47 protein-coding genes (2 of these 47 running past the window's edge) are annotated in these 57330 nt (G+C 66.5%); 23 read left to right on the top strand and 24 right to left on the bottom strand.

Annotation, left to right across the window (positions count from 1 at the left end; genetic code table 11):
* Nucleotides 1-338: the start of a sugar-binding transcriptional regulator gene (locus ACQY46_RS06885; RefSeq protein ID WP_428699521.1), read on the bottom strand. The gene continues 640 nt to the left of window position 1, outside the view; only the first 338 of its 978 coding nucleotides appear in the window; the start codon lies at nt 336-338; its stop codon lies off the left edge, out of view.
* A 607-nt stretch (nt 339-945) separates the two neighbouring features.
* Here ACQY46_RS06885 and ACQY46_RS06880 point away from each other — a divergent pair.
* From ACQY46_RS06880 to hrpB, 4 genes are all read left to right on the top strand, one after another.
* Nucleotides 946-1800: a DUF1194 domain-containing protein gene (locus ACQY46_RS06880; RefSeq protein ID WP_428699520.1), complete on the top strand. Its 855-nt coding sequence runs from the start codon at nt 946-948 to the stop codon at nt 1798-1800.
* 231 nt (nt 1801-2031) lie between these two features.
* Entirely contained in the window at nt 2032-2406 is a 375-nt protein-coding gene (locus tag ACQY46_RS06875) for a methylglyoxal synthase (protein ID WP_428700429.1), read from the top strand.
* On the top strand, nt 2406-3449 hold the full coding sequence (glk, locus tag ACQY46_RS06870) for a glucokinase (RefSeq protein ID WP_428699519.1): 1044 nt from the start codon (nt 2406-2408) through the stop codon (nt 3447-3449). The genes ACQY46_RS06875 and glk overlap by 1 nt, the downstream gene beginning before the upstream one ends.
* The gene (gene hrpB, locus ACQY46_RS06865) at nt 3446-5929 is read left to right on the top strand and encodes an ATP-dependent helicase HrpB (protein ID WP_428699518.1); all 2484 of its coding nucleotides are present in this window, start codon (nt 3446-3448) and stop codon (nt 5927-5929) included. Before glk ends, hrpB begins: the two co-directional genes overlap by 4 nt.
* 28 nt (nt 5930-5957) lie before the next feature.
* On the opposite strand, the gene putA is transcribed toward hrpB, so the two are convergent.
* Nucleotides 5958-9101 carry a bifunctional proline dehydrogenase/L-glutamate gamma-semialdehyde dehydrogenase PutA gene (gene putA / locus ACQY46_RS06860; protein ID WP_428699517.1) on the bottom strand — a complete coding sequence of 1048 codons (3144 nt, stop codon included), beginning with the start codon at nt 9099-9101 and terminating at the stop codon, nt 5958-5960.
* 146 nt (nt 9102-9247) lie between these two features.
* Here putA and ACQY46_RS06855 point away from each other — a divergent pair, with 146 nt between their 5' ends.
* The 4 genes from ACQY46_RS06855 (at nt 9248) to ACQY46_RS06840 (ending at nt 13421) form a co-directional block, all read left to right on the top strand.
* Nucleotides 9248-9733 (top strand): Lrp/AsnC ligand binding domain-containing protein, encoded by a 486-nt coding sequence (locus ACQY46_RS06855; protein WP_428699516.1) that lies wholly within the window; start codon nt 9248-9250, stop codon nt 9731-9733.
* Nucleotides 9734-9821: 88 nt separating this feature from the next.
* Complete coding sequence (locus ACQY46_RS06850; protein WP_428699515.1) at nt 9822-11069, top strand: ABC transporter substrate-binding protein; 1248 nt, start codon at nt 9822-9824, stop codon at nt 11067-11069.
* A 28-nt stretch (nt 11070-11097) separates the two neighbouring features.
* On the top strand, nt 11098-12780 hold the full coding sequence (locus ACQY46_RS06845) for an ABC transporter permease (RefSeq protein WP_428699514.1): 1683 nt from the start codon (nt 11098-11100) through the stop codon (nt 12778-12780).
* Nucleotides 12777-13421, top strand: coding sequence for an ATP-binding cassette domain-containing protein (locus ACQY46_RS06840; RefSeq protein WP_428699513.1), 645 nt, complete (start codon nt 12777-12779; stop codon nt 13419-13421). Before ACQY46_RS06845 ends, ACQY46_RS06840 begins: the two co-directional genes overlap by 4 nt.
* An 18-nt stretch (nt 13422-13439) precedes the next feature.
* Here ACQY46_RS06840 and bfr read toward each other — a convergent pair whose 3' ends face one another.
* Nucleotides 13440-13925 (bottom strand): bacterioferritin, encoded by a 486-nt coding sequence (bfr, locus tag ACQY46_RS06835; RefSeq protein WP_428699512.1) that lies wholly within the window; start codon nt 13923-13925, stop codon nt 13440-13442.
* Nucleotides 13926-14679: 754 nt separating this feature from the next.
* Between bfr and ACQY46_RS06830 the strand changes: the two genes are divergently transcribed.
* The 3 genes from ACQY46_RS06830 (at nt 14680) to ACQY46_RS06820 (ending at nt 20865) form a co-directional block, all read left to right on the top strand.
* Nucleotides 14680-16356, top strand: coding sequence for a methyl-accepting chemotaxis protein (locus ACQY46_RS06830; RefSeq protein WP_428699511.1), 1677 nt, complete (start codon nt 14680-14682; stop codon nt 16354-16356).
* 178 nt (nt 16357-16534) lie between these two features.
* A complete protein-coding gene (locus ACQY46_RS06825) occupies nt 16535-18250 on the top strand; it encodes a methyl-accepting chemotaxis protein (protein WP_428699510.1) in 1716 nt (571 codons plus the stop codon).
* Nucleotides 18251-18429: 179 nt separating this feature from the next.
* Nucleotides 18430-20865 (top strand): methyl-accepting chemotaxis protein, encoded by a 2436-nt coding sequence (locus tag ACQY46_RS06820; RefSeq protein WP_428699509.1) that lies wholly within the window; start codon nt 18430-18432, stop codon nt 20863-20865.
* 149 nt (nt 20866-21014) lie between these two features.
* Here ACQY46_RS06820 and ACQY46_RS06815 read toward each other — a convergent pair whose 3' ends face one another.
* From ACQY46_RS06815 to ACQY46_RS06800, 4 genes are all read right to left on the bottom strand, one after another.
* Nucleotides 21015-21815: an FAD binding domain-containing protein gene (locus ACQY46_RS06815; RefSeq protein ID WP_428698066.1), complete on the bottom strand. Its 801-nt coding sequence runs from the start codon at nt 21813-21815 to the stop codon at nt 21015-21017.
* Between the two features lie 239 nt (nt 21816-22054).
* Nucleotides 22055-24424 carry a xanthine dehydrogenase family protein molybdopterin-binding subunit gene (locus ACQY46_RS06810; RefSeq protein WP_428698067.1) on the bottom strand — a complete coding sequence of 790 codons (2370 nt, stop codon included), beginning with the start codon at nt 24422-24424 and terminating at the stop codon, nt 22055-22057.
* Nucleotides 24425-24986: 562 nt separating this feature from the next.
* The gene (locus ACQY46_RS06805; protein WP_428698068.1) at nt 24987-25478 is read right to left on the bottom strand and encodes a (2Fe-2S)-binding protein; all 492 of its coding nucleotides are present in this window, start codon (nt 25476-25478) and stop codon (nt 24987-24989) included.
* 105 nt (nt 25479-25583) lie between these two features.
* A complete protein-coding gene (locus ACQY46_RS06800; RefSeq protein WP_428699508.1) occupies nt 25584-26315 on the bottom strand; it encodes an SRPBCC family protein in 732 nt (243 codons plus the stop codon).
* Nucleotides 26316-26593: 278 nt separating this feature from the next.
* Here ACQY46_RS06800 and ACQY46_RS06795 point away from each other — a divergent pair, with 278 nt between their 5' ends.
* Together ACQY46_RS06795 and ACQY46_RS06790 are read left to right on the top strand one after the other, a co-directional pair.
* Nucleotides 26594-27562 carry a class I SAM-dependent methyltransferase gene (locus tag ACQY46_RS06795; protein ID WP_428699507.1) on the top strand — a complete coding sequence of 323 codons (969 nt, stop codon included), beginning with the start codon at nt 26594-26596 and terminating at the stop codon, nt 27560-27562.
* Nucleotides 27559-28419 carry a TrmH family RNA methyltransferase gene (locus tag ACQY46_RS06790; protein WP_428699506.1) on the top strand — a complete coding sequence of 287 codons (861 nt, stop codon included), beginning with the start codon at nt 27559-27561 and terminating at the stop codon, nt 28417-28419. Before ACQY46_RS06795 ends, ACQY46_RS06790 begins: the two co-directional genes overlap by 4 nt.
* Before the next feature lie 43 nt (nt 28420-28462).
* Here the strand turns inward: ACQY46_RS06790 and ACQY46_RS06785 are convergent, their stop codons facing one another.
* On the bottom strand, nt 28463-28798 hold the full coding sequence (locus ACQY46_RS06785; RefSeq protein ID WP_428699505.1) for a hypothetical protein: 336 nt from the start codon (nt 28796-28798) through the stop codon (nt 28463-28465).
* A gap of 116 nt (nt 28799-28914) precedes the next feature.
* On the opposite strand from ACQY46_RS06785, the gene ACQY46_RS06780 reads away from it, so the two are divergent.
* A complete protein-coding gene (locus ACQY46_RS06780) occupies nt 28915-29799 on the top strand; it encodes an SDR family oxidoreductase (RefSeq protein ID WP_428699504.1) in 885 nt (294 codons plus the stop codon).
* A gap of 7 nt (nt 29800-29806) precedes the next feature.
* Here the strand turns inward: ACQY46_RS06780 and ACQY46_RS06775 are convergent, their stop codons facing one another.
* From ACQY46_RS06775 to glpK, 5 genes are all read right to left on the bottom strand, one after another.
* The gene (locus tag ACQY46_RS06775) at nt 29807-30583 is read right to left on the bottom strand and encodes a DUF1194 domain-containing protein (protein WP_428699503.1); all 777 of its coding nucleotides are present in this window, start codon (nt 30581-30583) and stop codon (nt 29807-29809) included.
* A 139-nt stretch (nt 30584-30722) separates the two neighbouring features.
* Nucleotides 30723-31451, bottom strand: coding sequence for a hypothetical protein (locus tag ACQY46_RS06770; RefSeq protein ID WP_428699502.1), 729 nt, complete (start codon nt 31449-31451; stop codon nt 30723-30725).
* Nucleotides 31452-31570: 119 nt separating this feature from the next.
* The gene (locus ACQY46_RS06765) at nt 31571-32503 is read right to left on the bottom strand and encodes a DMT family transporter (RefSeq protein WP_428699501.1); all 933 of its coding nucleotides are present in this window, start codon (nt 32501-32503) and stop codon (nt 31571-31573) included.
* Nucleotides 32500-33468, bottom strand: coding sequence for a bifunctional helix-turn-helix transcriptional regulator/GNAT family N-acetyltransferase (locus tag ACQY46_RS06760; RefSeq protein ID WP_428699500.1), 969 nt, complete (start codon nt 33466-33468; stop codon nt 32500-32502). Before ACQY46_RS06760 ends, ACQY46_RS06765 begins: the two co-directional genes overlap by 4 nt.
* Nucleotides 33469-33603: 135 nt before the next feature.
* On the bottom strand, nt 33604-35100 hold the full coding sequence (gene glpK / locus ACQY46_RS06755; protein ID WP_428699499.1) for a glycerol kinase GlpK: 1497 nt from the start codon (nt 35098-35100) through the stop codon (nt 33604-33606).
* Nucleotides 35101-35315: 215 nt separating this feature from the next.
* On the opposite strand from glpK, the gene ACQY46_RS06750 reads away from it, so the two are divergent.
* Nucleotides 35316-36506: an MFS transporter gene (locus ACQY46_RS06750; protein ID WP_428700428.1), complete on the top strand. Its 1191-nt coding sequence runs from the start codon at nt 35316-35318 to the stop codon at nt 36504-36506.
* A 94-nt stretch (nt 36507-36600) separates the two neighbouring features.
* Here ACQY46_RS06750 and ACQY46_RS06745 read toward each other — a convergent pair whose 3' ends face one another.
* Nucleotides 36601-36801: a cold shock domain-containing protein gene (locus ACQY46_RS06745; protein WP_306029251.1), complete on the bottom strand. Its 201-nt coding sequence runs from the start codon at nt 36799-36801 to the stop codon at nt 36601-36603.
* Nucleotides 36802-37191: 390 nt separating this feature from the next.
* On the opposite strand from ACQY46_RS06745, the gene ACQY46_RS06740 reads away from it, so the two are divergent.
* Nucleotides 37192-38796, top strand: a complete 1605-nt coding sequence (locus ACQY46_RS06740) for a B12-binding domain-containing radical SAM protein (protein WP_428699498.1) — start codon at nt 37192-37194, stop codon at nt 38794-38796.
* Nucleotides 38797-38812: 16 nt separating this feature from the next.
* On the opposite strand, the gene lepA is transcribed toward ACQY46_RS06740, so the two are convergent.
* The 5 genes from lepA to ACQY46_RS06715 form a co-directional block, all read right to left on the bottom strand.
* Entirely contained in the window at nt 38813-40618 is a 1806-nt protein-coding gene (gene lepA, locus ACQY46_RS06735) for a translation elongation factor 4 (protein ID WP_428699497.1), read from the bottom strand.
* Nucleotides 40619-40782: 164 nt separating this feature from the next.
* Nucleotides 40783-42789 (bottom strand): ATP-binding protein, encoded by a 2007-nt coding sequence (locus ACQY46_RS06730; RefSeq protein ID WP_428699496.1) that lies wholly within the window; start codon nt 42787-42789, stop codon nt 40783-40785.
* Nucleotides 42790-43030: 241 nt separating this feature from the next.
* The gene (mepA, locus tag ACQY46_RS06725; protein ID WP_428699495.1) at nt 43031-44302 is read right to left on the bottom strand and encodes a penicillin-insensitive murein endopeptidase; all 1272 of its coding nucleotides are present in this window, start codon (nt 44300-44302) and stop codon (nt 43031-43033) included.
* Between the two features lie 125 nt (nt 44303-44427).
* Nucleotides 44428-45459 carry a patatin-like phospholipase family protein gene (locus tag ACQY46_RS06720; protein WP_428699494.1) on the bottom strand — a complete coding sequence of 344 codons (1032 nt, stop codon included), beginning with the start codon at nt 45457-45459 and terminating at the stop codon, nt 44428-44430.
* Between the two features lie 112 nt (nt 45460-45571).
* Nucleotides 45572-46396, bottom strand: coding sequence for an alpha/beta hydrolase (locus ACQY46_RS06715; protein WP_428699493.1), 825 nt, complete (start codon nt 46394-46396; stop codon nt 45572-45574).
* A 136-nt stretch (nt 46397-46532) separates the two neighbouring features.
* Between ACQY46_RS06715 and ACQY46_RS06710 the strand changes: the two genes are divergently transcribed.
* Entirely contained in the window at nt 46533-47711 is a 1179-nt protein-coding gene (locus ACQY46_RS06710; RefSeq protein WP_428699492.1) for a glycosyltransferase family 4 protein, read from the top strand.
* A 9-nt stretch (nt 47712-47720) separates the two neighbouring features.
* On the opposite strand, the gene ACQY46_RS06705 is transcribed toward ACQY46_RS06710, so the two are convergent.
* A complete protein-coding gene (locus ACQY46_RS06705) occupies nt 47721-49700 on the bottom strand; it encodes a methyl-accepting chemotaxis protein (RefSeq protein ID WP_428699491.1) in 1980 nt (659 codons plus the stop codon).
* 520 nt (nt 49701-50220) lie between these two features.
* On the opposite strand from ACQY46_RS06705, the gene infC reads away from it, so the two are divergent.
* From infC to rplT, 3 genes are all read left to right on the top strand, one after another.
* Entirely contained in the window at nt 50221-50763 is a 543-nt protein-coding gene (gene infC / locus ACQY46_RS06700) for a translation initiation factor IF-3 (RefSeq protein WP_428700427.1), read from the top strand.
* Between the two features lie 351 nt (nt 50764-51114).
* Complete coding sequence (gene rpmI, locus ACQY46_RS06695) at nt 51115-51312, top strand: 50S ribosomal protein L35 (protein ID WP_428699490.1); 198 nt, start codon at nt 51115-51117, stop codon at nt 51310-51312.
* Between the two features lie 38 nt (nt 51313-51350).
* A complete protein-coding gene (gene rplT / locus ACQY46_RS06690; protein ID WP_306029245.1) occupies nt 51351-51710 on the top strand; it encodes a 50S ribosomal protein L20 in 360 nt (119 codons plus the stop codon).
* Nucleotides 51711-51801: 91 nt separating this feature from the next.
* Here the strand turns inward: rplT and ACQY46_RS06685 are convergent, their stop codons facing one another.
* Complete coding sequence (locus tag ACQY46_RS06685; RefSeq protein WP_428699489.1) at nt 51802-52683, bottom strand: NAD(P)-dependent oxidoreductase; 882 nt, start codon at nt 52681-52683, stop codon at nt 51802-51804.
* Complete coding sequence (locus ACQY46_RS06680; RefSeq protein WP_428699488.1) at nt 52680-53270, bottom strand: carboxymuconolactone decarboxylase family protein; 591 nt, start codon at nt 53268-53270, stop codon at nt 52680-52682. The genes ACQY46_RS06685 and ACQY46_RS06680 overlap by 4 nt, the downstream gene beginning before the upstream one ends.
* Before the next feature lie 117 nt (nt 53271-53387).
* Between ACQY46_RS06680 and ACQY46_RS06675 the strand changes: the two genes are divergently transcribed.
* Entirely contained in the window at nt 53388-54290 is a 903-nt protein-coding gene (locus ACQY46_RS06675; RefSeq protein ID WP_428699487.1) for a LysR substrate-binding domain-containing protein, read from the top strand.
* A 153-nt stretch (nt 54291-54443) separates the two neighbouring features.
* Nucleotides 54444-55502, top strand: coding sequence for a Rieske 2Fe-2S domain-containing protein (locus ACQY46_RS06670; RefSeq protein ID WP_428699486.1), 1059 nt, complete (start codon nt 54444-54446; stop codon nt 55500-55502).
* Here ACQY46_RS06670 and ACQY46_RS06665 read toward each other — a convergent pair.
* Entirely contained in the window at nt 55471-56415 is a 945-nt protein-coding gene (locus tag ACQY46_RS06665; protein WP_428699485.1) for a LysR family transcriptional regulator, read from the bottom strand. The genes ACQY46_RS06670 and ACQY46_RS06665 overlap by 32 nt on opposite strands.
* 134 nt (nt 56416-56549) lie before the next feature.
* Here ACQY46_RS06665 and ACQY46_RS06660 point away from each other — a divergent pair, with 134 nt between their 5' ends.
* A complete protein-coding gene (locus ACQY46_RS06660) occupies nt 56550-57176 on the top strand; it encodes a class I SAM-dependent methyltransferase (RefSeq protein WP_428699484.1) in 627 nt (208 codons plus the stop codon).
* Nucleotides 57177-57284: 108 nt separating this feature from the next.
* Here ACQY46_RS06660 and ACQY46_RS06655 read toward each other — a convergent pair whose 3' ends face one another.
* On the bottom strand, nt 57285-57330 hold the 3' portion of the coding sequence (locus tag ACQY46_RS06655) for a sensor histidine kinase (protein WP_428699483.1). 1391 nt of this gene lie beyond the right edge of the window; the window shows 46 of its 1437 coding nt (coding positions 1392-1437); its start codon lies beyond the right edge, outside the window — the gene reads right to left on this strand; its stop codon occupies nt 57285-57287.

The raw sequence follows: 57330 nt of genomic DNA, 5'->3' as shown, positions 1-57330 counted from the left end.
GCAGGGTTGGCGAGAAGGTTGGCCAGATGCGGCCCGGCCACCTCGGCGATGGCGCGTATCTCGATATCCGGGTCCTGGCCGCCAATGTCGGGCGCTATCAGGCATGACGCGAGACCGTATTCCCCGGCGAGCGTCGCCTCGATCTCCAGGCAATCCGACGGCCGGCCGGCGATCTGGAAGCGGACAAGGCCGGTCTTCTGCGCATGGGCGATCAGCCGATGGACCTTGGCGGTGGAAATGCCCAGGCGGGTAGCGATCTCACCCTGCGTGGCGCCGCCGACGAACGACATCCACGCCGCTCGAATGGCCATATCCGTGGTCCAGTCACCCTGCTGCATGATGGCCGCGCGTCTCCCGTCCGACGGTCACCGCGCAAGGCTACCCGCGCTGTCGCGCGCGCCTTGCCATGACCACCCCTCGCCTCCGGCTGAAAATTTCTTCAGCTCTTGAGATTTCTTTCAAGCGAGACTGCATGAGCGTACGCGCAAGGTCAAGCATGTTGGCGCAAGATGGCTGTGCGGAAAAAACGAGGAAGGACGGCTCCCCGGCAGAAATTTCCGTAGAGATAGGCAATTTCTGCCTGGATTTTTTGCAAATCCGCATTGTTTGCCAAATAGACGGGCAGTTTACCGTGAAGGAACGCCCGAAACCCCACCCGGAAAAGATCGCAAGGCGATCCGTTTAACCGGCTGATGAAAATCGGCAATCGGGAAGCGCACGGATTGCGTCTCGCCGTCCGTGCTCCGGAAAGCCGCCCCCGGAAGGCGGGCATCAGGGGTTACGCAGCGTCTGGCACGGCTCTTGCTCAATATTCCGTATCGCCAGAGCGCCGGAAGGGACCGCGGAAACGCGGTCGGGATCGAGGGAACGGACGCAAGATAAGGCATATCGCGAGGAACGTCGGACAAGGCAGGAGCCCTTCACCGGTTGAAGGAGGTTTCGACCATGCGCGTGCCAGTTCCCCATCCCCGGGCAGGGCGCTTCCTGCCGACCTTCGCGAAGGCGGCAAGCGTCGCTCTCACCCTCGCCACCCTGACCGCCGCGTCGGCGGCACTCGCCGCACCGGCCGGTGCGCCCGTCCTCGGCTACGGCTACGATCCTGACCGCGAGGTCGATGTCGAGCTCGTGCTGGCCGTCGACATTTCCCAGTCGATGGACCGCGACGAGCAGGAAGTGCAACGGGCAGGCTATATCGCCGCGCTCACCTCGCCCGAGGTTCTCGACGCGATCCGCTATGGCCCGACCGGACGCATCGCCATCTCCTATCTGGAGTGGGGCAGCGTCGGCGAGCAGTTCATCGTCGCGGACTGGTCGGTGATCAGCGACGCGGCGACCGCCGCCGCCTTCGCAGCCAAGATCGCCGAGGCGCCGCTGCGCCACAGCCAGCGCACGTCGATCTCGGCAGCCCTGACCCAGGCGGCAACCATGGTCTCCTCGAACGAGTATGAGGGGTTGCGCAAGGTCATCGACATGTCCGGCGACGGCCCCAACAACCAGGGCGGCAAGGTGACCCAGTTCCGCGACAAGGTGATCGCCTCCGGGATCACCATCAACGGCTTGCCGCTGATGATGAAATCGGAACGCGACGCATGGCAGACGATGATGAATCTCGACCACTACTACGAGGATTGCGTCATCGGCGGTCCCGGTCATTTCTCGATTCCCGTGCGCTCCAAGACGCAGTTCGGCGATGCCATTCGCATGAAGCTGGTGCTGGAGATCGCGGGGTTGGCTCCCGGCCAGGCGGGCGTCATGAAGGCTGACGCGCGCAAGCCGATCAATTGCAGCCTTTACGACTGAAGCCGGTTCCGACCGGGGGCTGGCCTGGCGGCGCGAGCGGGGCGGCCGGCAAACTGCGGCTTTCAACCCGCAGCGGAAGCGGGTACATCCTGTCCAGGGGATCGCCGCCATGGTGATCACCGCCCGACCGCATGCAGCAAGCAGGATCGACCGTTGACCGAACCGCGCCGCAACGCACCCGCCGCAAGGCCTTCGCTTGCCCTCGTCGCACACGATGCGCGCAAGGACGAGATGGTTGCCTTCGCCCGGGCGCATGAGGAGAAGCTTCGCTCCTACGACCTGGTGGCGACGGGAACGACCGGCGGACGCATCCTGGACGCCTGCCCGTCCCTGAAGATCGAGCGCCTCAAGAGCGGCCCGCTCGGCGGCGACCAGCAGATCGGCGCAATGATCGCGGAAGGCCGCTTGCAGGGGCTGATCTTCCTTGTCGACCCGCTCTCGCCGATGCCGCATGATGTCGACGTCAAGGCCCTGATGCGGCTCGCGCTTGTCTACAACATTCCCACGGCGCTCAACCGCGCGACGGCGGAAATCCTGCTGCGCTCGGCCCGGCTCGCCGGCCTCGCCACCACGTCGACCACCCCGGAAATCATACCCCTGGCCTGATGACAGCGACCCTTACCGGCTTCCGCAACTTCCGTTTCCCCGTGCTCGTCGCCGATATCGGTGGCACCAATGCCCGCTTCGCCGTGGTCAGCGATGCGCACGCGGAAACGCACGTCTTCGGGTCGGTGGAAACCGGGGCCTATGCAGACCTTGCCGCAGCCGTGGTCGACACGGTGCTCGACCACACCTCGCTGATGCCGCGCACGGCGGTGCTGGCCGTGGCCGGGCCGGTCACCGGCGACCGCATTGCGATGACCAATGCCGACTGGGTGATCGAGCCGCGCGCACTGATCGCGCAACTCGGCCTGGAAAGCGTCGTCGTGCTCAACGACTTCGAAGCCCAGGCCCTGGCGCTTCCAGGGCTCGAAGGGGACGATATCCGGCAGATCGGCGGAGGCACGGCGCTGCCGCACCGGGCCAAGGTCGTGCTGGGTCCCGGCACCGGTCTCGGTGCCGCCGCCATGGTGCATGCCGCGGGCACCTGGGTGCCGATCCCCGGCGAAGGCGGGCATGTCGAACTCGGCCCCGTCTCCGAAGAAGACTACCGCGTCTGGCCCCATATCGAGCGGCTTGAGGGACGTATCGGCGCCGAACGCATCATCAGCGGCGCGGGCCTTCTGAGGCTGGCGCGTGCGGTTGCCGCACAGGCCGGCACCGAACGGCGCTTTGCAGCGCCGCGCGATGTGACCGAGGCCGCCGATGCGGGCGACGAGATCGGCCTGCGGACGATGGACATGTTCGTGCGGGCGCTCGGCCGGGTTGCCGGCGACCATGCGCTCACCTTCCTTGCCCGTGGCGGTGTCTTTCTCGGCGGCGGCATCCCCGGCCGCATCGACACCTATCTGGCGCATCCCGCCTTCCGCGCCGCCTTCGAGGCGAAGGCCCCCCATTCGGCGCTGCTTGCCAGCATCCCGACTTTCCTGATCCGCCACGAGAACCCTGCCCTCAAGGGTCTTGCCTCCTTCGCGCGAACGCCGACGCTGTTTGCCGTTGAACTCGCCGGACGACACTGGATGCGGGACGGCACGCCGGCCGCCGAATGAGCGGGCCGCGCGCGGTGCAGCCCCCGCTGCCGATCGAGGCCGTCCTTCCCGAACTCCTCGAAACGCTCGCCGGCAACACGGCCTGCGTGCTGGTGGCCGAGCCCGGCGCCGGCAAGACCACCCGCGTGCCGCTTGCGCTGCTCGACGCCCCCTGGCGGGGTGACGGCCGCATCGTCGTGCTGGAACCGCGCCGCCTGGCTGCACGTGCCGCCGCCGCGCGGATGGCCTCGACGCTCGGTGAGGAACTCGGCGGAACGGTCGGTCTTCGGGTCCGGCTGGAAACGCGGGTATCGGCGAGAACCCGCATCGAGGTGGTGACCGAAGGCGTCTTCACCCGGATGATCCTCGACGATCCGGAACTCACCGGCATCGCCTGCATCCTCTTCGACGAGTTCCATGAACGCTCTCTCGACGGCGACCTCGGCCTGGCGCTTGCGCTCGACACGCAGGGCGCGCTGCGCGAGGACCTGCGCATTGTGCCGATGTCGGCGACCATTGACGCTGCGCGTATCGCCGCCCATCTCGGCGGCGCGCCGGTCATTCATTGCGAAGGGCGCAGCTTTCCTGTCGAGACCCGGTATCTCGGCCGCGACGCCGCCCGCCCGATAGCCGACCGGATCGCGGAGGCGGTGCGCCGCGCCTTGCGCGAAGAGAGCGGCTCGATCCTTGCCTTCCTGCCCGGGCAGGGCGAAATTCGCCGCGCCGCCGACCTGCTTGCCGGCACGCTGCCCGCCGACAGCGATCTCGCCCCGCTCTACGGTGCGCTCTCCGGCGCCGAACAGGCGGCCGCGATCCGGCCGCCGGCGACAGGCCGGCGCAAGGTGGTGCTCGCCACATCCATCGCCCAGACCTCACTCACCATCGAAGGCGTTCGCGTCGTCATCGACAGCGGTCTCGCCCGCGTGCCGGCGTTCGAGCCCGACACCGGTCTCACCAGGCTGGAAACGGTGCGCGTGTCGCGCGCCGCCGCCGACCAGCGCCGAGGCCGCGCGGGACGCGTGGAACCCGGTATCTGCTACCGGCTCTGGGACGAAGCGCAGACAGCCTCCCTTGCACCCGACGACCGACCGGAAATCCTCGAGGCCGACCTTTCCGGCCTCGCCCTCGACCTTGGCGCATGGGGCGTCACCGACCCGGCCGCCCTGCGCTTTCCCGATTCCCCGCCCGGCCCGGCCTGGAACGAGGCGGTGACGCTTCTCAAACGTCTCGAAGCGCTCGATGCGCAAGGCCGCCTGACCGAAACCGGCCGGCGGATGCGCGAGTTGCCCGTTGCGCCCCGGCTTGCCCACATGCTGGTGCTGGCCGGCAGGACCGGGGAGGCCACACTGGCCGCCCAGATCGCGGCCCTCCTGTCCGAACAGGGACTGGGCGGGCGCTCGGCCGATCTCCGGCACCGGCTCGATACCTTCCGGCGCGCCCGCGATCCACGCAGCCGAGCCGCTCAGGGCATGGCGGACCGCTGGCGCCGGCTTGCCGGCGGCGAAAGCAAAAGCGGAACCGCAATGGGGGACGCCGGGCGCATTCTCGCGCTCGCCTACCCGGACCGGATCGCGCAGGCGCAGGACGGCAAGGGCGGCTTTCGCATGGCCAACGGCCGCGGCGCCAGGGTCGAGGAGACAGAGGCGCTGGCGCGCGAGGCCTTTCTGGTTGTCGCCGAGGTTCAGGGGAGCGCCGCGCGTGGCCGCATTCTGCTCGCCGCGCCCCTCTTGCGGGAGGACATCGAGGAACTGTTCTCCGCCCAGATCACGCAAGAGACGCACGTCACCTGCGACGGATCGGGCGCGGTACGGGCACGCCGCCTCAGGCGCTATCGCAAGCTCGTGCTGCGCGAAGACATCGAGCCCTCACCCGACCCGGCTGCCGTGGCCGCCGCGCTTGCCGGTTTCATAAAGGCGCGCGGCATCGACGTTCTTTCCTGGTCGAAACCGCAAGCCGTCCTGAGGGCCCGCGTGACAACGCTGCGCAAGCTGCTGCCGCCGGACGAGGCGGAGGCATGGCCGGATGTCTCGGACGCCGCGCTCACGGACCGTCTCGAGGACTGGCTCGAGCCCTATCTGGCGGGAAAGCGCAGCGTCGCCGAGATCGGTTCGGACACACTCGGCAACGCGCTGGCAGCACTCCTGCCCCAGCACCGGCTCGGCGAACTCGACCGGCTTCTGCCGAGCCATTTCGCGGCACCTTCCGGCTCGCATGTGCCGATCGACTATGACCGGAACGAAGGACCGGTCCTGCCTGTGCGGGTCCAGGAGCTCTTCGGCCTGGACCGCCATCCGGCAATCGCCGGCGGGCGGGTGCCGCTCATTCTGGAGCTTCTCTCACCCGCTCATCGGCCGATCCAGATCACCCGCGACCTGCCGGGCTTCTGGCGCGGCTCCTGGGGGGCGGTGAAGGCGGAGATGAAAGGCCGCTATCCCAAGCACCCCTGGCCGGACGATCCGCTTTCAGCCCCGGCGACCAACCGCGCCAAGCCGCGCAAGTAGCGCCGACCAGCCCGGCAGGTCGCGTGTCTCAGTCTTCCTCTGCCATGGCGATCAGGCTCGCGTTGCCGCCGGCGGCGGCGGTGTTGATCGACACCACCTGCTCCAGCGCGAAGCGGCCAAGATAGGCCGGGCCGCCCGCCTTGGGGCCGGTTCCGGACAGGCCGGACCCGCCGAAGGGCTGAGTGCCGACCACCGCGCCGATCGTGTTGCGGTTGACATAAACATTGCCGACCGAAAGGCGGTCGACGACAGCCGCGACCGTCGCGTCGATGCGGCTGTGCACGCCGAGCGTCAGGCCGTAGCCGGTGGCGGCTATCGTCTCCAGCATCTTCGGCAGGTTCGACGCCTTGTAGCGCACCACATGCAGGATCGGGCCGAAGGTCTCCCGGGTGAGCGCGTCGGGACTGTCGAGCTCGACGATGTGCGGCGCCACCCAGGTGCCGCGCGCCAACGCCCCGCCCGGGGCCTTGCAGGAGAGCAACACCTTCTGCGTGCGCTCCATTTCCTCCAGATGAGCGACAAGCCGGTCGCGAGCGGCGGCATCGATCACCGGGCCGATGTCGGTTGCCGGATCGGCCGGATCGCCGAGCGACAGTTCTCGCGCGGCTCCCTTCAGCATCTCGATCTGCTTGTCCGCAACATCCTCCTGCAGGTAGAGCAGGCGGAGCGCAGAGCAGCGCTGGCCGGCGGAACGGAAGGCCGACATCATAACGTCGTCGCAGACCTGCTCGGGCAGGGCCGTGGCATCGACCAGCATCGCGTTGATGCCGCCTGTCTCGGCGATCAGCGGCACGATCGGGCCGCGCTTTTCGGCAAGCGTCCGGTTGATCGCCCAGGCGGTTTCCGTCGAGCCGGTAAAGGCGACGCCGGCGACGCGCGGCTCGGCGACAAGCGCCGCGCCGAGATCGCGGCCGCCGGGAGCCAACAGGAAGACGTCTTGCGGCACACCGGCGGCGTGGATCAGCTTCGCCGTCTCATAGGCGATCAGCGGGGTCTGCTCCGCCGGCTTGGCAATGACCGTGTTGCCGGCAAGCAGCGCCGCCGTGATCTGGCCGAGGAAGATCGCCATCGGAAAGTTCCACGGCGAAACGCAGACGAAGACGCCGCGGCCGCGCAGCCGGTAGCGGTTTTCCTCGCCCGTCGGTCCCGGCATCAATGTGCCCTCGCCGAAGAGCTTGCTGGCTTCGGCCGCGTAGTAGCGGCAGAAATCGACGGCCTCGCGCACTTCTGCCAGCCCGTCGGGCAGGGTCTTGCCGGCCTCCCGCGCCAGGATCGCCATCAGCCGGGGGGCATCATCCTCCAGCATGTCGCCAAGCCGCCCGATCGCGGCGGCGCGCTGGTCGACCGGCGTGCGCGACCAGCGGACGAAGCCCTTCGAGGCCGCCTCGAACATCGCCGGAACCTCGGCGACCGTCGCCTCGCGCACCCGGCCGGCGCGCGTGGTGCCATCGACCGGAGAGAGAATGTCGCGCGTCGGGCCGTCGGCCGGCACTCCCGGATACAGGGGATGGGCCTTGTCGACGGTCACCTGCGCTCCCGCCATCGCCTCGTGCAGGCGGGCGCGGTCGCGGGCGACGCCGAATTCCAGGCCCTTCGAATTGTTGCGGCTCTCGCCATAAAGCGCCACAGGCAGCGGGATCTTCGGGTTGCGCGCGCGGGTGCCACCGGCAAGCAGGTCCTGCGGACGGGCGAGCAGGCGCGAGATCGGCACCGAAGAATCGCCCACGGCGGAGACGAAGGAGGAGTTGGCGCCGTTTTCCAGAAGGCGGCGCACGAGATAGGCGAGCAGGTCGCGGTGACCGCCAACCGGCGCATAGATCCGGCAAGGATGGCCGTCGCGTTCGGCCACCGCCTTGAACAGGCTCTCGCCCATGCCGTGCAGGCGCTGGAACTCGTAGCCGCCGTCATTGCCGGCAAGTGCCACGATCTGTGCCACCGACAGGGCGTTGTGCGTCGCGAACTGCGGATAGATGCGCGGGCGCGCTGCAAGCATGGCCCTGGCGCAGGCGAGATAGGACAGGTCCGTCGCCGCCTTGCGGGTGAAAACCGGGAAATCGGTCAGGCCACGCTCCTGCGCGCGCTTGATCTCGGTGTCCCAGTAGGCGCCCTTGACGAGGCGCACCATGAACTTGCGATCGAGGCGCTCGGCAAGGCCGATCATCCAGTTGACCACTTCCAGCGCACGTTTCTGATAGGCCTGGATGGCGAGGCCGAACCCGTCCCAGCCCGCCAGGGAGGGATCGGCGGCAACGGCCGCGATCACGTCGAGAGAAATCTCCAGGCGGTCCGCTTCTTCCGCATCGACGGTGAAGTTCAGGTTGTGGCGCTTGGCCGCCTGGGCAAGCTTGAGAAGCTGCGGCACGAGTTCATCGCGCGCGCGCGTACCCTTCACCGCCTCGTAGCGCGGATGCAGCGCCGACAGCTTGACCGAGATGCCCGGGCGGTTCGGCAATTCACCGCTGCCGGCCGCCTTGCCGATCGCCTCGATGGCATCCGCATAGGAGCGGAAATAGCGCTCCGCGTCCTCGGCCGTGCGCGCTCCCTCGCCGAGCATGTCGTAGGAGTACCGGTAGCCCTTGGCCTCCTGGCCCTTCGCCCGGGAAAGCGCGCCCTTGATGCTTTCGCCTAGGACGAACTGGTGGCCGAGAACGCGCATCGCCTGCCGCGTCGCGGCGCGCACCGCCGGCATGCCCATGCGCTTGACGAGGGCGGCGAGGATCGTGTTCGGGGCCTCGCCCGGATGAATCAGCCGCGAGGTGATGCCCAGTGCCCAGGAGGAGGCGGAGACGAGCCAGGTGTCGGACGGCCCGCCCTCGGACTCGTCGAACCGCGCGGCTGCGAGCTTGTCCTCGATCAGCTTGTCGGCGGTTGCCGCGTCCGGCACGCGCAGCAGCGCCTCCGCCAGCACCATCAGCGCCAGCCCCTCGCGCGTCGAGAGACCGTATTCGCGCAGGAAATCCTCGACCCCGCCCAGTCCGCCAATGGCCGAGCGGATCGCCTGGATGTAGCCGGAAGCCAGCTCGTCCACGCGCGCCTCGGTCGCCTCGTCGAGGGACCCCTTGCCGATGAGCGCACGAACGGCGGCTTCGTCGGAAGGAGCGAAGGGGGCACGGAAGGGCGAAAGGTCTTTATGCGACTGCGCGACGAGCGCGCGTTCCGATGCAAGGCTCATGACGGCTCCTGAACACAACGAATGCCGCGCGGCGGGTTTCCCGGCTGGTCCACGCCCGGACCGTCCGCTTAGCGAATTCCCCTATCATAACCGTAATTCCTCCGTTATTTTCTTCGAAAATATCTTTAAAAACGGAGTTTTATTCTGTGAAATCCGAGAATACCGCCGAAACGCCCGCGCTAGACCGGATTGACCGCCGCATTCTGGCGGTCCTGCAGGTCGATGGCCGGATCACCACCACGGACCTCGCGGCCAGGGTCAACCTGTCGACGACGGCAACTGCGGAGCGGATGAAGCGCCTTGTGCGGGACGGCTACATCCTGCGCTTCTCCGCCGAGCTCGACCCGCTTCGCCTCGGCCTGGGGCTTCTTGTCTTCCTGCAGGTCAAGCTCGATCGTACCACACCCGATGTCTTCGACGCCTTCGCACAGGCCGTGAAGCGGGTGCCCCAGGTGCTGGAGTGTCACATGGTGGCCGGCGGGTTCGACTATCTGGTCAAGGCGCGCGTCTCGGACATGGCCGCCTATCGCAAGCTTCTCGCCGATGCCGTGCTCGACCTCCCGGGCGTGCGGGAAACCCATACCTACGCCGTAATGGAAGAGGTCAAGGATACTCATGTCCTGCCACTTTAGGTCAGGCGCACGGCAGCATAACGAAGCCGTGTGTTGACCGTCATTGCCGCCTCTTGCAGGAAAAGAAAAAAGGGAAGGACCTGCCTTGATGTTCGATAGCCGCCACCGTTCGCGCCCGATTGCCGGCGCGGCGCTCGCCGCCAGCCTGTTGCTCGCCGCTCCCTTCGCCGGAGCGCGGGCCGCCGATGCTCCCGATCCGGCCGACTGGCCGGCCGTGCTGGAGGCCGCGCAGGGCCAGACGGTCTATTTCCATGCCTGGGGCGGGGAACCGCGCATCAACAGCTACATTGCCTGGGCCGGCGAGCGGCTGAAGGAAATGCACGGTGTCACGGTCGAGCAGGTGAAGGTCGACGACACCGCCAATGTCGTTGCCCGGGTGGTCGCCGAAAAGGCGGCCGGACAAGACACCGGCGGCGCGGTCGATCTCGTCTGGATCAATGGCGAGAACTTCGTTTCCCTCAAGAAGGCCGGCCTGCTGACGACACCCGGCTGGGCGACGAAACTCCCCAACTGGGACCTGGTCGACACGGCGGACAAGCCGGCGGTGCTGACGGATTTCACCGAGCCGACAGACGGGCTTGAAAGCCCCTGGGGCATGGCCAAGCTCGTCTTCATGCATGACACGGCGACGCTCGAGCATCCGCCGACGACCCTGGCAGCGCTGGCGGAGTACCTGAAGACCCATCCCGGTCGCTTCACCTATCCGCAGCCGCCCAATTTCCACGGCTCGACCTTTCTCAAGCAGGTGCTGGCGACAACCATTGCCGACAGGACCAAACTGGCGAAGCCGGTCGATCCGGCGAGCTTCGAGGCCGATGTCGCACCGCTCTTCGCCTGGCTCGACGCGTTGCACCCGACCATGTGGCGGCAGGGCCGCGCCTTCCCGCAGAACCAGCCGGCCATGCGCCAGCTTCTCGCTGACGGCGAGATCGACATCGCCTTCACCTTCAACCCCGCCGGCGCCTCGGCCGCGATCGCGGCCGGCGAGTTGCCCGACACCGTGCGCACCTTCGTCCTCGACGGCGGCACCATCGGCAATGCCCATTTCGTCGCGATCCCGTACAACGCCAATGCCAAGGCCGGCGCGCTGGTTCTCGCCGACTTCCTGCTGAGCGCGGAAGCGCAGGCGCGCAAGCAGGACCCGACGATCTGGGGCGATCCGACAGTGCTTGCCATCGATGCCTTGAGCGATGCCGACAAGGCCCGCTTCGCCGCCCTTAACCTTGGTATCGCGACGCTCACTCCGCAGCAGCTCGGCCCGGTCATCGACGAGCCGCATGCAAGCTGGATGACGGCGCTGGAACGCGCCTGGACCGCCCGCTACGCCTCCCAATGACGACACGGACCGGGCAGGCCGCACGACGATGATCAGACTGGCGCCGGCGGCAACACTGATCCTGATGCTGGGTCCGGTTGTCGCGGGTCTTGCGGGCACGCTGTTGCCGGCCTTCGGCCTTGTCCCCGCGCTTGGCGGCGACATGCTGTCCCTTGACGCATTTCGCCGGCTTGCCGCGCAGCCGGGGCTGGCCACCTCCGTCCTGCTTTCCCTGAGCACAGGCCTTGCGGCAACGCTCAGTGCCTTCGTGCTGACGATCCTGTTCACCGCCGCCTTCGAGGGCACGCGGCTGTTCCGCACGCTCCGCACGCTGCTGTCGCCGCTGCTGTCGGTACCGCACGCCGCGGCGGCCTTCGGCCTTGCCTTCCTGATCATGCCGTCCGGCTTCGCCATGCGGCTGCTGTCGCCCTGGGCGACCGGCGCGACGCGCCCGCCCGACGTGCTCATCGTCGGCGATCCGGCGGGCATTGCCATGACGCTCGGCCTGATGGCGAAGGAGATCCCTTTCCTCTTCCTGATGGTGCTCGCCGCCTTGCCGCAGGCCGACCCGGCCCGCGCACGGCGCGTCGCGGCGAGCTTCGGTTATGCACCGGTCGCCGGGTGGCTGAAGACCGTTCTGCCGCGCGTCTATCCGCAGATCCGCCTGCCGGTCTTCGCCGTCATCGCCTACGCCACTTCGGTGGTCGACGTCGCCCTCATCCTCGGCCCGACGACACCGCCGCCGCTTGCCGTGCGCCTGACCGGCTGGATGAACGATGCCGACCTGTCGCTGCGCTTCATGGCCTCGGCCGGGGCGCTGCTGCAGCTTGGCGTGAGCCTTGCCGCCATCGCACTGTGGATCCTGGGCGAAAGGGTCCTCGCATGGCTCGGTCTGCGCTGGATCGAGAGCGGCGGGCGGCGGGCGGCCGATCTTACCCTGGCCGCGCTTGCGGGCACGCTGATGAGTGTGCTGACGGGCGCCCTGCTGCTCGGCCTGCTCGTGCTCGCGCTCTGGTCGCTGGCCGGGCCCTGGCGGTTTCCGGACGCCCTGCCGGCAAGCTTCACGCTGGCGACATGGCACCACCACCTGGCGGCGGCCGGAGGGACGGTTCGCACGACGCTGGCAATCGGGCTGCCGGTCGTGGCGATCGCCGTCGCGCTGGCGCTCGCCTGCCTGGAAAACGAGACCCGGCGATCCCGCGTCCTGCGGCACCGCTCCTTGCCGCTCGTCTACCTGCCGCTGATCGTGCCGCAGATCGCCTTTCTGTTCGGCCTGCAGATTCTGTTCCTGATGGCCGGACTGCACGATACGCTGGCCGCGGTCGCGCTCGCCCACATGGTCTTCGTCATCCCCTATGTGCTGCTGGCGCTGTCCGACCCCTGGCGCGCCATCGACCCGCGTTACGGCCATGTCGCCAGCGCGCTTGGCGCATCCCCCGGCAGGACCTTCTGGCGGGTCCGACTGCCGCTTGCACGGCGCGCCGTCGCCACCGCCGCGGCGCTCGGTTTCGCCGTATCTGTCGCGCAATACCTGCCGACGCTTTTGATTGGCGGCGGGCGCACGGCAACCGTGACCACCGAGGCCGTTGCGCTGGCATCCGGCGGCAACCGCCGGCTCGTAGGCCTCTATGCGCTGCTGCAAATGGCACTGCCGTTTGCTGCCTTCGCGCTGGCCGCTGTCATTCCCGCGGTGACCTTCCGCCACCGCAAAGAACCGGAGCCTGGCGCATGAGCGAGCCGCTGACCTTCGAGAAGGTGGAAATCTCCCTCGCCGGGCAACCGCTGATCGGCCTCGACAGAACCATCGGCCCCGGCGAAGTGCTAACCGTGATGGGGCCTTCGGGCGTCGGCAAGTCCAGCCTTCTGTCTCATGCCGCCGGCTTCCTCGGCCCCGCCTTTCAAGCGCGCGGGCGGGTGCTTTCCGGCAACCTCGACGTGACGGGACTGCCGGCGCACAAGCGCCAGCTCGGCCTGCTGTTCCAGGATCCCCTGCTCTTCCCGCACCTGAGCGTCGGCGCCAATCTCGCCTTCGCGCTGACGCCCGACCTGAAAGGCAGCGCCGCCCGTGAGGCGGCGGTTGCCGCAGCGCTTGCCGATGTCGATCTTTCGGATTTCGCGGGCCGCGACCCCGCCACGCTTTCGGGCGGCCAAAAGGCGCGGATAGCCCTGATGCGGGTGCTGCTGTCGCGTCCGCGCGCGCTGTTGCTCGACGAGCCGTTCTCCAAGCTCGACGCCGCGCTGCGCGGACAGATCCGCAAGCTGGTCTTCGACAAGGCGCGCGCGCACGGGCTGCCCGTGCTGCTTGTCACCCACGATCACGCGGACGCGGAAGCGGCCGGCGGCTCGGTCGTCGACCTTACGCTGTCCGCCTGACCGGGCGGGCTCGGCTGCTCAGCCGGCCTCGTTGGCGGCGGACGATTGCAGCAGGGCGTAGCGCTCGATGCCGATCTGCTCGATCAGGTTGAGCTGCGTTTCCAGATAATCGATATGATCTTCCTCGTCGCCCATGAGGTCCTCGAAGAGGCGCATGGTGACGTAGTCGCCGACCGCGAGCGTCGCCTCCCGCGCTTCCTTGTAGAGCGCACGGGCGGAATATTCCCCGGCGAGATCCGCCTCGATGACGTCCTTCAGCGACTGCCCGATCCGCAGGGGATCGAGCGTCTGCATGTTGGGAAATCCTTCGAGAAAGAGAATCCGTTCGACGATGCGGTCCGCATGCTGCATCTCCTCGAGCGATTCCTCGCGCTCCTTCTGCGCCAGCTTGCCGTAGCCCCAGTCGTCGAGCACACGGTAGTGCAGCCAGTACTGGTTGACCGCCGTCAACTCGTGGCGCAGCGCCTTGTTGAGGTAGTCGATGACTTTCGCGTCACCCTTCATCGCCCGTCGTCTCCCCCTTTGCCGGCGGCGTGCCCGTTTCCGCCGGCGCTTCCTCATGGATTATCGGAATAATCGTGCTGAAGCATCCCCCACAACGCGGTCGCTTGCCAAGCGCGCGAAACACCGCGCCCGGCGTCACGACAACGCGGTCGGGACCTGACTGGAGTTCGCGCGCGGCACGGCGCAACTCCTTGTCGGTCAACACATTGCAGGAACATACGATCACGTCGAATGCAGGCTCGCGGCACGCCGCGCAACCTTCCCTTCGAAAAGTTGAACTTTGGACACTACATATGGGACGAACCGGGCCGATGCAAACCGATTGCACCGGTATACGTCAGGACGCGCCGGGTTGCTTGCGGGAAATGGCTTGCGCGATCACGCGACTCATCCCCTGCTTGACAGACCATCGGGTCTTCGCGCGATCCTCCTGTCCGCACCTCCCGCCTGCGCGAGCTTCGTCCATCCGGAGCGAAAACCAAGTCGTGAAGAGTATAACCTCTCACTACCGACGCCCAGGATCGCCAACCCTCCCCCCTTCATCTCCCTTGTCAGAAAACAAAAAAGAACTGCGGATCTTATTGCTAACGAGATACGCAAATTTACGAATGATTAGCCGATCTATCCTATTCATGACGTGAAAGCACGTAGCGGCAGGTGCGATCCCGGTTCATCTGAACCGGTTTCGGCGCCAAGAAGCTGCCGCGTGCCATATCGGGCGGCAGGTGCCGGCACCTGTCTGAAGGAGCGTTTCATGAACTGGAAAATCGGTCACCGCCTCTGGGCACTCGTCCTTCTCTTCGCAGCCGGCATCGCCGCCTTGCTCGCCGTCCAGATCAGCGGCTATCACAGCCGTCTGGTTGAAGACCGAAAGTCGGAACTGCTGCATATCTCCGAAGTCGCCTATTCGGCGGTCGAGCGGGAATACAAGCTCGCGCAGGAGGGCAAGAAGAGCGATGCGCAGGCGCGCGCGGACGCGGCCGACACGCTGCGAAACATACGCTATGCCGGCACCGAGTATTTCTGGATCAACGACCTCGACCACATGATGGTGATGCATCCGATCTCGGCCAAGCTCGAGGGGCAGAACCTTGAGACGATGGAAGACAAGACCGGCAAGCGCTTCTTCGCCGAATTCGTCAAGCTGGTGAAGGCCGAGGGCCAGGGGCTGGTCGAATACCACTGGCCGAAGCCGGGCTCCGACGAGCCGGTTCGCAAGTTTTCCTACATCAAGGGCTTCATGCCGTGGGGCTGGGTCATCGGCACCGGTGTCTATGTCGATGACATCGACACCCTGTTCTACGGCGAATTGCTGCGGCAATCGCTGATCGTCTTTGCCATCGTGGCGCTTGGCGGCGGCATCTGCGTGCTGCTGGTGCGTTCCATCACCCGGCCGCTTCACGAACTCGTCGGTCGCATGCGGTCCCTGCGCGAGGGCGACACGCAGACCCCTGTCCCCGGTGCCGGGCGCGGGGACGAGATCGGCGAAATGGCCGTCGCGGTGGATGCCTTCCGCGAGGCGGCGATCGAGCGCGAGATGATGGCGACCGAGCAGCAGAAGGAAGAAGCCTCAAAGATCAAGCGCCAGCAGCGCATCGAGCAGCTCATCGCCCGCTTCCGCAACGTGATCGCGCAGCTTCTGGAGCAGGCGGAGACGACCAACGCGACGTTCGGACGGGCGGCCGAAACGCTGTCGCACAACGCGGCCTCGACATCCGACCGGACCACGACCGCCTCCACCGCGTCCCAGGAAGCCTCGGAGAATGTCCAGTCCGTCGCCAGTGCAGCGGAAGAGCTTGCCGCATCGATTGCCGAGATTTCGCGCCAGGTCGGCCAAACCACCCAGGTCGTGACCGACGCGACGACCAGCGCCCAGGATGCCAACCTCAAGGTGTCGGGGCTCGCAGCCGCCGCCCACAAGATCGGCGAGGTCGTGGTTCTCATCCAGGCGATTGCCGAGCAGACCAACCTCCTGGCGCTGAACGCCACCATCGAGGCGGCGCGAGCGGGCGAAGCAGGACGCGGCTTTGCCGTCGTTGCCGCCGAAGTCAAGGAACTGGCGACCCAGACCTCCAAGGCGACCGAGGAAATCGGCGCCCAGATCACCGCCATCCAGAACGAGACAGGCGAGGCGGTCGAGGTGATCGGCATCATCGCCCGCACCATGCAGGACGTGAACGGCTACACCTCGGCGATCGCGGCCGCGGTCGAGGAACAGGGGGCCGCGACGGGCGAGATATCGCGCAATGTCCAGCACGCCGCGCATGGCACCAAGACAGTCGCCGACAACCTTGCCCAGCTTCTCGACACGGCGGAGCAATCGACCGCCAGCTCCAGCGAGGTTCTCGATGCATCCCGCAGCGTGACCACCACCTCGCAGCGTCTGAAGTCCGAGTTCGAGACCTTCCTCCAGGAAGTCAGTGCAGCCTAACCGATTGAAAGATCACGCGCGTTCCCTTTATTGACGAAAGGGAACGCGCGCGATTTCTCACTTCAAGCGGGTTAATCCGGGTTCGTTTTCAAGATAACGACAATTTTACGTTTCTGCCCCAGTCTTTCTGCCAACGCGAAGTCAAGTAGCCAACAAACAACTGAGGGAACAACCGGTCATGGGCCTGCTTTCACGCTTAAACCTGGTCTCGATCGTCTCGATGGCCGCTGCTCTCATGATTGTGCTGGCTCTCGGCACTGTCGGAACCGTCATCTATATGGTCCTTGCCGATCGCATCCAGGCAGATGCGGTCACGCGCCAGGATGCCAGCCTCCGTATCGCCGCGACCATCGTCGAACGCGACATGCCCGGAACCAGCATCACCTGGGGCGAGGACGGAAATGTTCGCCGCGTCGTGATGGAGAGCATTCCCGAAGAGGTCAGCGACCACACCATGATCGACACGATCGGCCGGATGACGGGCGAGACGGTCACGGTCTTCAAGTGGAACCCGGAAAACAAGGATTTCTGGCGCAAGACCACCAACATCATCAAGCCGGACGGCTCGCGGGCAGTGGGCACGCCACTTGGCCAGAACGGGGCGGTCTATCCCGTGCTGACGAAGGGCAACACCTTCCGCGGCGAGGCCGTCATCCTCGGCACCCCCTACTACACCATCTATGAGCCGATCTACTCGCCGGCCGACGAGATCACCGGCATTCTCTATGCCGGCGTGCGCAAGTCGGCGATCACGGCGCTGATGGACAGTGTCACCAGCAAGCTGATGATCGCCTTCGTGCCGATCCTGCTCGTTTCGATTGCCGCCATGGCCCTTCTGGCCCGCCGCCTGCTGAAGCCGATCCCGCGCATCGCCGAGGTCGCGCACAACATCGCCGACGACAATCTGGACGCGGAAGTCCCCTATACTGATCGCAAGGACGAGATCGGCCAGCTCGCGCTCGCCGTCGACGTGCTGAAGGAGCGCGCTCTGGAGCGTCGCCGCCTTGCCGCCGATCGCGAGGCAGCGACCAGCGAAAGCCGCAACCGCCAGGGCGAGATCGACGGGCTGATCGCCGAGTTCCGGACCACCGTCCAGACCCTGATCGGCACGGTCAGCCAGACGGCCTCGGGTCTCGACGAGACGGCGCGCGAACTCTCCGCCTCCGCCCATGAAAGCGCAGAACGGGCCGGCGAGACCTCGCAGGCAAGCTCGACCGCAACCGACAATGTCCAGTCCGTCGCCAGCGCGGCCGAGGAGCTCTCCGCCTCCATCGCCGAGATCTCCCGCCAGGTCGGCCAGACCACCCAGGTCGTCGACCAGGCGACCCAGGGCACCCACTCGACCAACGAGAAGGTTGCAGGCCTTGCGGCCGCCGCCAACAAGATCGGCGAGGTCGTCTCGCTGATCCAAGCGATTGCCGAGCAGACCAACCTCCTGGCGCTGAACGCCACCATCGAGGCGGCGCGGGCGGGCGAGGCCGGGCGCGGCTTTGCCGTCGTCGCCGCCGAAGTCAAGGAACTGGCGACCCAGACCTCCAAGGCGACCGAGGAGATCGGCGCCCAGGTCGCGGCGATCCAGGGCTCGACCGGCGAGGCCGTCTCGGCGATTGGCGAGATTGCCCAGATCATGCAGGAAGTGAACGGCTACACCGCCTCGATCGCCTCGGCGGTCGAGCAGCAGGGTGCCGCGACGAGCGACATCTCGCGTTCGGTGCAGCAGGCGGCGGAAGGCACCGGCGCGGTCACCCGCAACATGGAGCTGCTCGCCTCGACGGTGGAAAGCACCTCGTCGGCGGCCGGCAACGTGCTCGATGCGTCCGGCGCCATGAGCCGCAACACCGACGCCTTGCGCGAGGAGATCGACCGCTTCCTCAACCGCGTCGCCGCTGCCTGAGGCACCCCTTGACAAGAGCGGCATTGACACGGGCGGCGCGGCATTCAATGCCGCGCCGCTTTTTCTCAAGCTGCTGGAATCGCAGAAGTTGTCGGCGTGAAAGAAATTCGCCGCACTTTACCTAAGATTCACGGACGGCAGCCTATTGTCGCTCAGCTAATGCGTGTGGAGGATAATTGATGTCCCGGATTCTTGGCCTGGTTGGCAATCTCGGGTTTGCCGCGAAGATCGGCGGCGGGTTCGCCGTCGTGCTGTTGCTTGCTGCCGTTGTCGGCGGCGTCGGCACAATGGCGATCGGCGGTCTGACCAATCAAATGGAAACGTCGAAGATTGCCACAGGGGTCATGGCGCGGCTGCAGGATGTGTCCGCGCTACGAGAGACCTTCCTGCAAAGCCGTGACGCGGCCGATGCGGAGGCGACGCGGGGCGCTGTCACCGGCCTGGAGAACGAACTCCAGTCCCTGAAGGCATCCGTCGCCGGAGATGCGGCCGCCTCCGAAGCGGTGTCCTCCGCGGTGAGCTCCGTCGCCGTGATGCGCAAGGACTTCGCCAGGGTCGGCGAGGAGATTTCCCGCCAGCAGCAGCTTTCAAGCGACCTTGCCGGCGCCATCGGCAAGCTGGGCGATCTCGCCAATCAGATCAATGGCGACATGCAGATCGTGCGCCGCGATGCCAAGCGCGAAAGCCTGCGTGCCGCCGCCACCCGCCGCAAGGCCGACGACATCATCCGTTTCGTCGTGTCGCTCCAGGAAGAAGCCCTGAGGGCACAATTCCTCTTCCTGCGCTCGACCACCTCGACGGCCGCAGGCCTGCTCGACGAGGCGGTGCTTGAGGCGAACAAGCTCGCGGACAATGCCCGCGCCCTCACCAACGCCCGTGTGGACGGCGTCGACCAGGCAAGCGTCGAGGCGCTGGCGACCCGCTCCGGCGAGTTGCAGGGTTACTTCACCCAGCTGCAGGAAACCTCCTCTTTCGCCGAGGTGCACAAGCTGCGCCGCGAGATCAATGTCGCTCTCGAGGAGATCGTCGGGGCCGCCAAGGCGGTGCAGACCTCCGCCTATGCCGCCATCGATCTGGTGCAGAAGGAAGTCCAGGCCCGTGACATCGACCTGATCAAGGTCGACCTGGTCTCGACCAATGCCGGCGACCTGTCGAAGCAGGCGCTGGTGGTCAAGGCGACGACGCTGGAATTCCTGACGGGCCTCGGTGCCGTCAACCCGGACAATGTTACCCGCGAGATCGCGGAACTGAGCCGCGTCGCCGGCACGCTTGCCGCCTCCGCCAACCAGTTCCCGAAGGTTGCAGAGACGGTCAAGATCGCCCAGCAGGAGATCGAATCCTATCGCGGTGCCTTCGACAACATGACCGCCAGCATCGACGCGGTGCGCCTGTCGTCCTCGGAGCTCAGCAATGTTGCTTCGGAGATGCGGGGCAAGATCACCTCGCTCGCCAGCGAACAGGCCGACAAGGCCGCGAGTTCGGGTGCCGCCAGCTTCTGGACCATCGCCGTCACCCTGGTGACCGTCGTCGGCCTCGGCATTGCCGTCGCCTTCGTGCTGTCGCTCGCCATCACCCGCCCGACGCGCCGCCTGACGGATGTCATGGGCCGGTTGGCGGAGGGTGACACCGATGTCGAGATCGCCGGCACGGAGCGCGGCGACGAGATCGGCGCGATGAGCCGCACGGTCGAGGTGTTCCGCGACAATGCCCGCGAGCGCGCCCGCATGCGGGAGGAACAGGAACGCGAGCAGGAGGCCGCCGCGATCCGTCAGACCCGCGTCGACGAGCTGATCGGCGCCTTCCGCGCCCAGGTGCAGGAGTTGCTGTCCTCGGTTGGCGACACCGCCGCCGGGATGGAGGCCACCGCCCGCGACCTGACCCGGATTGCCGGCGAGAGCGCCGGCAAGGCCGAGGAGACGACCCATGCAAGCGGCGCCGCCACGAGCAATGTGGAAAGCGTCGCAACCGCCGCGGAAGAACTGGCAGCCTCGATCAGCGAGATCGCCCGCCAGGTCGGCCAGACCACGGAGGTGGTCAACCAGGCCTCGCATGGCACCCGCCAGACCAACGAGAAGGTTGCAGGCCTTGCTGCCGCCGCCAACAAGATCGGCGAAGTCGTAACCCTGATCCAGGCGATCGCCGAGCAGACCAATCTCCTGGCTCTCAACGCGACGATCGAGGCCGCCCGCGCCGGCGAGGCCGGCAAGGGCTTTGCCGTCGTCGCCGCCGAAGTCAAGGAGCTGGCCAACCAGACGTCCAAGGCGACCGAGGAGATCGGCGCGCAGATCGCGGCGATCCAGGGCTCGACCAAGGAAGCCGTCGAGGCGATCGGGGCAATCACCCAGACCATGCAGGAAGTCGACAGCTACACCTCGGCGATTGCCGCGGCTGTCGAGCAGCAGGGCGCGGCGACCAACGAGATCTCGCGCAACGTCCAGCATGCCGCCGAAGGCACGACGTCGGTGACGGCCAACATGGGGCAGCTCTCCAGCGCGGTCGCCGAAACCAACGCGTCGGCCGACATGGTGCTGGTTGCCTCCAGCGACGTCGGCGACAAGACCCGCGAGCTGCGTACGCAGATCGACCGCTTCCTGGCCGATGTGGCTGCGGCCTGAACAAACCCGCTGCTCACCATCGAACAGCGAAACGGCCCGTGGATTTTCCACGGGCCGTTTTGTTCTGGTGCCCGGGTTCTGGTGTTTGGGTTTTGGCGTCCGGGTTCTGGTGTTTGGGTGTTTTGGCGCGTCCGGTTTGTGCTTTTGGTTCAGGGGGCGAGTTTTGCCGCGGCGCGCTTTGCCATGACGGCGATGAGGTTGGCGCGGTATTCGGCCGACCCGTGGATGTCGGCGATGAGGGTGCCCGGATCGGTGGTGACGCCGGCTGCGGCCTGCGGCGTGAGGCTTTCGGCAAGCGCTGCCTCCAGGCCCTCATGGCGGAAGACGCCGCTGGCGCCGGCGCCGGTGACGGCGGCACGGATGCCCTCGCCGGTCCTGGCGAGGAACACCCCGGCCATGGCATAGCGCGAGGCCGGGTTGGGGTATTTGGCATAGGCGCACGAGGCGCATGCGGGGAAGATCACCGCGGTGACGATCTCGCCCTCCTCCAGCGCCGTCTCGAACAGGCCGGTGAAGAAGTCGGCGGCCGCGATCTCGCGCCGGTCGGTGACGATGGTGGCGCCAAGCGCCAGGGCGGCGGCCGGATAGTCGGCGGCCGGGTCGTTGTTGGCCAGCGAGCCGCCGATCGTGCCGCGATGGCGCACATGCGGATCGCCGATATGCCCGGCCAGCTCGGCAAGCCCCGGCGCCAGCCGGCGCACCAGATCGGAAGCCGCGACCTCCGCATGGGTTGTCGCCGCGCCGATGCGCAGGGCGCCGCCGGTCTCGGCAATGCCCTTCATCTGCGCCACATGGGCGACATCGACCAGATCCGAGGGCGCGGCAAGCCGCTGCTTCATCGTCGGCAGCAGGGTCTGCCCGCCCGACAGGATCTTCGCCTCCTCGGCCCCTGCAAGCTTCAAGGCCGCGTCCGCCACGCTCGTTGCCCGGTGATAGGTGGTCTCGTACATGTCCCTCTCCCTCGTTGCGCTGCCGGCTTGCGGCCCGCGCCCATATCGCCTTGCCAGTCTGAGCCGGCCAGTCCGAGCCGGCCAGTCACGTCAGACCAGTCACCTCAGATCAGTCTGGCCCGCCTGAGCTGATCGCCTGAACCGGCGGCCTGGCCCGCGGGCCCGGCCTGTTCTGTCCCGTTTGCGCAGCGCGGAACACCGCGCTGCTTGTTGTCCCTCTCCGGTCGCTGGCCGGCGGCCTATTCGGCGGCTTGTGCCGGCTGCACGCTCTTCAGCGCCCGCCACACCGCCTGCGGCGTTGCCGGCATCTCCAGCGCATTGGTGCCGATCGCATCGGTGATCGCGTTGATCACCGCCGGCGGCGAGCCGATCGCCCCCGCCTCCCCGCAGCCCTTCATGCCCAGCGGATTGCCCGGGCATTCCGTCACCGTCGTCATCAGCCGGTAGGAGGGCACGTCGTCCGCGCGCGGCATCGTGTAGTCCATGTACGAGCCCGACAGAAGCTGCCCGTCCCCGTCATAGGCGGCGTTCTCCATCAAGGCCTGGCCGATGCCTTGCGTCAGCCCGCCATGCACCTGCCCCTCGACGATCATCGGGTTGATGATCGTGCCGAAGTCGTCCGCCGCCACGAAGTCGACGATCTCCACCTTGCCCGTCTCCGGGTCCACTTCCACCTCGCACGCATAGGTGCCGGCCGGGAAGGTGAAGTTGGTCGGATCGTAGAACGCTCCCTCCTTCAGCCCCGGCTCCATGCCTTCGGGCATGTTGTGCGCCGTGTAGGCCGCAAGCGCCACCTGGAAGAAAGGAAGCTCCTTGTCCGTGCCGGCCACCTTGAACGTGCCGCCCTCCACCGTGATGTCGCCTTCCGAGGCCTCCATCAGGTGGGCCGCAAGCTTCTTCGCCTTCGCCTCCACCTTGTCCAGCGCCTTGACGATCGCCGACATGCCGACAGCCCCCGAGCGCGACCCGTAGGTGCCCATCCCGAACTGCACCTTGTCCGTGTCGCCATGCACGATCGAGACCGTGTCGAGACCCACCCCGAAGCGCTCCGCCACAAGCTGGGCAAACGTCGTCTCGTGCCCCTGGCCATGGCTGTGCGAGCCGGTCAGAACCTCGATCGTGCCGACCGGATTGACCCGCACCTCGGCGGATTCCCACAAGCCGACGCCCGCGCCCAGCGAGCCGACCGCCTGGCTCGGCGCGATGCCGCAGGCCTCGATGTAGCAGGACAGCCCCAGCCCGCGCAGCTTGCCGCGCCGCGCCGCCTCCGCCTTGCGGCCGGCAAAGCCCGCCTGGTCGATCGCGCCAAGCGCTGCATCCAGCGAAGCGTCATAGTCGCCCGCGTCGTAGCACATGATCACCGGCGTCTGGTGCGGGAAGGACCGGATGAAGTTCGCCCGCCGGAACGCGGCAGGCTCCATCCCCACCTCGCGCGCCGCCGTCTCCATCATCCGCTCCAGCAGGTAGGTCGCCTCCGGACGCCCCGCCCCGCGATAGGCATCGACCGGCACCGTGTTGGTGTAGACCGTCTTCACGTTGGCGTGGATCGCCGGGATGTCATACTGCCCCGACAGCAGCGTCGCGTAGAGATAGGTCGGCACCGACGACGAGAACAGCGACATGTAGGCGCCAAGATTGGCCACCGTCTTCACACGAAGCCCGGTGATCCGGTTGTCGGCGTCGAGCGCCATCTCCGCTTCCGAATAGTGGTCGCGCCCATGCGCGTCGGTCAGGAACGCCTCCGTCCGGTCGCAGGTCCACTTCACCGGAACCCCGGTCTTCTTCGACGCCCACAGGCAGACCATCTCTTCCGGATAGATGTAGATCTTCGAGCCGAAGCCGCCGCCCACATCCGGCGCGATCACCCTGAGCTTGTGCTCCGGCGCGATGTTGTAGAAGGCCGACAGCACCAGACGCGCCACATGCGGGTTCTGCGAGGTCGTCCACAGCGTGTAGTGTTCCTCGGCCTCGTCGTAGTCGGCAAGGGCGGCACGCGGCTCCATCGGGTTGGGCACAAGCCGGTTGTTGCGGATCTCCATCCGCGTCACATGCGCGGCGGAGGCGAAGGCCGCATCGGTCGCGGCTGCATCGCCGATCTCCCAGTCGTAGATCAGGTTGCCGGGCGCTTCCTCGTGCAGCTGCGGCGCGCCCTCCTTCAGCGCGTCGAGCGCATCGACCACCGCCGCAAGCGGCTCGTAGTCGACCTCGACCGCATCGGCCGCATCGCGTGCCTGCGCCTTCGTCCCGGCGACGACCACCGCCACCGCCTGGCCGACATGGCGCACATGCTCGCTCTCCAGCGCCCGCCACGCCCCCATCTTCATCGGGGTGCCGTCCTTCGAGTGGATCATCCAGCCGCAGATCAGGTTGCCGACCCCGTCCGCGACAAGCTCCTGCCCGCTCAGCACCGCGATCACCCCGGGCATGGCGCGCGCCGCCGCCGCGTCGATCCCCCTCACCTTCGCATGGGCATGGGGCGAGCGCACGAACGCCGCATGCGCCATCCCCGCAACGCTCATGTCATCCGTGTAGCGCCCCTTGCCGGTGATGAAGCGCTTGTCCTCGCGCCGGCGAACCCGCGCACCGATACCCTCAACCGAACCTGCCATCTCGTCCTCCCTCGCAGCGGACCTTCGCGCTCCCTGGCGCCCCGCTCCCTCCCCCGGAAAGGGGCAGGGCCGAAGCCGGGGCCAAAACCGGGACGGGTCCGCAAAACCGTTCCCCGAATATGCTCTCTTGCCGTCTTCCGCCGGACCTCGCCGGCCCGGCCGCAAAGCCTGGCTGCAAAGCCTGACTGCAAGCCTGGCGGCCTCCCGCCACAAGGCCCTCGTTCTCTCAACGTCCCGGGCCCCAACGTCCCGCTCCCAACGTCCCGGATCAGCCGTTCCTGCGTCTTCCAGCCCCGGCCTTGCGGTCAGGTCCTCCGACCCTTCCTGCCAGCCATTCCTGCCAGCCCTCCCGGACGGCAAGTCCGGTTTGCGGACCCGATTGCGGTCCCCCAGTGCGGGGCCCAGTACGAGAGCCGCCAGTGCGGAGCCGCCGATGCGGGGTCCCCAGTGCGAAGCCCAATGCGGGGCCCAGTGCGTAGCCGGATTGCGGCCATGCCCGTACCCGAGCCGGCCCTTCGACGCCCTGTTCAGGCCGCCTACTCGGGCCGCCTACTCGGGCCGCCTACTCGGCAGCCGTCTGCATTCCCGCCATCGTCTCGCTCGCCGCCGCGATCGCCTTGACGATGTTGTGGTAGCCCGTGCAGCGGCAGATATTACCCTCAAGCTCCGCCCGGATCGTCGCCTCGTCGAGCGGTCCCCCACCATGGCGCGCGATCATGTCCACCGCCGCCATGATCATCCCCGGCGTGCAGAACCCGCATTGCAACCCGTGATGCTCCTTGAATGCCGCCTGCACCGGATGCAGCTCGCCACCTTGCGCAAGGCCCTCGATCGTCGTCACCGCCGACCCGGACGCCTGCGCCGCAAGCATCGTGCACGACTTCACCGCCTTGCCGTCCACATGCACCACGCACGCCCCGCATTGCGACGTGTCGCAGCCCACATGCGTTCCCGTCAGTCCCAGAACATCGCGCAGGAATTCCACCAGAAGCGTCCGGTCCTCGACCGACCGCGTCACCTCGCGCCCGTTCACAACAACACTCACATCGCCCATCAAAACCTCCCTCTCGTTCCCGCCCAGCTCGTCCGCCCGGCTCTTGTCTCCCCCGGCAGCAAGCCGGGCAAACCTTCAAGCCCGGCCAACCGCCGGGCAGCGCCCTCAGCTCATCAACGCCAGAACCACGATCACCACGCCCAGCGCCGCAAGGCCCCACACGACCGGACCGCCCAGAAAACCACGCCCCGCCGCGCTCTCGACCTCCGTCTCCACCTCGTGAACAGCCTCGGAGACAGCCTCGCCGACCCGGTGCGGCGCATCCGAAAGCGCCTGCGTCTTCGCCTCCTCCGCAAGCCCCGCGTCAAGCTCCACACCCGCAAACGACGACGAAGCCTCGCCCGAAGACGCCGCAGACGCATCGCCGCCAGACGCATCGGCATCGGGCGCGGCCCCGTCCCCCTCGACGATCTCCTTGAACTTGCCGAAAAACTCGTCCGCCATCTTCCGCGACGTCGACACGATCAGACGGCTGCCAAGCTGCGCGAGCTTGCCGCCGACCTGCGCCTTCACTGAATAGCTCAGAACCGTCGCATCGCCGTCCTCGGCAAGCGACACGTCCGCCGACCCCTTGGCAAAGCCGGCAACGCCGCCCTTGCCCTCGCCGACAATCGTGTAGCTCTCCGGCGGAACCATGTTCTCCAGCGTCACCGCACCCTTGAACGTCGCCTTCACGGGACCGATCTTCGCAACGACCGTCGCGCTCATCTCACGGTCCGAAAGCTTCTCCAGGGACTGGCAACCCGGTATGCAACGACGCAGAACATCCGCATCGTTCAACGCAGACCAGACAACACCCCGACCAGCCAACAACCGGTACTCGCCTACCAAATCCATGTTCCGGCACCTTTGCAAAAGGGTTCGCGCGCATCTCGCCGCGCCTTGCGCATCTTCAGTTGCGGACAGCTTGACCAAGCCGGCCCCGCCTTTCAAGTGCTTGAAAGAAAATCAGCTACAAACTTCTCTTTGGTGCAGCGCGGCACGCCGAACGGTCCTCGCGATACCTCCTTGCGGAAACCCGAGGGGCAGCGCATGGCGATTGACCGCGGCAGGCAAGCGCCCTATGGCGTTCGCCAAGGACCGCAACCCAGATCACGGCAGGAAAGGACCATCGCTTGTCCGACGACGCGAGAGACCGGGCGACCGGCGACACGCAGGAGGCCGCGCCCGCCGGCAATCCGCCGGCGCCGGTCTGGCCGACCATGCTCCAGACACGGGGCTGGTCCGACTATGCGCTGCTCGACTTCGGCCATGGCCGCAAGCTGGAACGCTATGGCAGCATTGTCGTCGACCGTCCCGAACCGCAGGCGATGGGCGCGCCGCACCTGCCGCAGGCCCGCTGGGACGCGGCCGATGCCGTCTTCACCGGCAATGACGAGGATGACGGGCCTGGACGCTGGAGGCTGAACCGCGACCTGCCGGAGACCTGGCAGATGGCATTCGGCGATGTCCGTTTTCTCGGCCGCTTCATGTCCTTCCGCCATGTCGGCGTGTTTCCCGAACAGGCCGCCCACTGGCAATGGATGGCCGACCGGGTGAGGGCCCGCCAGGCGGCGGGCGGGCGGCCGATGCGCATCCTCAACCTGTTCGGCTATACCGGCCTTGCCTCGCTGGTGCCGGCCGCCGCCGGGGCCGAGGTAACGCATATCGACGCCTCGAAGAAGGCGATCGGCTGGGCCCGCGAGAACCAGGCCCTTTCCGGCCTCGACGACCTGCCGATCCGCTGGATCTGTGAGGACGCGACCAAGTTCGTCGCCCGCGAGGTCAAGCGCGGCAATGTCTATGACGGCATCCTGCTCGACCCGCCGAAATACGGGCGCGGACCGAAGGGCGAGATCTGGGACCTTTACGAAAGCCTGCCGCAGATGCTGCCGATGATCGAGAAGATCCTGTCGCCGGAGGCCGATTTTCTGGTGCTGACCGCCTATGCGATCCGCGCCAGCTTCCTGGCGCTGCACGAGGTCATGGCCGACACGCTGGCCACGCGCGGAGGAAGGCTTGAATCGGGCGAGCTCGTGCTGCGCTCCGAGACCGGCGAACGGGCGCTTTCCACGTCCCTCTACAGCCGTTGGAGCGGACAATGAGCGGGCGCGACGATCCTCCTGGCGCCCGCAGGGCCGGCCAGGTCAAGCAGGTTACCTCCTTCTCCAACCCGCTGGTCAAGGACATCAAGGCGCTGATCGCGCAGCGCAAGCATCGACAGAAGACGGGCCGCTTCGTTGCCGAAGGACTGAAGCTTGCCACCGACGCGCTTGCCGCCGGCTGGGAGGTCGACATGCTGGCGATCGGACCGGAAGCGCACGACAGCGCCGCTACGCGCGAAGTCGCGGCCACGGCGCGGGCGCGCGGGGCGACGATCCTGGAGGTCTCGACCGCCGTCCTGGCAGCCATGACAAGGCGCGACAACCCGCAGATGGTCGTCGGCGTCTACGGGCAGAAAACCCTTTCTCCCGGCGCGTTGCGCACGGCCATCGCGGCCCGCCCCGATGCCGTGTGGGTCGCCCTCGACCAGGTCCGCGATCCGGGCAATCTCGGCACCATCATCCGCACCGCCGACGCGGTCGGGGCGGCCGGCGTCATCCTGGTCGGCGAGACCACCGATCCCTTCGCGGTGGAGGCGGTGCGCGCCACAATGGGCTCGCTCTTCCATGTGCCGCTTGCCCGTCTGTCGCGAGACGCGTTCCGCGAGATCGCGCAGGCCTGGCCGGGGACGGTCGTCGGCACGCATCTCAAAGGGTCGAGCGACTACCGGACCATCGCCTACGCTCGCCCCACCCTGCTGCTGATGGGCAACGAACAGTCCGGCCTTCCCGAGGAGATGGCGCAGGCCTGCAGCGCGCTCGCTCGCATCCCGCAGGCCGGGCAGGCCGACAGCCTGAACCTCGCCGTCGCCACGGCGGTCATGCTCTACGAGATCCGCCGCGCCGACCTTGCGCTCTGAGGGGGAGCGCGGCGGCATCCCTCGGAGCGCGACCGGGCACGGCCTAAAGGTCGATCCGGCGGCTTTCGCCCGCGCCGATCACCTCGATGCCCTTCGTGCCCGTGACCGTGGAAATTTCCAGTGTCTCGGCATAGGGCGCGGTCTGCGGCAGGACGATGCCGGACACGCAGCCGACGACCTCGATCCCCCAGTAATCCGGCTGCGTCACATAGACCAGCGGCCGCAATTCCACCCGCATGGAAACGGTCGCCCGCTCGCCGGTGACCAGCAGGAACTTGCCGTTGCCGCCGAGACCTACGAAAACCTCGGCCGTGTCGAAATCGATCAGCGCACAACTCCGCGATGCGGGCCGCGCCTGCAGCGTCTTTGCGATGTCCATGTTGAAACTCCCTGTGCTGGCAATAAAACGGCATTGAAACCCGGTGGCGGGATCCGCCACCGACACACGCCATGTGAGAAAATACCACAAGACCACAACCCTTGGGAAATCACGCCATGCGCCTCTTCGTCTTCGGTATCGGCTACTCGGCGGATGCCTTCGTCACCCGTATCGCATCGCGCTGCGCCTGGATCGGCGCGACAACGCGCAGCCCCGACAAGGCGGAGGCTCTCAGGGCGCGCGGCATCACCCCGTTCCTGTTCGACGGGACGGCACCGGGCGAGGGCATCGCCGATGCCCTCGCGCAGGCGACCCATGTGCTCGTCTCCATCGCCCCGGGGGAGGCGGGCGATCCGGTGCTTGCCCGTCACGGTGCGGATCTCGCCGCCGCCCGGCCCGCATGGACCGGGTATCTCTCGACGGTCGGCGTCTATGGCGACCATGGCGGCGACTGGGTCGACGAGGAAACGCCCTGCAAGCCGGTCTCGCGACGCTCCGTCCAGCGGGTGGCGGCCGAGGAAGCATGGCTGGCGCATGGCGGGAAACCGGCGCAAGACGGAAAACCGGAAGGCGTCGTGCAGGTCTTCCGCCTGTCGGGCATCTACGGTCCGGGCCGCAACGCCCTGGTCAATCTCGAGAAAGGCACCGCGCGCCGGCTGGTCAAGCCGGGGCAGGTGTTCAACCGCATTCATGTGGCGGATATCGCCGGAGCGCTGGAGGCGGCGATCGACGGGCCGGCGAAAACCCGCGTGTTCAACGTCACGGACGACGAACCGGCGCCGCCGCAGGATGTGGTTTCCCACGCGGCCGGTCTTCTCGGCGTGGCGCCGCCGCCGGAGCAGGATTTCGCGACCGCCGAACTCAGCCCGATGGCGCGCTCCTTCTACGGCGAGAACAAGCGTGTCTCGAATGCCCGGGTGAAGTCGGAACTCGGCTACGACTTCCTCTTTCCCACATACCGCGAGGCGCTTTCGGCCCTTCATCGCGACGGCTGGCGCTGAGCGCGTTTCACTCGCCGCGCGTCTGCCCGTCTGCGGCGAAGCGCACCGGCGGGCCGGACAGGGCGGCAATGTTGCGCGCCGGCGGCAGCGCCGCGATTTCCAGTATCAGTTTCTTGCGCACGGCATCGGCGAAGGTCGCTTCGGAATCGGCCGTGACGACAAAGGAACCGGGGCCGCCGATGATCAGCCTGGCGAAGGCGTCCTCCAGATCGTAGCGGGCCGGACGCCCCGAACAGTGCCGGCACAGCACGGCAAGGCCGTTGATGACGATCCCGGCGGCAACCACCTCGGCCCGGGCCGTTTCCAGCGGCGGGCCGTTCCAGCTGTTGGCGCTGTCGGCGGAAAGGTCGATCACCCGCCGGACCCCACGATGGCCGCTGTCCTCGATCAGCCGCTTGCCCTTCAGAAGCGCCGAGCCGATGGCGTTGCGCCCATAGGCGCGCCGCGGCGCGGCCATCAACGCCTCGGCGAAGCCACGCGCTGCGTCGGCACCGTCGATCACCGTCCAGCCGACAACGACATCCTGCGAGGCGGCGTTTCCCCATTCCACATAGGTGACGGCGATCTTGCCATAAGCGTTGTCGAGGATGGCGGAGAGCACCATCGGATCGGTGATCGCGTCGGCATAACCCTGGCGCTGGAAGCGGATCTCGGCATCGTCGATGGAGCCGCTGGAATCGGCCAGCAGCACGAGTTCCAGATCCAGGTCTTCCGCCACCGCCGGCGCGAAGGACGTCGTGGCTGCAAGCAGCAAGGAAACCACGAGGCGGGCGAGTGCGCGCATGCTGTTTCTCCCGGGCGATCCGACGGCACCTGAGTGAAGCATGCCCGCTCACGCGAGGGAACGGCGAAAGCCGGCCCCGGCCTTTCACGTTCCGGCGAGCAGCCGGCACATTCAGACAGAAACCGGCCGCCAGCGCCGCTCAGACCTCCTTCTTGTGCTCCTTCTCGTGCCAGGGACCATGGACGCTGCCGATAAGGCAGGTGGTCTTGCACTTGCTCCTGCAGCGGGTGCCGGTGTTGCGAACGATGCCCGTGCGGGCCAGCAGGGACGGATGAAAGGTCCAGGAGGTATCGAGATCCTGGCCGCGATCGCGCAAAGGCGCCCATTCCGGCGCAAGGATCTGGCGGCGCCCCGTCTCGTCGGTTCGCTCCACGTGAATGCGCAGCGGCCAGGAGCGCAAGCCGCCCCGCGCCAGGCAGAGCCCGAAACGCCCGGCCTGCCCGGCCTCCTCGAGCAGGTGGCCGATCCTCTCCATGGCGGGAGCCGCGCGCGCCAGCTCCACCTCGCCGAGACCGTGACGGGCGAAGGCGAGCGGCAGCCACCGGCCGTCGAGACAGCGCCAGGATGTCGGCCGCCCTTCGCGCGAAAGCGCCGAGCCCCGCGCGCAGACCGTGACCGACAGGCTGTTGGCCCGCCGGTCGTGGCTTTCCCAGACAGTTTCGCCCTCGGCGAGCGTGAAGTGCACATGCAGCAGGTTGACGCCGAACGTGTCCTCCAGCCCCTCGTCGATCAGGATATCGGCGATGGCGGAGAAGAGAGGCGCATCGCCGGCCGGGTCGAAACGCTCGACATCGTCGACATGGGGAAGGCCGGCATAGGGCAACGGCAGGCCGTTTTCGAAAGCGGCGGAAGAACGCGGTGCGGACATGGTCGTCTCCAAATGGCTGATCGAAACCGCCGTCGTTCCCGCATGACGGGAACCCGGCAGGGATCATTCAACCCGCAAGAGAGAAAATTCGCAACACGTGACTGAAGGAAGACGCAACGTCAGCCTGGAGGGCCGCCGGATCCTGTCGCAGGCAGGGAAACGGGAGGAGCGGCGGCCTTGCCCTGGCGCTGCGCGAAGGCTGTCGCGGCAAGGCCTCCCATCACCAGCACCAGCGCCACCCCGAGCGATGCGGAAGGAACCGTTCCGAGAAACGCCACCGACAGGACAACGGCGGTTACGGGACTGAGGGCAAGAAACGCCGTGACCACGGCCGCCGGCAGATGTGACAGGGCGTAGAGCCAGAACAGGAAGCCGAAACCGCTCGACAGGCCGACGAAACCGACCAGCGCCACCGTGCGCGCCGTCCAGTCCGCCATCGCGACGCCGTGCGGTTCGATCAGTCCCATCAGGCCGAGCGGCAACAGCGAGGCGGACATGGCGATGACACTGACCCGGGCGACGCCGCAGCGCTGGAGATAGGGGCGGTAGAGGCTGGAGCACAGCGCTCCCGTCAGGGTGGCAAGCCCCGCGCATCCCAGTCCGATCCAGTCGGAGCCTGCCATCCGGCCGGTCAGGGCGTCCCCGGCAAGCAGGAAGGCGACGCCGACGACGGACAGGACGATCGACCAGAGCGCCAGCCTCGTCACCCTGGCCGCTCCCAGCACCCAGCCCACCGCCAGCGTGACGATCGGCAGCGTGGCGAAGACCAGCGCCACGCGCGGCGATCCGGTATGAAGCACCGCGACGTTGAGCAGGGCCACCAGGATGCCGAATTGCCCCATGCCGATCAGCGCAACGGGCAGCATGTCGCGCCGCGTCACCGGCGCGCCGGAAGACAGGGCCGCCACCGGCAGCAGGATGGCAAGCGCGATGGCATAGCGCAGGAAGCCGAGCCGGCCAGCGCCGACTTCGGCAACGACCGCCTCGCTCGCGACAAGGGCCGCCCCCACCTGGAAGCCGGTCACGACGGAGGCCAGGACGGGCAGCCTCACAACTCGCGTCCCCAGACCTGGCCGACCAGATCCTTGCCGAAACTGCGGTGCGGCGCTTCCTCCAGCAGTTCAAAACCCGCCGCCTCGTAGATGCGGCGGGCGGAGACAAGAATGTCATTGGTCCACAGTACCATCCGCCGGTAACCCTTCGCCCGGGCAAAACGCAGGCATTCCTCGACAAGGGTGCGGCCAAGCCCCTTGCCGCGCGCCGCCGGGTCGACATAGAGCATGCGCAGCTTGGCGGTCTCGGCGTCCTCGCGCACGACGAAGACCGAGCCGACGATCTCGCCCTCCATCTCGGCAATCCAGCAGCGCTCGCCGGCGGGGTCGAAATTGCGGATGAACTGGCCGGCGATTTCCGAGATCAGCCCCTCGAACGTCCAGTCCCAGCCATATTCCCGCGTGTAGAGCGCCGCCTGGCGGTGGACGACCTGGCCCAGGTCGCCCGGTTCGGGATCGCGCAGGATGAAGGCGCGCGCCTCGCCCCGATCGCCAAGAAGCCGGCGGATGCGCGCCATGGAACCGGTCAGTTGCCGGCGCTCGGCCGGAGAAAGCGGCGCCAGCAATTCGGCAACCTCGCCGGCCGAGGCGGCATTCAGCCCGGCATAGACCTCGCGGCCCCGCTCCGTCAGGCTCAGCAGCAGGCGCTTGGCATTGTCGGGCGCAGGCGTCCGCTCCAGCAACCCGTCACCCTCGAGACCGGCGACCAGACGGCTCAGGTAACCCGCATCCATCTTCAGCACGTCGCCCAGTTCGCGCGCTGCCGGCGGGGTGTCGGGCGGCGCGTTGGCAAGCTCGTAGAGGATGCGGACCTGGGCGAGCGAATAAGGAGAGGAGAGCAGATGCTCGTTCAGCGCACCGACGAGCCGCGTGTGAAAGCGGTTGAACCGGCGTATGGCGGCGACGTCCCCGTCGCGTACCGGAGCGGTATCGAGGCGATGCGGGCCTGACGGGTGAGCGGGCATATTGCTGAAATCCACCATATGTTGACTTAGTCAACATATGGAACCTGCGATCAGGACGCAATGCGTCTTTTGACGCAGCGGCTCCAACGCATCAAGCGCCGCGCCTGCCCCCTTCGGGGACGAGCGCGGCCGGACTCAGTTGGACCGGGTGCGGCGCACCGCATCCTGCCAGCCGGCATAAAGCGCCTCGCGCGCGCCCTCCTCCATCGCCGGCTCGAAGCGGCGGTCGAGATGCCAGGTCTCGGCGAAGGCTTCCATGTCCGGCCACACACCCGCCTTGTGGCCGGCGAGCCAGGCGGCGCCCAGCGCCGTCGTCTCAAGGATCTGCGGCCGGTCGACCGGCGCACCAAGCAGGTCGGCGAGAAACTGCATGGTCCAGTCCGAAGCGGTCATGCCACCATCGACGCGCAGCACGATGCCGGCGGTGTCGATACCGGCCGCGTCCGCGCGCATCGCCTCGATCAGGTCGCGTGTCTGGTAGCCGACGCTTTCAAGCGCCGCCCGGCAAAAATCGGCCGGTCCGCTCGCCCGCGTCAGGCCGAACAGTGCGCCGCGCGCATCCGGGTCCCAGTAAGGCGCGCCGAGGCCGACAAAGGCGGGCACCAGATAGAGCCGGTTCTCAGGGTCGGAGGCTTCCGCAAGCTGCTGGCTTTCCGAAGCCTGGCCAATGATGCCGAGCCCGTCGCGCAGCCATTGCACGGCGCTGCCGGCAACGAAGATCGAGCCCTCCAGCGCATAGGTGGTCTTGCCGTCTAGCCGGTAGGCAATCGTCGAAAGCAGGCGGTTCTGCGAGGCGACCCGGGTCTCGCCCGTGTTGATCAGCGCGAAGCAACCGGTGCCGTAGGTTGACTTGACCATGCCGGGACGGAAGCAGGCCTGGCCGACGGTCGCCGCCTGCTGGTCGCCGGCAACGCCGAGGATCGGCAACTCAGTCCCGAAATGCCCCGCCTCGACCGTGCCGAACTCGTCGGCGCTGTCCTTCACCTCGGGCAGCATCGACAGGGGCACGCCGAGAATGCCGCAAAGCTCTTCGTCCCAGCGATTCTCGTCGATATTGTAGAGCAGCGTGCGCGAGGCATTGGTCGCGTCGGTGACATGGGCGCGGCCGCCGGTCAGTTTCCAGATCAACCAGCTGTCGACCGTGCCGAAGACCAGCTCCCCGGCCTCGGCTCGCGCCCTTGCGCCCTCGATATTGTCGAGGATCCAGGCAAGCTTGGTGCCGGAGAAGTAGGGATCGAGCAGCAGGCCGGTGCGCTGCGTGAACAGCGCCTCGTGCCCCTGCCCTTTCAGCCGGGCGCAGAACTCCGCCGTGCGCCGGTCCTGCCAGACGATGGCATTTCCGACCGGCTCGCCGGTCCTGCGGCTCCAGACCAGCGTGGTCTCGCGCTGGTTGGTGATGCCGACCGCGGCGATGACTGAGGCCCCGCCCTCGACTTTCGACAAGGCCTCGCGGCAGACGGCGAGCGTCGAGGTCCACAGGTCGCCCGGATCGTGCTCGACCCAGCCGGAATGTGGAAAGTGCTGGGCGAATTCCTGCTGGCCGACCGCCACCGACCGCAGATCCCCGTCAAAGACGATGGCCCGGCTCGATGTGGTGCCCTGATCGATTGCGAGTATATGTCCGCCGCTCACACGCCGCCTCCCGATACGTTCGTTTTCTTTCCTTATTGCCCAAAAAAACCATCAAACGAAACAAAAAAACGGTCAATCGAAAATCACACTTCCTGCATCGCCGCACCGTCCAATGCGGGATCGACGCGTTCTGCCGACCTTGATAGGCTTCCGGCAAGCGGCCGTCCGGCCGCGCCTTCCAGTCGCCGCGGTCGCGGCCAGACCGGGTCACGACAATAAAAACGCTCTCGCTCAGCCTCCTTTCGACCGCGGTCATCGCGGCGCTGTCGCTGTGGTTCGTGTCGGCCGCAATCCTGCCGGAGATGCTTGCCGAGGCCCCGATCTCCGCCGCGCGCCAGGCACTGCTGTCCAGCGGCGTGCAGGTCGGCTTCGTCATCGGCGCGCTGGTGTCGGCCTTTCTCGGCCTGCCCGACCGCATCCACCCCGGACGCCTGCTTGCCGCCTGCGCCGCGCTGGCGGCACTGGTGAATGCCGCCCTGCTGGTCCTGCCGGTGGGCGGAAACGGTGCGATCGCCGCGCGCATCCTCACCGGCGCGCTGCTTGCCGGGGTCTATCCCGTCGGCATGAAGATCGCCGTCGGCTGGGGTGTCAGGGACCGGGGCTTCCTTGTCGGCCTGCTGGTCGGCGCGGTGACACTCGGCTCTGCCGCCCCGCACCTGATCGCGCTTGGCGGTGGCGCCGACTGGCGCGTCACGGTGCTTCTCGCCTCCCTGGCTTCCCTCGCAGCCGCCTTTCTCGCTCTCGGCATGCGGCTTGGCCCCTACCATGCAACGTCGCCGCGCTTCGACCCGGGCGTCATCGGCCGGGCCTGGACGGATCGCCGCATCCGTCTCGCCTATGCCGGCTATTTCGGCCACATGTGGGAACTCTACGCCATGTGGACCTGGGCCGGCGCGGCGATGGCAGCCGCCTTCGCTGTCACGCTCGACGATGCCGCCGCATTGTCGCTCGCCCGGATCGCCACCTTCGCGGCGGTCGCGCTCGGCGGGCTTGGTTGCATCGTCGGCGGGCTCGTCGCCGACCGGATCGGCAAGGAAAACGTTGCGATCATCGCGCTGGCCGTCAGCTTCGCCAGCGCGCTTGCCGCCGCCCTCGCCTTCGGCGGCCCGCCCTGGCTGCTCTGCGCGGTCTTTCTGGTCTGGGGAGCCTCGATCGTGCCCGACTCCCCGCAATTCTCGGCGCTGGTGGCGGATTTTGCCCCGGCTTCGCAGGCGGGCAGCCTGATGACACTGCAAACGGCGATCGGCTTCGCGCTGACCTTCGTCACGGTGCAGGCAACGCCCATCGTGGTCGGGACGTCGGGCTGGCCGGTGCTGCTGGCCCTGCTGGCGCTTGGGCCGGCCTTCGGCCTTGTCGCCATGCTGCGACTGCGGCGACTGACGGCAGGCTCACGCGACGCCGGCTGAGCAGCCTGCCCTCAAAACGCAAAAAGCGCCGTGCCCGTCACGGCAGCGGCGCTTCGCTCGCGGCTTTCTTCAAGCCGCCCGGTGGGCATGCGCGTTACAGGACGCGCAGGTTCTCGGCGGCGGAATGGCCGCGCGCATAGTCGAGCTCATAGGCAATCAGCTGGCCCTCGCGCAGGGTCGGGAGACCCGCGCGGCGCAGCGCCGCCATGTCGACATGGACGAAGTCGCCCTCGTCCGGTTCGATCTGGCCGACACCCTGCTTGATGTCGAACCACTTCACATTACCAAAGTCCATTTCAGTCTCTTTCTTATCGTTCTTGTCAGTCTTGTTGCGCACCCGTGCGGGGTGCCGGTCATGCCGCCGTGGCGCGCGTGTCGCGCCGGGGCAACGTCCATGCTCGCGCGGAACGTATCGCGCCGCCGCATGACGAATTGCGTCTCGGTTCGTCTCGAAAGCGCCCGGACCTCATCTTGCAATGTGAGGGTGACAGGCATGCGACACCGCAAGGCGCGCCATATCGTCAGCGAATGATGAACAACTACCGTTAAGAAATGGTGACCGGATTTCATTTTGCAAGCCCTGCCGCCGCGAACCGACAATTCGTCACCCGCAGGTCATGCAAAAACCGTCAAGTTTGATATCCTGCTGTTCATGATCCGACCCCGCCACGACGAAGAGCCTTTGATGACCCCGAGCGTCAACGTCCTGTTGCTTTATCCGCGCTTCCAGGCCGGATCCTTCTGGAACTACCAGGAGACATGCGCCCTGGTCGGCGCCAAGTATCCGGCGCCGCCGCTCGGGCTGATCACCGTTGCCGCGATGCTGCCGGAGAACTGGCAGCCTCGGCTGGTCGACCGCAATACCACGGAGCTGCGGGAGGAGGAGCTTGCCTGGGCCGACGTCGTCTTCACCGGCGGCATGCTGCCGCAGCAGTCGGACACGCTGGCGATCATCGCCATGTGCCAGGCGGCCGGCATTCCCGTCGTCGTCGGCGGTCCCGACGTCACCTCGAGCCCGGACCACTATGCGGTGGCCGATTTCCGGGTGATCGGCGAGGCGGAAGGCATTTTCGGGCAGTTCATCGCAGCCTTCGAGCGCGGCGAACGCTTCGGCACGTTCGAGGCGGAGAAGTTCAAGGCCGACGTCACCACCACGCCGGTGCCGCGTTTCGACCTGCTCAACTTCTCCGACTATGTCCAGGTCAACGTGCAGTTCTCGCGCGGCTGCCCGTTCACCTGCGAATTCTGCGACATCATCGAGCTCTACGGCCGCAAGCCGCGCACCAAGGGCAGCGCCCAGATCCTGGCGGAACTGCAGGCGCTCTACGATCTCGGCTATCGCGGCCATGTGGATTTCGTCGACGACAACCTGATCGGCAACAAGAAGGCCGTGAAGGCGTTCCTGCCGGACCTGATCGCCTGGCAGAAGGCGCATGGCCGGCCGTTCGAGCTCTCGACCGAGGCCTCGCTCAACCTGGCCGACGATCACGACCTTCTGGAAATGATGCGCCATGCCGGCTTCTTCGTCGTCTTCGTCGGCATCGAGAGCCCCGACCCGGACGTGCTGATCGCCACCCGCAAGAAGCAGAACACAAGGCGCGACATCGCCGCCAGCGTGCACCAGATCTACGAGGCGGGCATCTTCGTCATCGGCGGCTTCATTGTCGGTTTCGACGAGGAGAGCGACCGCGTTGCCGACGAGATCGCGGATCTCATCGAGGAGGCCGCGATTCCCGTCGCCATGACGGGACTTCTCTACGCGCTGCCCAACACCCAGCTCACCCGGCGCCTGGCGGCGCAGGGGCGCCTGCATGCCGAGTTCGACATGGCCGATCCCGACCACGAGGAAGGCGACCAGTGCACGGCCGGGCTCAATTTCGAGACACTGCGTCCGCGCGGGCAGATCCTGGCCGACTACCGCAAGGTGATCGAGCGGGTCTACGCGCCGGACGCGTATTTCGGGCGGCTGAAGAAGATGGTCTCAGTGCTCGACATGAGCGGGCCCAACGGCGACGTTCTCAACGCCCGCCTCGCCAGCGACGTGAAGAAGCTCGGCCGGCTCGTCTGGTCGATCACCCGGCGCCATCCGGAGCACCGCGGGCATCTGTGGCGGATGATCGCCTTCACGCTGCGCTACAATCCGCGCGCGCTCAACCCGATGCTGCACATGGTGGCGCTCTACGTGCACCTTGGCCCGTTCTCGCGCTTCGTGCTGGGGCAGATCGACACGCAGATCGCGGAGATCGAGGCGGGCCGGTGGCAACAGCCGGTGCTGGTCGCCGCCGAATAGGCGGCAACCGAAGGCTTCACTCGTCCATTTTCAGGGCCTTGATGAAGGCTTCCTGCGGGATCTCCACCTTGCCGAACTGGCGCATGCGCTTCTTGCCTTCCTTCTGCTTTTCCAGAAGCTTGCGCTTGCGCGTCGCGTCGCCGCCATAGCACTTGGCGGTGACGTCCTTCCTCAGCGCGGCAATGGTCTCGCGGGCGATCACCCTGGCGCCGATGGCCGCCTGGATCGGGATCTTGAACATGTGCCGGGGGATCAGGTCCTTCAGCTTCTCGCACATGGCGCGGCCGCGCCGCTCAGCCTGCGAGCGGTGGACGAGCACCGACAGCGCGTCGACCGGCTCGGCATTGACCAGGATCGACATGCGCACAAGGTCGCCCTCGCGATAGTCGGTGATCTGGTAGTCGAACGAGGCGTAGCCCTTGGAGATCGACTTCAGCCGGTCGTAGAAATCGAAGACCACCTCGTTGAGCGGCAGGTCATAGGTGACCATGGCGCGCGAACCGACATAGTTCAGGTCGACCTGCACGCCGCGCCGCTCCTGGCACAGCGTCAGGATGGCGCCGAGATATTCGTCCGGCGTCATGATCGTGGCGCGGATCCACGGCTCCTCGATCGTCTCGATCTTCACCGGGTCGGGCATGTCGGCCGGATTGTGCAACTCCTTCAAGGTGCCGTCGGTCAGGTGCATGCGGTAGACGACCGAGGGCGCGGTGGCGATCAGGTCGAGATCGAACTCGCGCTCCAACCGCTCCTGGACGATCTCCAGATGCAAGAGGCCGAGGAAGCCGCAGCGGAAACCGAAGCCGAGCGCGGCCGAGGTCTCCATCTCGAAGGAGAAGCTGGCATCGTTCAGCCGCAGCTTGCCCATCGCCGCGCGCAGATCCTCGAAGTCGTTGGCATCGACCGGAAAGAGCCCGCAGAACACCACCGGCTGGGCCGGCTTGAAACCGGGCAGCGCCTTGGCGGTCGGCTTGCGCTCGTCGGTGATCGTGTCGCCGACGCGGGTGTCCGCCACTTCCTTGATCGAGCCGGTGATGACGCCGATCTCGCCGGGTCCGAGATCGTCGGTCATCAGGAATTTCGGGGTCATGACGCCGACGCGGTCGATCTCGTAGGTGGCGTTCGCCCCCATCATCTTGATCTTCTGGCCCTTCTTCATCCGTCCGTCGATGATGCGCACCAGCACCATGACGCCCAGATACGGGTCGTACCAGCTGTCGACCAGCAGCGCCTTCAGCGGCGCATCCGGGTCGCCCTCGGGCGGCGGCAGCCGCTTGACGATCGCCTCCAGCACGTTCTCCACGCCAAGGCCGGTCTTGGCGGAGATCATCACCGCTTCCGAGGCGTCGAGGCCGATGACGTCCTCGATCTGCTCCCTGACCCGGTCCGGCTCGGCCGCCGGCAGGTCGACCTTGTTGAGCACCGAGACGATCTCGTGGTCGTTGTCGATGGCCTGGTAGACATTGGCCAGCGTCTGCGCCTCGACGCCCTGGCTGGCGTCGACGACCAGCAGCGAGCCCTCGCAGGCGGCGAGCGAGCGCGACACCTCGTAGGCGAAGTCCACATGGCCCGGCGTGTCGATCAGGTTCAGCTTGTACTGCTTGCCGTCGGCGGCGTTGTAGATCAGGCGCACGGTCTGCGCCTTGATGGTGATGCCGCGCTCGCGCTCGATGTCCATCGAATCGAGCACCTGCTCCTTCATCTCGCGGCTGGTCAGCGTGCCCGTCATCTGGATCAGGCGGTCGGCCAGCGTCGATTTGCCGTGGTCGATATGCGCCACGATGGAGAAATTGCGGATGTCGGAGATTTTCTGCGTGCTCATGCGCGCCATTTACCATCGCCGCACGCGCCCGCAAAGGGGATTGCGCGGGGGAGACGGGAAAAAGCGAGTTAGCGGTCTGCAGTGGGCCGAGCGTCATAAGGGATGACGAACTTCCAAGCCTTCTTGGTGAACCTATGTTTCGCTAGGACCGAAAGATTTGACGACTACTCCGCTGCAGAATACTCGTTTTCGCTCTCTTCTGCGTACTCCTCCGCAACTCCGCTGAGATACTTATCATATGTTTTCTTAAGGTAACGCAGTGAGGCCTCACGATCTACGTTCGCTTGCAGATGTGCTTGGACGAACTGTAGCCGAGCCTTACATTCGGAAAGTACCTCCGCCCAACTCTTCACCCAGACTTTCACGCAACCGTTTTCTGAAAGGTACACTCGCCCAGGAGGTGCGTCCTTCTGGCGCGTTTCGTGTTGAGCATAAGCGTCCAAGTCGTTGGATATGACCCAGAAACTCCACCTCGTCTTGACGTGGCGGAAACGCTCGTCCTCAGCGATCGAGAAGGCATACTTCTTTGTCTGGGTTATCTCGTCAGCACCTATTTTCACTGACGGTCTCTTCAGTTCGACGACCAGATGCTCGCGTTCCTCGACCCGACTTTGTGGGACAGCGCGAGACAGCATCAGATCAACGATACCTACCTTTCCATCTATCGTCTTTACCGGCCGGTCGATGACCGTATCCAAGCCGATGACTTCCTGGTGCTTTCGCAGGACTTCACTTAGCGACTTGTCGTCCACCGTTAAGCTGAACTCCTCACCAAATAGCCATGTATTATTTTCCGCGATCATACGGTGAAGCTGACTGCGTTCCTTAAGGTGGATCTTGCTATCTACGTCGAAGAGCAACGCCTCTAGTCCATGGACGAACTTGAGGCGATCGGATACTAACCGACTGGCGCTAATGACGTTTGCGAGGTCAGCCTCCTCGAGGAGTTTCGACATTTCCCTCTGTGTGCGCTCTGGAAGGTCAAGGACCTCCGTTAGAATATGCTGTAGCTCGTCAGGACCGCGCTCGATTGCCTGCCTAAGCATCCGCATCTGGAAGGCTCGACTCTTCGAGCTCTGTTGGTTGAAGTCAGGCAAATGTTTGTTGACGTTTAGAGCGACGATATCGAAAACTTTGCGTTCTGCCTTTGCTACTGACGTCTGGGGCTCCGTCCGGTAAGGATAGACATCCTCTTGCTTCCACTGTTCGATTTCGTTCTTAGCCGCCTCGACATCCTTATCCCGGAAATGAGCCTTGATGAGTTCGGCAGCCGTATCGCACGTCTCCTGCAAGACGGCATCCATCTCCGCAAGGTCCAGCACGCCGCGTTGCTGTAGGACGTCGACATATGTCGACCTAAGATAGGCCGAAAACTGATAGCCAGGGGTGTGGAAGCGCGGCATGATGCGTTGGAATGGAAAACCTTCAGGGCCGCACAAGAAAAACCAACGCTCAGACGCCGTCTTCCACTCAATTAGCTCGACCTGAACTGCATGTTCGTGGCCTCCGACAAATATAGGATGGAGATTCAGTGTTTTCCGCTCGGCGATTAGGGCAGAGGGATCGAGCTTCTCCGTCTCCACATACACGCCAACGTCAGAATAGTCCGTGAGGTAAAGAGCAAAAACTTCAGATAGCGCCTGCACGGACCTACTAGGTTCGAGTGACCGATAGGCGCGATCAAGCTCAGTAATCTTCACCTCTACGCCTGTTCCTAATGCGGCTTCGACCTCGATCGGCTCTGAGACCCTCACGTCTACCAAGTCATCTCGCAGAAGCGAGATGGTATATGACATGAGTTGACTGCCTTTGAGGTAGCGCACCGACCAGAAAGCCGAGCGCCCGAGAGCCAACGCTTTCAGGCGGCCTTTTCCTTCTTTGCCGTGCAGAAGCCGGCCCTTTGTCTTGGATCGGCTGCCGTGCCGCTTCCAGGACCCACCAAGTTTCCCGAAGAAAGACTCGACCTCATCGTGGGGAAAACCGTGCCCGTTGTCTCGGACAGTCACTGCTCGCATCGCCATGTCGTCGGCATCGATCTCGACGTCAACGCGGGTTGCGTCCGCATCGAGTGAGTTCCAAACGAGTTCGGACAAGGCTTGAATTGGCTTTGCAATCGCCAGCTTATTCAGGTGGTCGCGCTCAACCTGAAGCCTGTAATGTGTTTCCGGCATTCAAACACCTTAAAAAAAAATACCTTTATCCGACTATGGTCAATCAGATGCGACCTTAGTGTCAAGGATACTCAGTCGGCTTGACTGAGAAAAGCTCATCGGATCTCAGGGTTGAGTGCGCCGGCCGGATCAGGTCATCAACGCTCTGATTGTATTTATTTTCTCTCAGAAATTGAGCCCGAATCTGCAACCATTGCTTGACGTTCAAGAGCAGCGATTAAGTCCGCCGCCTACATACCCCTCACCTCGCCACAAGCACCTGCGTGCAGGCGTCCGGCAGGGCGGCGAGGGTCATGTGCTTCTTCTTCGACGGCTTCGAGGGTTTGGCGGGCTTTTTCGGCACCCAGGGCTCGTCGGAGAGCCACCAGGCCAGCTCCTTGCCGCAGCCGTCGCCCGCCGGCGGCGGGTTCTGGTCCTTGCAGCCGATGCTGCCGTCAGGACAGGCGATGCGCACATGGAAATGATAGTGGTGGCCCCACCAGGGGCGCACTTTCCTCAACCAGGAACGGTCGCCGGTCTCGAAACGGCAGAGCGCCTGCTTGATGCCGGGATGGGCGAAGATGCGGGCAACGCGCCGGTCCTGCGCCGCGCGGCGGATCAGCCTTGCGCGCGCGTCGCTCCATTTCGCCGGGTCGACGCCCCGGTCGGCATCCTTCAGGTTGGACGGGCCCTTGAGCATGGAGACCGCCGACATGCTCTCGCGCTCGTCGCGGGACAATGTGCGGTCCGGCATCGGCGTCAGCCAGATGTCGGCATCGAGGCCGATCTGGTGGCTGGCATGGCCGGATGTCATCGGCCCGCCGCGCGGCTGGGCAAGGTCGCCGACAAGCAGGCCGTTCCAGCCGAGCGCGGGCGCATCGGTGGCCAGCCGCTGCAGCATGTCGATCAGTTCCGGATGACCCCAGTTGCGGTTGCGCGACAGGCGCATCACCTGCCAGCTCGGCCCGTCGACGGCGAGCGCGGTGGCGCCGGCAACGCAGCCCTTGGCATAGGAGCCGATGGAGCGGGCGGCGAGCGGCGCGGGCGAGCGCATGGCGCCGAAGAGGTCCTTGGCGACCGCTGACCGCGAGACATTCGCCGGAACGGCGGCGGCCGTCTCCTGCAGCGCCGGGGCGGCCCCGGCAGCAATTTCGGCGGCGATTTCGGCGCGCTCGCGCGGCGCCGGCTGCGGCAGGGGGGCGGCGGCGAAGCGGGACCGCTCGGCCTCGGCAACAGGTCGTTCTCCGCCAGAAGAAACGCCGCCAGAGGAAACGAGATCGCCGATATCGGTGGAGGGAAGGATGCGCGTTGTCGTCACCCGCCGTTCCTCCAGCCGCGACAGGGCGTCGGCGGCGATCAGGCTGGCCGGCTTTTCGCGCGGCAGCGGGGCGGAGAAGGCCGGTCCCGAGGCAGAGGCCACGGCCAGCGCCGCGATGCAGGCGGCGGCGAGCAGGCCGAGCCAGGCATGGCGGGTTCGCAGACCGGCCTCCGTCATCTCGAAGGGCACACAGTTGGCTGCTGTCGCGCGTCTCATGGCCGGCTCCCTCGTGGCCTTGGTCTCCCCGGGCAGGCGGCGTTCGCCATGGCCCGTTGAAGCAGTGTCGCGCCGGAGCGTTTACGTTCGGTTAACCATAAACGGGGACCGGGCGGCAAGACGGCTCAGTCGTCGCGCTCGCTCATTTCCGCGGCGATCCGGTCGAGCGTCAGCGTGTTGTCGCGGATGATCCGGTCGGCGACGCCGTTCAGTTCGATGATGTTGCCGGGCCGGGTGTTGTCGAGCGCCTCGGCCCCTTCCGGCAGGTCGCCGTCGAGGCGGATCACCTCGGCGACGCCGGCAGCCGGCAGCAGCCGTTCCGCCTGGTAGGCGGCGGTGGTCGACTGGCCATGCGCCAGGATCGACAGGAGCGGCGTGCCGTTGCCGGGCGAGAGCCAGCCGAGCGGTCCCCAGGTCGAGGCCTCGCGGAACGTGTAGCCGCGCCTGCTGGCGGCGCCCGTGCCGAGCGAGAGAAAGGTGATTTCCTGCGCGCTCCAGCCGAGCTTCATCGCCTCCAGATAGGCGGCAAGCACCGGATTGTTCATCACCACGCCGCCATCGATCAGCACGCGCTCGTCGCCATGGGTCAGGTTTTCCGCGCGCATCGGCTCGAAATAGACCGGCGCCGCCGTCGTCGCCCGCACCGCCTGCCAGAAGTAGTAGTCATCCGGCCGGCTGCCGTCGCTTTGCCGGCCATTGGTCATGAACACCGCCTCGCGCCGTTCGATGTCATAGGCGGTGAGCACGATGCGGGTCAGCGCCGACTGCAGCGAGGTCCAGCCGAGCTGGTCCTTGAGGATGCGTTCCAGCGGCCGCTCGTCATAGCGCTCGTCGAACAGCGCCCGGGGATTGGCGACGAAGCGCTCGAACAGGCTCTTGCGGCGGAAGACATCGCGGGCGTCGACCTCGAAGAAGCGGCGCAGCTCGGTGATGCCGGCCGCCTGGCCGCCCAGGTCGTCGGGACCGGGGGCGGCAAGGCCCGCTGCGATCAGCCCGCCGGTGGAAGATCCCGCGATCATGTCGAAATAACGGTGCATCGGCGCGCTCTTGCCGAGCGCCCTGAGGCGCGCCTCCAGCGTCTCGAGGATTCGCACGGGAACAAGGCCCCGGATCCCGCCTCCGTCGATCGCCAGAATGAAGCGCCTGCGCCCTGTCATAAGTACCCTCGCCTGTCCGTGTCCAGCCAATGACGATCATGCCGCGCCAAGCCTTGGCGCGAAATACGACAAACCGATGACCCGCAGGCAAAAACGCACGCCCGGCCGGGCCTCAGCCCATGTGCAGTTCGGCAGCCTCGGCGCGGAGGGCGACGGCATCGAGCAGCCGGTCAAGATCCTCGGGCCGCGACAGGCGGTGATCGCCGTCCTTGACCAGGGTCAGCACGACATCGTCCAGCGCCAGGCATTCCGTCAGCCTGAGCGCATGCTGCCAGGGCACCGCGTCGTCGCGCTGTCCCTGCAGGATGGTGACCGGGCAGCCGGTCTCGATGGCCCCGCCAAGCAGCAGGTTTTCGCGGCCGTCCTCGATCAGCGCGCGGGTGATGACATAGGGACTGTCGTCATATTCGGACGGGCGCTCAAAGCGGCCCTCGCGCAGGATCGTCTCGCGGATCTCGTCGGTGAACTCGTTCTTCCACATCAGCTCCTCGGTGAAATCCGGGGCCGGGGCGATCAGCACCATGCCGGCGAGCGGCGCCGCGCCGGCGCCTTCGGCCAGCAACGCACGGGCTAGAAGCAGCGCGATCCAGCCGCCCATGGACGAGCCGACGACGATGGTCGGCTCGCGGCAGAAGGCGGCGTGAACGGCAACGGCCTCCTCGGCCCATTGCGAGATGGTGCCGTCCTCGAACGCGCCGCCGGACAGGCCGTGGCCGGAATAGTCAAGCCGCGTCATCGCATGGCCGGTGGCGCGCGCCCAGGCCGCAAGCTCCTCCGCCTTGGTGCCGGCCATGTCGGACTTGAAGCCGGAAAGCCAGAGAATGCCGCAGCGGCCGGGCTCGCCCTCCTCGCGCAGAACCGCGATCCGCCGCGCCTGGGCGCCGCGTCCCACCTCGATGAAGCGTTCGCCGCCGGGTCCCGTCACTGCATCGCTCATGTCGTCGCTCCTTGCCTGGTCGCTGCCCGATGTGGCACAGGATGCAGGGTTTGAGAAGTCCGCCCCGGCTTCCGCACCCATGGCTCCCGCACCCATGGCTTCCGCACCCATGGCTCCCGCAACCTTGCCCGACAGGATGCCTGTGACCCGCCGCACCGTTCTGCAAGTCATTCCCGAACTCGACACCGGCGGCGCCGAACGCACCGCCGTCGACGTCGCCCTCGCGCTGGTCGCGGCCGGCCACCGGGCGATCGTCGCAAGCCAGGGCGGACGGCTCGTCGGGGAGCTCGTGGCCGGCGGGGCCGAGCATGTCACGCTGCCCTTGAAGCGCAAGGCGCCGCTGGCGCTCTGGCGCAACGCGCAAGCGCTGCGGCATCTGGTTCGCGCCGAGGGCGTCGATCTTGTGCATGCCCGTTCGCGGGCGCCGGCCTGGTCGGCGCTGCGCGCCGCGCGGACGCAAGGCGTGCCCTTCGTCACCACCTATCACGGCATCTACAACCAGTCGAACGCGGCCAAGGCACTCTACAATTCGGTGATGGCGCGCGGCGATTCGGTGATCGCCAATTCCCGCTACACCGCAAGGCTGATCGCCGAGCGCCATCCCTTCGCGCAGGGGCGCATCGCCGTCATCCATCGCGGCTCGGACCTTGCCGCACTCGACCCGGCCTCGGTTTCGGCCGAACGCCGGCGGGATCTGGCGAGCGCATGGGGTCTTGCGGGGAGCGAGCGGGTGATCCTCAACCTTGCCCGCCTCACCCACTGGAAGGGGCAGCTGGTGCTGGTCGATGCGCTGGCGCGGCTTTCCCTCTCGAGCGAGGCGCCCGCCGGCTGGGTCGCGATCCTGGCGGGCGACGCGCAGGGGCGCGAGGCCTATGTGGCGGAACTCGAACAGCGGATCGCGGCCGCCGGCCTCGCGGATCGTGTGCGGCTCGTGGGCCATTGCGCGGATATCGGCGCGGCGCTGGCGCTTGCCGATGTCGCCGTCGTTGCCTCCATCGAACCGGAAGCCTTCGGGCGGGCCGCCGTCGAGGCGCAGGCCGCCGGCGTGCCGGTCGTTGCGACAAACCTCGGCGCGGTGCCCGAGACCGTGCTGGCGCCGCCCGATGTCGCGGAAGACGAACGCACCGGCTGGCGCGTGCCGGCCAGCGATGCCGGAGCGCTCGCCGCCGCGATTGCCGAGATGCTGGCCCTTGCGCCCGACCGGCGCGAGGCGCTGGCGGGGCGGGCACACGCCCATGTCAGCGCGCATTTCTCCGTCGAGGCGATGTGCGCGGCAACCCTTGCGGTCTACGACCGGCTGCTTGCCGGCCGCTGACAGGGCGGCTCAGGCCGCGCGGATATGCGCGAGAAACCGCTCGACCTCCTCGCGCATGGCCGCCGACTGGCTCGACAGCCCCTGGGCGGCCACCGTCACCGTCTGTACAGCGCCCTGGCTCTCGCGCGAAGCCGTGCTGACGCCGACAATGCCCTGCGAGACCGACCGGCTTCCCTCCGCCGCCTCGAGCACGTTGCGGGACACATCACGCGTCGTCGCGCCCTGCTCTTCCATCGCCGCGGCAATCGCTGCGGTGGTTCCGTTCAACTCGCTGATGATCTTGCCTATGCCGTCGATGGCAGAAACAGCCGTGCGCGTCTCCGACTGGATCTCGGCGACAAGCTTGGCAATACCGTCGGTTGCCTTCGAGGTCTCGCTGGCCAGTGCCTTGACCTCGCCGGCGACCACGGCAAAGCCCTTGCCCGCTTCGCCGGCCCGGGCCGATTCGATGGTCGCGTTGAGAGCCAGAAGATTGGTCTGGGCCGCGATGTCGGAGATCATCGAGACGACCTGGCCGATGCGGTCGGCGACCCCGGACAGGGCCGTCATCTGATCCGTCGTCTGGACGATGTTGTCCGATGCCTGCTGGGTCGATCCGGATGCCCGCAGCACCTGGGCGCTGATCTCCTCGATGGAGGCCGACATTTCCTCGGTCGCCGCGGCAACGGTATGGACATTCGAAGCCGTCTGCTCGGATGCCGCCGCCACCGAGGCGGAGCGCGCGTCAACGTCCTGCGAAGCGCAGGCCATGACCTGGGAAGCGCGGTCAAGCTCCTGCGACGCCTGTGAAATCGCGTGGACGATGCGACCAACCGAACCGTCGAACTCCTCGGCCAGCCTTGCCATCATCGCGCGCTTCTCCGCTTCTGCCCGCTGCGCCTGCTTCGCCTGTTCCGCCTCCAGCTCCCGGGTGCGGATCGCGTTGGCACGGAACACCTCGACGGCCCGCGCCATGGCGCCGATCTCGCGATGGGCGGCGGCGGCGGGAACCGACACGGAGGTATCGCCGTCGGCCAACGCCCGCATCGCCCCGGTGATGCCGAGAACCGGGCGGGTGATGCCGCGGCCGATCACGTAGGCAAGCGCCAGGGCAGCCAGAAGCATTGCAGAGGCGGCGATCACGAAAACCGTCGCAACCGTTTCCCGCGTGAGGTCGAGATCGGCCTCGGCGGCTTCCAGTCCGTCGACCGCCGTGCTGACGATCGCCTCCACATGGGGCGTCAGGTCGGCATAGATGCGGCTCAGCGCATCCACCTCCTCCGCGATCCGCGCATGATTGGCAGCATAAGCCTTGAAGCCGGAAACATAGGTGTCCAGCAGACCGGAAATCTCGGCGCGCGCACCCGTGTCCAGGTCCGCCTGCTGCAACAGGCCGTCGAACTCGGCGCGGCGGGCATCGACCTCACCCACGTATTTCAGGTCGCCGCGCAGCATCAGGTCCTTCTCGTGACGCCGCATCATCAGCATCCTGACGGTCAACGCGTCGAGGCTGGCGACCTTGAGGCGCGCCTCGACGGCATGCACCGCCGCGCGCAGCTCTCCCTGGAGACCGCTTTTCTCATCGAAGCCCATTGTCCGGTAGGCTTCGACGATGCGCCGGAACTGATCCCGGTGCGCGGCGATACCCGCCTGCGCAAGGCCGATCTGCATGGCAACCGGCTTGGCGGCCGCCAGTTCCGACATGCGCGGAATGATCGAAAGCGCCGATTCGACGGCCGCCTCGTAGCGATCCGCCTCCTCCTGGTTCCGGCGAATCAGGAAGTCCTTCTCCCGGCGGCGCATCTGCAACGTCTCGTTGGCAAGTTGCCCGGCGAATGTTTCCAGCCGGCGATTGTCCAGCATGCGATCGACCGCCGCATTGTTGCGCGCATCGCCAAGAAAATGTGTCAGCGACAGCACAATGACGGCGACAACGGCGATCGCTGCCAGCACACCGACACGCACGGCTACGGGAATACCGTTCTTTGGACGGAGAAGGACGAGGGACACCATACGCTCCTGAGCATATCGACGACCGCCGAAAGGACGCGACCTTTCGCGGTGGTCAAGCCATCCCTCCCGCAAGCATATGTGCCTCAATAATCATAACGGCCAGTTAATCTTTATTGTCACAACTCCGATAACACGCCCATGTTTTTTGGCACTGACAGGCAACTCCTGGTCATCGGCGAAACAACTTCCGGACCTGCAGGCCCGCATCGACATTCGGCCAAACCGGCCGCGCAGCTTCAGCCGCATCCCGGCCGCGCAGCTGCGGCATCGTCCACCTGCGCCCGAATCCGGTTGACTTCTCCCGCTTTTCACTGGATTTTCTTGGCAACGGCCTGATCGGTCGCCACATTGGTCCCCGGCGCCAGGCGTGCGGGGCATTCGTTGTTGCGAACCGGTCCAGCGTTCTTCCCCGACGGCCCTCAGGCAGACGGATCAGGGAGACGGATCAGGGAGACAGGCCGTCGAACCGAAAGGTTCATCGAACAGTTTCGTTGAAACATTAGAGGAGTTAGCGACCATTCGCCGTCCATACCGCGCACCGCCGCCGACCAAGGAAGGCCCGCGCACCAACCAAGAGATCCGTGTTCGGGAAGTCCAGCTTATCGACAAGGATGGAGAGAACCTCGGCGTCACCCTGACGGAAGATGCGATGAGGATGGCCGAAGAGGCCGGGCTCGATCTTGTCGAGATCTCTCCGAACTCTTCGCCGCCTGTCTGCAAGATCCTGGATTTTGGCCGGTACAAGTACCAGAGCCAGAAGAAGGCCGCGGAAGCGCGCAAGAAGCAGAAGGTCGTCGAGGTCAAGGAAATCAAGATGCGTCCGAACATCGACACCCATGATTATGAGGTGAAGATGCGGAACATGAAGCGTTTCTTCGACGAAGGCGACAAGGTGAAGGTCACCCTGCGGTTCCGTGGACGCGAAATGGCGCACCAGGACCTCGGCATCGCACTGCTCCACAAGGTGCGTGACGAGACGGCGGAATTCGCCAAGGTCGAGTCCCATCCCCGGCTCGAGGGCCGCCAGATGGTGATGGTGCTGGCGCCGATCGCGCGCTAGACGACCACTGCGTACACTGCCCTGCCTTTGGCGGGCATGTGTTGAAGACAGGAACCCGGTCATCTGGCCGGGTTCTTTTCGTTGTGCCCCTTCCCCGCGAGCCGTGCGGCGCTGGCGGGGCCGGTTGCCTTCTCGCGCGTTTTTGCGCCCATTTGGACCTTCCAGGGCCATTCCCGCCCTTGTGTTTTTCAGGGACCGCGCTTATAAGCCCGTGTCCCGAGCCGCCCGGCTTCGCGGGACCGGTCTGTTTTGGCGGACCTCCCGTGACGAACGGGCATGCCGTGGCGGCTCACAACGGCTTCCAACAACAGCCGGCGGCGTTACACCCGCCGGGTCAAGAAAGGATGCGAAATGCCCAAGCTGAAGACCAAGTCTGGAGCGAAAAAGCGCTTCAAGCTTACCGCGACCGGAAAGGTCAAGTGCGCCCAGGCGGGCAAGCGTCACGGGATGATCAAGCGTTCGAACAAGTTCATCCGAGACGCGCGCGGCACCACCACGCTGTCCGAGCCCGATGCCCGTATCGTCAAGCAGTTCCTGCCCTACGGCTGAACCTGACGGCGTTCTGACTTTCCAAGGAGTTCAATTCCATGTCGCGTGTCAAAAGGGGCGTAACCGCCCACGCAAAGCACAAGAAGGTCCTCAAGGCCGCCAAGGGCTACTACGGTCGTCGCAAGAACACGATCCGCGTTGCCAAGCAGGCGGTCGAGAAGGCCGGACAGTACGCCTATCGCGACCGCAAGGTCCGCAAGCGCAATTTCCGCTCGCTCTGGATCCAGCGCATCAACGCCGCCGTGCGCGAGCACGGCCTGACTTACGGGCGCTTCATCGACGGCCTCAACAAGGCCGGTATCGAGATCGACCGCAAGGTCCTGTCCGACATCGCGATCCGCGAGCCGGATGCGTTCAAGGTCCTGACCGAGCAGGCCAAGGGCGCGCTGTCGGCATAAGGCCGGCACCGACCCGACTGACATCAAGGGCGCGCCGGCACGGCGCGCCCTTTTTCGTTGCAGGGATCGAGCGGAGCACAAGCCGCACGAGTCAGCCGGCCGGCGCCGGGTCCCGGTACAGCTTGACGACGCCCGTGAGGTTGTCGCCTCCAAGGCCCGCAGCGGCGGCCGCACCGAACACGGCCCCGCCGGCCGCGACCATCGGCATCCGCGCCCCGACCTCCCTGCCTGCCCGCAGGACGAGCGACAGGTCCTTGGCGATGAGGTCGACGGGTGCTGCCGGCGCGAACGCGCCCGCCAGCATGGCCCGGCCACCCGAAACGACCGCCGGGCTCGCCACGGCCGTCGCCCCGATGATCTCGAGCGCGGTGGCGGTGTCCGCACCCGACCTTGCGGCAAGGCCGAGAAGTTCGGCCAGCGTCGCGGTCTGGGCGGCAAGCAGCGCGTTGACCATCAGCTTGACCAGCGCACCGGCACCCGGCCCGCCGGCGTGGAACGCGGACTTGCCGAGGTCGAGAAGCACCGGCTCCACCGTCTCCAGCACATCCGCCCTGCCGCCCGCCATGAAGACGAGCTCGCCTGCCTCCGCCTGCGGCCGCGATCCGGCTACCGGCGCGTCGAGAAAGGCAATGCCCCGCTCCTGCGCCAGGGCATGAAGCCGCAGCACATGCCGCATGGAGACCGTCGAGCATTCGATGCCGACGCATCCTTTTTCCAGGCCCGCCAGCGCGCCCGTGTCAGGAGCCAGCCAAACCGCTTCCGAGGCCGCATCGTCGTAAACCATCGCGATCACAAGCTCGCCCCCCTTGACGGCGGCGCGCGGGGTCGGCGCGGACACCGCTCCCCGTTCGACCAGCGCGGCGACAGGACCGGACGACCGGTTCCAGACCGTGACGGAATGCCCCGCCTTCAGGAGCCTTGCGGCCATGCGCGACCCCATCGCCCCGAGCCCGAGAACGGCGACCCGGCTCATGCGCCACCTGCCTGCGCCGCGTCATTGCCGGCAGCCCTCCAGGAGAGCGCCGGGTCTGTCATGAAATCCTCATGCGGCGTTGCCGTGATATGATTGGCGTAGTTGGAGATCGTCTTGACCGCGATGATCACAAGGACCTCCAGCACCTGTGCCCGGGTGAAGCCGGCGGCGAGGAAGTCCGCAAGCGCGCCCGGGCCCGCATGACCCCGCGTTTCAAGCAGCTTGCGGGTGAATGCGGCAAGGTCCGCCAGCCGCGTGGTGGCGGGTGGCCCGCCGGCGCGCAGGGCCTCCAGGTCCGCCTCCTCCATCCCGGCCTGCCGGGCAAGGAACGTGTGGCCCATGGTGCAGTAGGCGCAGCCGTGAAAGACGCTGACCGTGAGAAAAGCCGCCTGCCGCTCGACCGGGCCAAGACTGGCGCGTTCCTGCACGAGGCCGAACAGGGTCTCGTAACTTGCCAGCGCCAGCGGGCTCTCCGCCAGGATGGCGTGGAGGTTGGGCACGAAACCCCATTGCGCCTGTACCGCCTCGAGCAAGCCGCGGGCACCCTCCGGCGCGCTGTCGCGTGTGTGAAGGGGAAATGTGTTCATCGGTCTGTCCTTCTCGCAGGGATGGCCGCCATGGCCATCCCGTCGCCGAACGCTATCGATGCCGAAACCCGCGTAAAATGATTGATCATGCAGGTCATTGATGTGAAATATGCATGAATGAACACGGAAGACATCGCACTCTTCGTCGAGATCGCCCGCCATGGCAGCTTTGCCGGCACCGCCCGGGCACGGGGTACGGACCCGTCCTCGATCTCGCGCTCCGTCGCCGCGCTGGAAGCACAGCTCGGCGTGCGGCTGTTCCAGCGCACGACACGCCGCTTGTCGCTGACCGAGGCGGGCGAGGCCTGTCTTGCCCGGGTCGCCCCGCTGATGGACGAACTGGAAGACGCGCTGGCGGCGACGCGCGACACCCGCGCCCGGCCGCGCGGCACCTTGCGGCTGTCGGCATCCGTCGCTTTCGGGCAGCAGATCGTCGTTCCCCTGCTCGGCGGATTCCGTCGCGCCTTTCCGCTTGTCGGCGTGGAATGCCTCTTCACCGATGCCAATGTCGACCTTGTCGGCGAGCGGGTGGATCTTGCGATCCGCCTGGCGCCCGCTGTCGAGGGCGACGTCATCGTCTCCAAGCTGATGGACACCCGCTATCTCGTCGTCGCATCGCCGGCCTATCTTGCCGGTGCGCCGGCCCTGCACCAGCCTTCCGACCTTGCTTCCCACCGGGTGCTGCGCTTCCCGCTTCGCGACTATCGCAGCCGCTGGCTGTTTCGCGGCCCGTCCGGGGAGATTTTCGAGCAGCCGGTGGACGGGGACCTCGTACTCGCGCCGGCGGGCGCCATTCGCGACGCGGCCGTCGGCGGGCTCGGCCCGGCCCTGCTGCCGGACTGGCTGGTGCGGGAGGACGTTGCAAGCGGGCGGCTGGTCCGCTGCCTTGCCGACTGGGCCGTGACCGCCACACGCTTCGACACGGCCGCATGGCTGGTCTATCCGAGCCGTGCCCATCTGCCCGCGAAAACCCGGGCGATGATCGGTTTCCTGCGCGAGGCTCATTCCGGCACGGCCTGAGCCGCCAACCCCCGCCAACTGCCGGCTCCACCCGCCCGCGACGAGTTGTGCCTTGCAAGCCGGACGGCGCACGGGCTAGGACGTGGACTCACAATTGTGCCGGAAACGGCGCCCGGTCTGGCATCGCTTTGGCCGCATCAGGAGATCCGACAGATGAACAAGCTGGAAGCCGACCTGCTGCGGGGACTGTGGTACGTGGCCTGCCCCGGGTCGGAGGTGAAGCCCGGCAAGATGCTCGGCAAGACGCTGCTCGGCGAGCCGGTGCTGATCGGCCGGGCCGCCAGCGGCAAGGTCTTCGCGCTGCGCGACATCTGCCCGCATCGCGGCATCCCGCTGCGCCATGGCTGGTTCGACGGCGAGACCGTGCAGTGTTGCTACCATGGCTGGAAGTTCGACACCGACGGCACCTGCGTCGACATTCCCTCCACCCATGCGACGCAGACCATCGACTATACGAAGATCTCCTGCGGCGCCTATTCGGCGCGCGAGCAGAACGGCCTGATCTGGATCTATTTCCCGGAAAACGGCGAGCGCCCCGAGGACGGACGCCAGCCCGAGCCTCCGATGATGCCGGATATCGATGCAGGCACCGGTCCGCGACTGGAGATCGTGCTGCCGTTCGTCTGTTCGGTCGACCATGCGGCGCTCGGCCTGATGGACCCCACGCATGCGGCGTTCGTGCACACCTCCTGGTGGTTCAAGAAGAATGCCAAGGTGCTGCGCTCCAAGGAGAAACACTTCGCGCCGTCGGGGCTCGGGTGGGCAATGGTGCGCCACAAGCTGCCGCCGCAGAACATCGCCTACCGGGTGCTGGGCGACGACGTGACCACCGAGATCAGCTACGCGCTGCCGGGCCTGCGCATCGAGCACATCAAGGGCAGCAAACACACCGTGGTCGGGCTGACCACGATCACGCCGATCGATCCCTCGCACACGGAAGTGCGGCAGATGTTCTGGGCCAGCATGGGCTGGGTCGCACCGCTGGCGCCGCTTGCCCGCCACCTGATGAAGGTGTTTCTCGACCAGGATCGCCGCGTCGTCATCCAGCAGCGCGAGGGCCTGGAGCACAATCCCAAGCTGATGCTGATCAACGATGCCGATACGCAGGGACGCTGGTGGATGCAGCTCAAGGAAGAGTGGCAGCGCTCCGGCGAGGAGAAGCGGCCCTTCGTCAATCCGGTCAAGGAACGCTTGCTGCGCTGGATGAGCTAGGCTCGGGACCTGCCCCTTCGCCGCCCTCGCCCGCCAGCATTTCGGCGAGAAGGTCGAAGACGACCCGGATCCTGCGGCTCTTGCGCAGTTCCCGGTGAGTGACCAGCCAGACGGGTACCGGGAATGGCGGGAAACCGGGCAAGATGCACTCGACGTCCGGCGTCAGCGCGGCGATTTCCTCCACCATCGCCCCGACGCCGAGCCCCTGACGAACATACTCCCAGGCGACCACGCCATTCTCCGTGACAATGCGGAAATTGTCGGGAGTGAGAGCCAAGCCCTGCGCGTTGAGCGCGTTCATCAGCCGGTCGGAGCGCTCGAACCCGACAAAGGGCCAGGAGGATAACTGCACCGCCTCATGCGGCCGGCCGAGGCGATCGATCAGGGAGCGCGCGGCATAGAGGCGGGCGTGCATGTCTGCGACCTTGCGCAGGATCAGCTCCGGCTCGTCTGGCTGCACATGGCGGATGGCGATGTCGGCCTCCCGCCGTCGCAGGTCGCGCAGGCCGTTCGACGCGACCACCTCGACCGCGATCCCCGGTGCCGCAAGGCGCAGTCGCCCGAGCATGGACGGCAGCAGATAGGCGGCAAAGGCATCGCTGGCGGTGACCGAAACCTCGCCCTCGACCGCGTCCGCGCGGCCGGATGCCGCCAGCGAGACGCGGTTCGCCGCCTCTCCCATTTCCCTTGCATGTTCAAGCAGTTCAAGACCGGAACGGGTGAGCGACAGGGACCGGCCGAGCCGCTCGAAAAGCACGACGCCCAGCCGCTCCTCAAGAGCGGCGACCTGCCGGCCGAGCGTCGGCTGCGTCAGCCCGAGCGCCCGGGCGGCAGCGGAAAGGGACCCTTCCTCCGCCGTGACGAGAAAGGCCCGGACCTGGTTCCAGTCGAAGGTGACGCTGCGCCAATTCATGCAAATCTGTATATCGAGGCTGCATTTTTCTGCAATTTCTTTTGACCGGCCGACGCGCTAAGCGAGGGACACGACCAGCGGCCCGTTCCCGGATCCACCGGGACGCGATGACCGGCGAGATGCGAGGACAGGCAATGACGGGTTCGGCACGTTTCTGGGACAGGGTCGCACGCAAATACGCGGCGCGGCCGGTCGGCGATCCGGAGGCCTATCACGCCACGCTGGAGCGGACAAAGGCGCATCTGAAGGCGGATCAGCGGGTGCTGGAAGTGGGCTGCGGCACCGGCACCACGGCGCTGATCCTGGCGCCCGCCACCGGCCATCTGACGGCGACCGACGTCTCGGGGGAAATGATTGCGATCGCAAGGGAAAAGCTTTCTGCGGGCGATCCTGGAAATGTCGCCTTCGAGCAGGCGGAGCTGACGCCGTCGGGCCTCCCGGCGGGTCCCTTCGACGCGGTGCTCGCCTTCAACCTGCTGCATCTCGTCGAGGACCTGCCGGCGGCGCTGCAGGCGCTGCGCGGGCGGCTCGTTCCCGGGGGATTGCTGATTTCCAAGACCGTCTGTCTCGGCGGCTGGCGGGCGCTGCTGCTGTGGCCGCTGATCGCCGCGATGCGCCTTTTCGGCAAGGCGCCGCATGTCGCCTTCCTGAAACCGGCGGAGATGGACAGGATGGTTGCGGAGGCCGGCTTCGAGATCATCGAGACCGGCTTCTATCCGGTGCGCTCGGCCTCGCGGTTCATCGTCGCACGCAAGGCTTGAGGGCGGCAAAGGACGCTTCAGAGGCGTGCAATTGCGACAATCCCGAACAAATTTCGACAGTTTTCTGCGCAATATTGATCGAAACTTGTATGGCAATTGCACGAGTTTTCATCCGGCACCGGCGCACGGCAGATGCAGGCGCACCTCGAGGCCG

Origin of the sequence: Stappia sp. (assembly GCF_965276915.1) — a bacterium.
Taxonomy (GTDB): Bacteria; Pseudomonadota; Alphaproteobacteria; order Rhizobiales; family Stappiaceae; genus Stappia.
The sequence above is the reverse complement of the archived record's forward strand: the minus strand, read 5'-3'. Positions and strand labels throughout refer to the sequence as shown.

What these genes read in the sequence shown, in the direction of transcription:
- ACQY46_RS06660 (WP_428699484.1), top strand. Translation starts at nt 56,550, where the DNA reads ATGACGGGTTCGGCACGTTTCTGGGACAGGGTCGCACGCAAATACGCG.
- ACQY46_RS06875 (WP_428700429.1), top strand. Translation starts at nt 2,032, where the DNA reads ATGGTTGCCTTCGCCCGGGCGCATGAGGAGAAGCTTCGCTCCTACGAC.
- ACQY46_RS06815 (WP_428698066.1), bottom strand. Translation starts at nt 21,815, where the DNA reads ATGTACGAGACCACCTATCACCGGGCAACGAGCGTGGCGGACGCGGCC.
- ACQY46_RS06880 (WP_428699520.1), top strand. Translation starts at nt 946, where the DNA reads ATGCGCGTGCCAGTTCCCCATCCCCGGGCAGGGCGCTTCCTGCCGACC.
- rplT (WP_306029245.1), top strand. Translation starts at nt 51,351, where the DNA reads ATGTCGCGTGTCAAAAGGGGCGTAACCGCCCACGCAAAGCACAAGAAG.
- ACQY46_RS06720 (WP_428699494.1), bottom strand. Translation starts at nt 45,459, where the DNA reads ATGACAGGGCGCAGGCGCTTCATTCTGGCGATCGACGGAGGCGGGATC.
- lepA (WP_428699497.1), bottom strand. Translation starts at nt 40,618, where the DNA reads ATGAGCACGCAGAAAATCTCCGACATCCGCAATTTCTCCATCGTGGCG.
- ACQY46_RS06840 (WP_428699513.1), top strand. Translation starts at nt 12,777, where the DNA reads ATGAGCGAGCCGCTGACCTTCGAGAAGGTGGAAATCTCCCTCGCCGGG.
- ACQY46_RS06680 (WP_428699488.1), bottom strand. Translation starts at nt 53,270, where the DNA reads ATGAACACATTTCCCCTTCACACACGCGACAGCGCGCCGGAGGGTGCC.
- hrpB (WP_428699518.1), top strand. Translation starts at nt 3,446, where the DNA reads ATGAGCGGGCCGCGCGCGGTGCAGCCCCCGCTGCCGATCGAGGCCGTC.
- ACQY46_RS06745 (WP_306029251.1), bottom strand. Translation starts at nt 36,801, where the DNA reads ATGGACTTTGGTAATGTGAAGTGGTTCGACATCAAGCAGGGTGTCGGC.
- ACQY46_RS06850 (WP_428699515.1), top strand. Translation starts at nt 9,822, where the DNA reads ATGTTCGATAGCCGCCACCGTTCGCGCCCGATTGCCGGCGCGGCGCTC.
- glk (WP_428699519.1), top strand. Translation starts at nt 2,406, where the DNA reads ATGACAGCGACCCTTACCGGCTTCCGCAACTTCCGTTTCCCCGTGCTC.
- ACQY46_RS06775 (WP_428699503.1), bottom strand. Translation starts at nt 30,583, where the DNA reads ATGCGCGCACTCGCCCGCCTCGTGGTTTCCTTGCTGCTTGCAGCCACG.
- rpmI (WP_428699490.1), top strand. Translation starts at nt 51,115, where the DNA reads ATGCCCAAGCTGAAGACCAAGTCTGGAGCGAAAAAGCGCTTCAAGCTT.
- ACQY46_RS06805 (WP_428698068.1), bottom strand. Translation starts at nt 25,478, where the DNA reads ATGGGCGATGTGAGTGTTGTTGTGAACGGGCGCGAGGTGACGCGGTCG.
- ACQY46_RS06665 (WP_428699485.1), bottom strand. Translation starts at nt 56,415, where the DNA reads ATGAATTGGCGCAGCGTCACCTTCGACTGGAACCAGGTCCGGGCCTTT.
- ACQY46_RS06820 (WP_428699509.1), top strand. Translation starts at nt 18,430, where the DNA reads ATGTCCCGGATTCTTGGCCTGGTTGGCAATCTCGGGTTTGCCGCGAAG.
- ACQY46_RS06710 (WP_428699492.1), top strand. Translation starts at nt 46,533, where the DNA reads ATGCCTGTGACCCGCCGCACCGTTCTGCAAGTCATTCCCGAACTCGAC.
- ACQY46_RS06845 (WP_428699514.1), top strand. Translation starts at nt 11,098, where the DNA reads ATGATCAGACTGGCGCCGGCGGCAACACTGATCCTGATGCTGGGTCCG.
- ACQY46_RS06730 (WP_428699496.1), bottom strand. Translation starts at nt 42,789, where the DNA reads ATGCCGGAAACACATTACAGGCTTCAGGTTGAGCGCGACCACCTGAAT.
- ACQY46_RS06770 (WP_428699502.1), bottom strand. Translation starts at nt 31,451, where the DNA reads ATGTCCGCACCGCGTTCTTCCGCCGCTTTCGAAAACGGCCTGCCGTTG.
- ACQY46_RS06760 (WP_428699500.1), bottom strand. Translation starts at nt 33,468, where the DNA reads ATGCCCGCTCACCCGTCAGGCCCGCATCGCCTCGATACCGCTCCGGTA.
- ACQY46_RS06715 (WP_428699493.1), bottom strand. Translation starts at nt 46,396, where the DNA reads ATGAGCGATGCAGTGACGGGACCCGGCGGCGAACGCTTCATCGAGGTG.
- putA (WP_428699517.1), bottom strand. Translation starts at nt 9,101, where the DNA reads ATGAGCCTTGCATCGGAACGCGCGCTCGTCGCGCAGTCGCATAAAGAC.
- ACQY46_RS06675 (WP_428699487.1), top strand. Translation starts at nt 53,388, where the DNA reads ATGAACACGGAAGACATCGCACTCTTCGTCGAGATCGCCCGCCATGGC.
- ACQY46_RS06780 (WP_428699504.1), top strand. Translation starts at nt 28,915, where the DNA reads ATGCGCCTCTTCGTCTTCGGTATCGGCTACTCGGCGGATGCCTTCGTC.
- ACQY46_RS06800 (WP_428699508.1), bottom strand. Translation starts at nt 26,315, where the DNA reads ATGGATTTGGTAGGCGAGTACCGGTTGTTGGCTGGTCGGGGTGTTGTC.
- ACQY46_RS06670 (WP_428699486.1), top strand. Translation starts at nt 54,444, where the DNA reads ATGAACAAGCTGGAAGCCGACCTGCTGCGGGGACTGTGGTACGTGGCC.
- ACQY46_RS06825 (WP_428699510.1), top strand. Translation starts at nt 16,535, where the DNA reads ATGGGCCTGCTTTCACGCTTAAACCTGGTCTCGATCGTCTCGATGGCC.
- ACQY46_RS06830 (WP_428699511.1), top strand. Translation starts at nt 14,680, where the DNA reads ATGAACTGGAAAATCGGTCACCGCCTCTGGGCACTCGTCCTTCTCTTC.
- mepA (WP_428699495.1), bottom strand. Translation starts at nt 44,302, where the DNA reads ATGAGACGCGCGACAGCAGCCAACTGTGTGCCCTTCGAGATGACGGAG.
- ACQY46_RS06685 (WP_428699489.1), bottom strand. Translation starts at nt 52,683, where the DNA reads ATGAGCCGGGTCGCCGTTCTCGGGCTCGGGGCGATGGGGTCGCGCATG.
- bfr (WP_428699512.1), bottom strand. Translation starts at nt 13,925, where the DNA reads ATGAAGGGTGACGCGAAAGTCATCGACTACCTCAACAAGGCGCTGCGC.
- ACQY46_RS06790 (WP_428699506.1), top strand. Translation starts at nt 27,559, where the DNA reads ATGAGCGGGCGCGACGATCCTCCTGGCGCCCGCAGGGCCGGCCAGGTC.
- ACQY46_RS06810 (WP_428698067.1), bottom strand. Translation starts at nt 24,424, where the DNA reads ATGGCAGGTTCGGTTGAGGGTATCGGTGCGCGGGTTCGCCGGCGCGAG.
- ACQY46_RS06740 (WP_428699498.1), top strand. Translation starts at nt 37,192, where the DNA reads ATGACCCCGAGCGTCAACGTCCTGTTGCTTTATCCGCGCTTCCAGGCC.
- ACQY46_RS06785 (WP_428699505.1), bottom strand. Translation starts at nt 28,798, where the DNA reads ATGGACATCGCAAAGACGCTGCAGGCGCGGCCCGCATCGCGGAGTTGT.